This is a genomic window from Gammaproteobacteria bacterium (assembly GCA_029881255.1).
Classification (GTDB): Bacteria; Pseudomonadota; Gammaproteobacteria; order S012-40; family S012-40; genus JAOUMY01.
The window spans coordinates 1-50,266 of sequence record JAOUMY010000017.1 but is presented as its reverse complement, the minus strand read 5'-3'; the positions used below and the strand labels follow the sequence as shown (position 1 = coordinate 50,266).

Annotated in this window: 61 protein-coding genes; 46 read left to right on the top strand and 15 right to left on the bottom strand. The window is 48.2% G+C overall.

Annotated elements, in window-relative coordinates:
• Positions 1 to 138: 138 nt before the first annotated feature.
• The 13 genes from OEZ43_20520 to OEZ43_20460 all read left to right on the top strand — a co-directional run bounded on the left by OEZ43_20520 (position 139) and on the right by OEZ43_20460 (position 6,891).
• Entirely contained in the window at positions 139 to 531 is a 393-nt protein-coding gene (locus tag OEZ43_20520) for a DUF5958 family protein (GenBank protein MDH5547969.1), read from the top strand.
• A 92-nt stretch (positions 532 to 623) separates the two neighbouring features.
• Positions 624 to 1,256, top strand: a complete 633-nt coding sequence (locus OEZ43_20515; protein ID MDH5547968.1) for a hypothetical protein — start codon at positions 624 to 626, stop codon at positions 1,254 to 1,256.
• 78 nt (positions 1,257 to 1,334) lie between these two features.
• A complete protein-coding gene (locus OEZ43_20510) occupies positions 1,335 to 2,030 on the top strand; it encodes a hypothetical protein (protein ID MDH5547967.1) in 696 nt (231 codons plus the stop codon).
• A 99-nt stretch (positions 2,031 to 2,129) separates the two neighbouring features.
• On the top strand, positions 2,130 to 2,558 hold the full coding sequence (locus OEZ43_20505; protein MDH5547966.1) for a hypothetical protein: 429 nt from the start codon (positions 2,130 to 2,132) through the stop codon (positions 2,556 to 2,558).
• A gap of 86 nt (positions 2,559 to 2,644) precedes the next feature.
• Complete coding sequence (locus OEZ43_20500) at positions 2,645 to 2,977, top strand: hypothetical protein (GenBank protein ID MDH5547965.1); 333 nt, start codon at positions 2,645 to 2,647, stop codon at positions 2,975 to 2,977.
• Between the two features lie 116 nt (positions 2,978 to 3,093).
• A complete protein-coding gene (locus tag OEZ43_20495; protein MDH5547964.1) occupies positions 3,094 to 3,381 on the top strand; it encodes a type II toxin-antitoxin system mRNA interferase toxin, RelE/StbE family in 288 nt (95 codons plus the stop codon).
• On the top strand, positions 3,378 to 3,638 hold the full coding sequence (locus OEZ43_20490) for a helix-turn-helix transcriptional regulator (GenBank protein MDH5547963.1): 261 nt from the start codon (positions 3,378 to 3,380) through the stop codon (positions 3,636 to 3,638). The genes OEZ43_20495 and OEZ43_20490 overlap by 4 nt, the downstream gene beginning before the upstream one ends.
• 93 nt (positions 3,639 to 3,731) lie before the next feature.
• Positions 3,732 to 4,121, top strand: a complete 390-nt coding sequence (locus OEZ43_20485) for a DUF3224 domain-containing protein (protein MDH5547962.1) — start codon at positions 3,732 to 3,734, stop codon at positions 4,119 to 4,121.
• Between the two features lie 154 nt (positions 4,122 to 4,275).
• A complete protein-coding gene (locus OEZ43_20480) occupies positions 4,276 to 4,482 on the top strand; it encodes an addiction module protein (protein ID MDH5547961.1) in 207 nt (68 codons plus the stop codon).
• A gap of 412 nt (positions 4,483 to 4,894) precedes the next feature.
• On the top strand, positions 4,895 to 5,173 hold the full coding sequence (locus OEZ43_20475) for a type II toxin-antitoxin system RelE/ParE family toxin (protein ID MDH5547960.1): 279 nt from the start codon (positions 4,895 to 4,897) through the stop codon (positions 5,171 to 5,173).
• Positions 5,174 to 5,185: 12 nt separating this feature from the next.
• Entirely contained in the window at positions 5,186 to 5,470 is a 285-nt protein-coding gene (locus OEZ43_20470; protein MDH5547959.1) for a HigA family addiction module antitoxin, read from the top strand.
• 145 nt (positions 5,471 to 5,615) lie between these two features.
• Positions 5,616 to 5,897, top strand: a complete 282-nt coding sequence (locus OEZ43_20465) for a transposase (GenBank protein MDH5547958.1) — start codon at positions 5,616 to 5,618, stop codon at positions 5,895 to 5,897.
• A gap of 214 nt (positions 5,898 to 6,111) precedes the next feature.
• Entirely contained in the window at positions 6,112 to 6,891 is a 780-nt protein-coding gene (locus tag OEZ43_20460; protein ID MDH5547957.1) for a methyltransferase, read from the top strand.
• A gap of 32 nt (positions 6,892 to 6,923) precedes the next feature.
• Here the strand turns inward: OEZ43_20460 and OEZ43_20455 are convergent, their stop codons facing one another.
• Positions 6,924 to 8,867, bottom strand: coding sequence for a sensor histidine kinase (locus OEZ43_20455; GenBank protein MDH5547956.1), 1,944 nt, complete (start codon positions 8,865 to 8,867; stop codon positions 6,924 to 6,926).
• A gap of 118 nt (positions 8,868 to 8,985) precedes the next feature.
• The gene (locus OEZ43_20450; GenBank protein ID MDH5547955.1) at positions 8,986 to 9,738 is read right to left on the bottom strand and encodes a sulfite exporter TauE/SafE family protein; all 753 of its coding nucleotides are present in this window, start codon (positions 9,736 to 9,738) and stop codon (positions 8,986 to 8,988) included.
• A gap of 87 nt (positions 9,739 to 9,825) precedes the next feature.
• On the opposite strand from OEZ43_20450, the gene OEZ43_20445 reads away from it, so the two are divergent.
• Positions 9,826 to 10,425 (top strand): hypothetical protein, encoded by a 600-nt coding sequence (locus OEZ43_20445; protein MDH5547954.1) that lies wholly within the window; start codon positions 9,826 to 9,828, stop codon positions 10,423 to 10,425.
• On the opposite strand, the gene slmA is transcribed toward OEZ43_20445, so the two are convergent.
• The 5 genes from slmA to coaBC form a co-directional block, all read right to left on the bottom strand.
• Entirely contained in the window at positions 10,411 to 11,016 is a 606-nt protein-coding gene (slmA, locus tag OEZ43_20440) for a nucleoid occlusion factor SlmA (protein MDH5547953.1), read from the bottom strand. The two genes, OEZ43_20445 and slmA, sit on opposite strands and share 15 nt — an antisense overlap.
• 118 nt (positions 11,017 to 11,134) lie before the next feature.
• Positions 11,135 to 12,028 (bottom strand): acetylglutamate kinase, encoded by an 894-nt coding sequence (gene argB / locus OEZ43_20435; protein ID MDH5547952.1) that lies wholly within the window; start codon positions 12,026 to 12,028, stop codon positions 11,135 to 11,137.
• 20 nt (positions 12,029 to 12,048) lie between these two features.
• Positions 12,049 to 13,446 carry a phosphomannomutase/phosphoglucomutase gene (locus OEZ43_20430; GenBank protein MDH5547951.1) on the bottom strand — a complete coding sequence of 466 codons (1,398 nt, stop codon included), beginning with the start codon at positions 13,444 to 13,446 and terminating at the stop codon, positions 12,049 to 12,051.
• 306 nt (positions 13,447 to 13,752) lie between these two features.
• Positions 13,753 to 14,208: a dUTP diphosphatase gene (dut, locus tag OEZ43_20425; GenBank protein MDH5547950.1), complete on the bottom strand. Its 456-nt coding sequence runs from the start codon at positions 14,206 to 14,208 to the stop codon at positions 13,753 to 13,755.
• Positions 14,189 to 15,412 carry a bifunctional phosphopantothenoylcysteine decarboxylase/phosphopantothenate--cysteine ligase CoaBC gene (gene coaBC / locus OEZ43_20420; GenBank protein ID MDH5547949.1) on the bottom strand — a complete coding sequence of 408 codons (1,224 nt, stop codon included), beginning with the start codon at positions 15,410 to 15,412 and terminating at the stop codon, positions 14,189 to 14,191. The genes dut and coaBC overlap by 20 nt, the downstream gene beginning before the upstream one ends.
• Positions 15,413 to 15,486: 74 nt before the next feature.
• Between coaBC and radC the strand changes: the two genes are divergently transcribed.
• From radC to OEZ43_20325, 19 genes are all read left to right on the top strand, one after another.
• Positions 15,487 to 16,161 (top strand): DNA repair protein RadC, encoded by a 675-nt coding sequence (radC, locus tag OEZ43_20415; GenBank protein MDH5547948.1) that lies wholly within the window; start codon positions 15,487 to 15,489, stop codon positions 16,159 to 16,161.
• A complete protein-coding gene (locus tag OEZ43_20410; protein MDH5547947.1) occupies positions 16,127 to 16,960 on the top strand; it encodes a MipA/OmpV family protein in 834 nt (277 codons plus the stop codon). Before radC ends, OEZ43_20410 begins: the two co-directional genes overlap by 35 nt.
• 108 nt (positions 16,961 to 17,068) lie before the next feature.
• Positions 17,069 to 17,305, top strand: coding sequence for a 50S ribosomal protein L28 (rpmB, locus tag OEZ43_20405; GenBank protein ID MDH5547946.1), 237 nt, complete (start codon positions 17,069 to 17,071; stop codon positions 17,303 to 17,305).
• 17 nt (positions 17,306 to 17,322) lie between these two features.
• Positions 17,323 to 17,478, top strand: a complete 156-nt coding sequence (gene rpmG / locus OEZ43_20400; protein MDH5547945.1) for a 50S ribosomal protein L33 — start codon at positions 17,323 to 17,325, stop codon at positions 17,476 to 17,478.
• 131 nt (positions 17,479 to 17,609) lie between these two features.
• Positions 17,610 to 18,182, top strand: coding sequence for a hypothetical protein (locus tag OEZ43_20395; protein MDH5547944.1), 573 nt, complete (start codon positions 17,610 to 17,612; stop codon positions 18,180 to 18,182).
• Between the two features lie 265 nt (positions 18,183 to 18,447).
• A complete protein-coding gene (locus OEZ43_20390) occupies positions 18,448 to 21,369 on the top strand; it encodes a hypothetical protein (protein MDH5547943.1) in 2,922 nt (973 codons plus the stop codon).
• Complete coding sequence (locus tag OEZ43_20385) at positions 21,341 to 22,054, top strand: SH3 domain-containing protein (protein MDH5547942.1); 714 nt, start codon at positions 21,341 to 21,343, stop codon at positions 22,052 to 22,054. The genes OEZ43_20390 and OEZ43_20385 overlap by 29 nt, the downstream gene beginning before the upstream one ends.
• Positions 22,055 to 22,071: 17 nt before the next feature.
• Complete coding sequence (locus OEZ43_20380; protein MDH5547941.1) at positions 22,072 to 22,719, top strand: outer membrane beta-barrel domain-containing protein; 648 nt, start codon at positions 22,072 to 22,074, stop codon at positions 22,717 to 22,719.
• A gap of 23 nt (positions 22,720 to 22,742) precedes the next feature.
• Complete coding sequence (locus OEZ43_20375; protein MDH5547940.1) at positions 22,743 to 23,261, top strand: AraC family transcriptional regulator; 519 nt, start codon at positions 22,743 to 22,745, stop codon at positions 23,259 to 23,261.
• Positions 23,262 to 23,263: 2 nt separating this feature from the next.
• Complete coding sequence (locus OEZ43_20370; protein MDH5547939.1) at positions 23,264 to 24,715, top strand: hypothetical protein; 1,452 nt, start codon at positions 23,264 to 23,266, stop codon at positions 24,713 to 24,715.
• A complete protein-coding gene (locus OEZ43_20365) occupies positions 24,712 to 27,546 on the top strand; it encodes a tetratricopeptide repeat protein (protein MDH5547938.1) in 2,835 nt (944 codons plus the stop codon). Before OEZ43_20370 ends, OEZ43_20365 begins: the two co-directional genes overlap by 4 nt.
• A complete protein-coding gene (locus OEZ43_20360; protein ID MDH5547937.1) occupies positions 27,524 to 28,129 on the top strand; it encodes a tetratricopeptide repeat protein in 606 nt (201 codons plus the stop codon). The genes OEZ43_20365 and OEZ43_20360 overlap by 23 nt, the downstream gene beginning before the upstream one ends.
• Positions 28,130 to 28,137: 8 nt before the next feature.
• Positions 28,138 to 28,407 (top strand): hypothetical protein, encoded by a 270-nt coding sequence (locus tag OEZ43_20355; protein MDH5547936.1) that lies wholly within the window; start codon positions 28,138 to 28,140, stop codon positions 28,405 to 28,407.
• Positions 28,408 to 28,490: 83 nt separating this feature from the next.
• Positions 28,491 to 29,132, top strand: coding sequence for a MotA/TolQ/ExbB proton channel family protein (locus OEZ43_20350; protein MDH5547935.1), 642 nt, complete (start codon positions 28,491 to 28,493; stop codon positions 29,130 to 29,132).
• Entirely contained in the window at positions 29,132 to 29,632 is a 501-nt protein-coding gene (locus tag OEZ43_20345) for a biopolymer transporter ExbD (GenBank protein MDH5547934.1), read from the top strand. Before OEZ43_20350 ends, OEZ43_20345 begins: the two co-directional genes overlap by 1 nt.
• Positions 29,629 to 30,150, top strand: coding sequence for a biopolymer transporter ExbD (locus OEZ43_20340; protein ID MDH5547933.1), 522 nt, complete (start codon positions 29,629 to 29,631; stop codon positions 30,148 to 30,150). Before OEZ43_20345 ends, OEZ43_20340 begins: the two co-directional genes overlap by 4 nt.
• A gap of 1 nt (position 30,151) precedes the next feature.
• Positions 30,152 to 31,102: an AgmX/PglI C-terminal domain-containing protein gene (locus tag OEZ43_20335; protein MDH5547932.1), complete on the top strand. Its 951-nt coding sequence runs from the start codon at positions 30,152 to 30,154 to the stop codon at positions 31,100 to 31,102.
• A gap of 9 nt (positions 31,103 to 31,111) precedes the next feature.
• Entirely contained in the window at positions 31,112 to 31,735 is a 624-nt protein-coding gene (locus OEZ43_20330) for an alpha/beta hydrolase (GenBank protein MDH5547931.1), read from the top strand.
• Positions 31,736 to 31,928: 193 nt separating this feature from the next.
• Complete coding sequence (locus OEZ43_20325) at positions 31,929 to 32,072, top strand: hypothetical protein (GenBank protein MDH5547930.1); 144 nt, start codon at positions 31,929 to 31,931, stop codon at positions 32,070 to 32,072.
• On the opposite strand, the gene OEZ43_20320 is transcribed toward OEZ43_20325, so the two are convergent.
• The 4 genes from OEZ43_20320 to OEZ43_20305 all read right to left on the bottom strand — a co-directional run bounded on the left by OEZ43_20320 (position 32,052) and on the right by OEZ43_20305 (position 35,924).
• Positions 32,052 to 32,447 (bottom strand): hypothetical protein, encoded by a 396-nt coding sequence (locus OEZ43_20320; protein MDH5547929.1) that lies wholly within the window; start codon positions 32,445 to 32,447, stop codon positions 32,052 to 32,054. The genes OEZ43_20325 and OEZ43_20320 overlap by 21 nt on opposite strands.
• A gap of 1 nt (position 32,448) precedes the next feature.
• A complete protein-coding gene (locus tag OEZ43_20315) occupies positions 32,449 to 33,510 on the bottom strand; it encodes a hypothetical protein (GenBank protein MDH5547928.1) in 1,062 nt (353 codons plus the stop codon).
• Positions 33,511 to 33,603: 93 nt separating this feature from the next.
• Positions 33,604 to 34,140, bottom strand: a complete 537-nt coding sequence (locus OEZ43_20310; GenBank protein ID MDH5547927.1) for a lipocalin family protein — start codon at positions 34,138 to 34,140, stop codon at positions 33,604 to 33,606.
• Positions 34,141 to 34,259: 119 nt separating this feature from the next.
• Entirely contained in the window at positions 34,260 to 35,924 is a 1,665-nt protein-coding gene (locus OEZ43_20305) for an ankyrin repeat domain-containing protein (GenBank protein ID MDH5547926.1), read from the bottom strand.
• A 92-nt stretch (positions 35,925 to 36,016) separates the two neighbouring features.
• On the opposite strand from OEZ43_20305, the gene sucC reads away from it, so the two are divergent.
• Genes sucC through OEZ43_20285 form a run of 4 tightly spaced genes read left to right on the top strand, consistent with a single transcriptional unit; the run spans position 36,017 to position 40,048 of the window.
• Entirely contained in the window at positions 36,017 to 37,180 is a 1,164-nt protein-coding gene (gene sucC, locus OEZ43_20300; GenBank protein MDH5547925.1) for an ADP-forming succinate--CoA ligase subunit beta, read from the top strand.
• A gap of 2 nt (positions 37,181 to 37,182) precedes the next feature.
• Positions 37,183 to 38,055: a succinate--CoA ligase subunit alpha gene (gene sucD / locus OEZ43_20295; GenBank protein MDH5547924.1), complete on the top strand. Its 873-nt coding sequence runs from the start codon at positions 37,183 to 37,185 to the stop codon at positions 38,053 to 38,055.
• Between the two features lie 5 nt (positions 38,056 to 38,060).
• Positions 38,061 to 39,698 (top strand): NAD+ synthase, encoded by a 1,638-nt coding sequence (locus OEZ43_20290; GenBank protein MDH5547923.1) that lies wholly within the window; start codon positions 38,061 to 38,063, stop codon positions 39,696 to 39,698.
• An 11-nt stretch (positions 39,699 to 39,709) separates the two neighbouring features.
• Positions 39,710 to 40,048, top strand: coding sequence for a P-II family nitrogen regulator (locus OEZ43_20285; protein ID MDH5547922.1), 339 nt, complete (start codon positions 39,710 to 39,712; stop codon positions 40,046 to 40,048).
• A 29-nt stretch (positions 40,049 to 40,077) separates the two neighbouring features.
• Here OEZ43_20285 and OEZ43_20280 read toward each other — a convergent pair whose 3' ends face one another.
• Positions 40,078 to 40,596: a nitroreductase family protein gene (locus tag OEZ43_20280; GenBank protein MDH5547921.1), complete on the bottom strand. Its 519-nt coding sequence runs from the start codon at positions 40,594 to 40,596 to the stop codon at positions 40,078 to 40,080.
• A gap of 6 nt (positions 40,597 to 40,602) precedes the next feature.
• Positions 40,603 to 41,418 (bottom strand): outer membrane protein assembly factor BamD, encoded by an 816-nt coding sequence (locus tag OEZ43_20275; GenBank protein ID MDH5547920.1) that lies wholly within the window; start codon positions 41,416 to 41,418, stop codon positions 40,603 to 40,605.
• A 117-nt stretch (positions 41,419 to 41,535) separates the two neighbouring features.
• Between OEZ43_20275 and rluD the strand changes: the two genes are divergently transcribed.
• Genes rluD through OEZ43_20260 form a run of 3 tightly spaced genes read left to right on the top strand, consistent with a single transcriptional unit; the run spans position 41,536 to position 44,100 of the window.
• The gene (gene rluD / locus OEZ43_20270; GenBank protein MDH5547919.1) at positions 41,536 to 42,507 is read left to right on the top strand and encodes a 23S rRNA pseudouridine(1911/1915/1917) synthase RluD; all 972 of its coding nucleotides are present in this window, start codon (positions 41,536 to 41,538) and stop codon (positions 42,505 to 42,507) included.
• Positions 42,491 to 43,234 carry a peptidoglycan editing factor PgeF gene (gene pgeF, locus OEZ43_20265; GenBank protein MDH5547918.1) on the top strand — a complete coding sequence of 248 codons (744 nt, stop codon included), beginning with the start codon at positions 42,491 to 42,493 and terminating at the stop codon, positions 43,232 to 43,234. The genes rluD and pgeF overlap by 17 nt, the downstream gene beginning before the upstream one ends.
• Before the next feature lie 59 nt (positions 43,235 to 43,293).
• Positions 43,294 to 44,100: a ZIP family metal transporter gene (locus OEZ43_20260; protein MDH5547917.1), complete on the top strand. Its 807-nt coding sequence runs from the start codon at positions 43,294 to 43,296 to the stop codon at positions 44,098 to 44,100.
• A 52-nt stretch (positions 44,101 to 44,152) separates the two neighbouring features.
• Here the strand turns inward: OEZ43_20260 and OEZ43_20255 are convergent, their stop codons facing one another.
• A complete protein-coding gene (locus OEZ43_20255; GenBank protein ID MDH5547916.1) occupies positions 44,153 to 45,055 on the bottom strand; it encodes a DUF1566 domain-containing protein in 903 nt (300 codons plus the stop codon).
• Positions 45,056 to 45,691, bottom strand: a complete 636-nt coding sequence (locus tag OEZ43_20250; GenBank protein ID MDH5547915.1) for a DUF1566 domain-containing protein — start codon at positions 45,689 to 45,691, stop codon at positions 45,056 to 45,058.
• A gap of 333 nt (positions 45,692 to 46,024) precedes the next feature.
• Here OEZ43_20250 and OEZ43_20245 point away from each other — a divergent pair, with 333 nt between their 5' ends.
• From OEZ43_20245 to ispH, 6 genes are all read left to right on the top strand, one after another.
• Positions 46,025 to 46,156 carry a hypothetical protein gene (locus tag OEZ43_20245; GenBank protein ID MDH5547914.1) on the top strand — a complete coding sequence of 44 codons (132 nt, stop codon included), beginning with the start codon at positions 46,025 to 46,027 and terminating at the stop codon, positions 46,154 to 46,156.
• Between the two features lie 11 nt (positions 46,157 to 46,167).
• Positions 46,168 to 47,397 carry a DUF4147 domain-containing protein gene (locus OEZ43_20240; protein MDH5547913.1) on the top strand — a complete coding sequence of 410 codons (1,230 nt, stop codon included), beginning with the start codon at positions 46,168 to 46,170 and terminating at the stop codon, positions 47,395 to 47,397.
• 98 nt (positions 47,398 to 47,495) lie between these two features.
• Positions 47,496 to 47,852: a PilZ domain-containing protein gene (locus tag OEZ43_20235; protein MDH5547912.1), complete on the top strand. Its 357-nt coding sequence runs from the start codon at positions 47,496 to 47,498 to the stop codon at positions 47,850 to 47,852.
• 104 nt (positions 47,853 to 47,956) lie between these two features.
• Positions 47,957 to 49,177 carry a bifunctional glutamate N-acetyltransferase/amino-acid acetyltransferase ArgJ gene (gene argJ, locus OEZ43_20230; GenBank protein ID MDH5547911.1) on the top strand — a complete coding sequence of 407 codons (1,221 nt, stop codon included), beginning with the start codon at positions 47,957 to 47,959 and terminating at the stop codon, positions 49,175 to 49,177.
• Positions 49,177 to 49,617, top strand: coding sequence for an FKBP-type peptidyl-prolyl cis-trans isomerase (locus tag OEZ43_20225; GenBank protein ID MDH5547910.1), 441 nt, complete (start codon positions 49,177 to 49,179; stop codon positions 49,615 to 49,617). The genes argJ and OEZ43_20225 overlap by 1 nt, the downstream gene beginning before the upstream one ends.
• A gap of 13 nt (positions 49,618 to 49,630) precedes the next feature.
• Positions 49,631 to 50,266: 4-hydroxy-3-methylbut-2-enyl diphosphate reductase (ispH, locus tag OEZ43_20220; GenBank protein ID MDH5547909.1), on the top strand; the 636-nt coding region annotated here is incomplete at its 3' end.

Here is a 50,266-nt window from a genome sequence, read left to right as displayed (position 1 = left end):
TGAGGAGTATCTAAGTTATAAAACAAGAGTGCCGCGATATTTTGGGGTGCCAAATAAAACTTAACAAGCGCTTCTTGGCGGACAGGTTTTCCGCTGCGCTTCAAACCCGCCGCAAAAGCGAGCGTTATAAGCACAAGAATGAATGATCGAGAACTAACTATTAACAAGATTGCGCAGAATCTCATATCTGTTGATGATGGGCTGAAATGGTTTGAAGATTCTGACGAAAATCAAAAGATGGATATTATGCGTTCCCTAGATATGTGTATCTTTCAATCGCATCCAACGGTTGAAGATATCGATCTGGGTATGCAAAATTCAGGGCTGAAGGAAACATATTCTCCCTGCGTTCTCATTAGGTCGAAACCGTTTAATGAGGCTAGGCAAAAAGTACTGAGTATGACAGGTTTAGATCAATATCGAGCCTTTCAGCTTTTTGTAGCCATCTTCGCTGCGGCGGATAATCGAAGAAGAGAAATGGAATGTAAAGGTGGTTGTAGTCATGAGTGGCACAACAAACAAGGCTTATAACCAGTCGCCCAAGGTCGCTACGCTCCCTCGGACGCTTCGCTGCGCTCAGCGCCTCTTGGCTTGGCGTTATGTTCACTTGGTAATAACTTGCAATGAATGATCTAGTAAATTTTATGGATAAGTGGCAGACTCTGGCCGGATCTTTTCTTGGCGGTGTATTTGCGCTTTTAGTTGCCATGTACGTGGCATGGAATGCAAAGAACCGAGACGAAATAGTTTCTGCTATGGTGATTGTTCCAGATTTGCTGCATATATTTGCAGCTAGGTCACGCATAGCAGAAATTGCGGCAAGTAAGCGCGTCCCAAAAGCAAAATGGGATTTGTTGTATGCTACTTTGCTAGTAAAACAAAAACCAAAACTTTCGCCAATGTACACAATGTCTATGTCTAGAATTTTGCCTGTGAATATCTCGTTAGCTACTCACCTTAGCATGATCGATAAAATATACCCGATATTGTGTGAAAGAATAGATGAAATTAAAGAATATCTAAATGTATTGGACTCCACTGATAAGTTGCCTGTGAGCATCGATGTATTTAACGGAAAAATACGTAACATATCTAATGACATGAAATTGGTATCAAAGCATGCATTTTGCGCAAATGAGCTAATACATAAATTGATTCTCAGCAAAATTGCGATGTGGTATCGGTTTGTATATTTGGTTAGGGTGCCGTCGGCCAAAGATAAATGTTATACGTTAGTTAAAACAGGAAGAACATAACAAGTGTAGCCACAAGGACAAAGTTTTCGCTACGCTTCAACTTTGCCTGTGCTACAAGCGTTATGCGCCTATAGAACTATGAAATTACTTTGTCTCATTTTAGTCGCTCTTAGTATTGCATATGGAGAAGTGCTATTCGCGGAGGACTCTTGTAGCGAAGGTGAAGATAATTTGGTGGTAATGCTCAGAGCTATGATTAAGGGAGAAGATATATATAGATACGCCGATCGAGATTTTGCTTTAAAGGTCATAGACCCCATTGTTCGCCTTGTTGAGCCTGGCGATTGTAAATTAAAAGAAGAAACTCTTATTGGAATTCTAGAGTTTAGTAATGCATTTTCTTTAGATGAGGCAGCCGTAGTAGTTCTTAATCGTTTAAAAAAGCAAGACCAAGCAGAAGCATTGGCATATTTTTATGTCGTGCAAACGCTATCGAATTCCGGAAAATGGAAAAAGGCTGTTGGTTTAATTGAGGAGTCTCTTGACCTAGTGGAAAAATCTAAAGAGCCTGGTTATCTAATGAGCTACTGTACGACTCTTGAGTATGTTGAAGAGTATGAGTTGGGTGTAGATGTTTGCAGCAGGTATATTAGTAGATTTCAAGAAAACAAGGCTCAAGCGTATTATGTTCGAGCGCGAAACTACTACTGTAGCGGAAAAGTAACTGAAGGACGACAGGATTTCAAAACATCTATAGTTCTAGGCTATGACTGGGAAACTTGGTATGGCGAAAAGCACTATGGTAAAAAAGGAGTGAAATGCCATCCAAAGTAGCGCATAACAAGCAGAGCCAGCTTGCCCCTGCGGGGCCGGACCTCGCTCCGCTCGGCCGCTGCTCTGAGCGTTATTCGCACTACTTGAGTTGATGCATATATGAAAAATGTCAATATTGTAATAAAAGTATTCATCGTAAGTGTGCTATTCCAACATTCTTATAGTTTCGCCAGTAATGCTGCCGACCCGCATCATTTTGCGCTAAACATCGAAGAAAATCGAGATCTAGGGAACTCAATCAACTTAATTCCAATCGTTAAGAGAGATCGAATACCGCAGATATTGATTCAGTCGCAGGCGAAGTTAGTAGATCGGGGAACTGCGACTGGAATGGGGGCGAGTATTGGAGCGTTAGCAGCAGCAATCTTTACATTTTGCACCGATGCATTTAGTCCATTTAGTAGCAGAAACTGTAGCCTCTTTAATGTACCCGCTATTGTATTTGGTTCTCTAGTTGGTGGTGCCGTTGGCTATGGGATAGTTTATCAATATGAACATATGATGGTGGGGTATCGTGTCAGGTTCTAGCCTTGGACGAATAACAAAAAGGTTGAATTCGCCTATCGGCTCAGACCTCGCTTTGCTCGGCTGTTCACCTTGGCGTTAGGTGTAAATTGGAAATACGTGAATTAACAAAGGAAGAGTACGAAATAACATTCACTCCTCCCATGAAAAACATCACTGAAACAGCTGATGAGATTGTTGATCTATGGGGCTATGCCGATCCCATAATTGAGGCCGAATATCACAATTGCTCTGCTTGGGACTGGAAAGTAAATCATATTTATGAAAGTGCAGATGGCCAATATCAACATATTGGTATTGCTGTCCCAGAAGATGATAAATATTTAATTGTTTTAGTAGACAAGCCCAGAAAGAAAATTATCGGGCATAGAATTAACGATCTTGGTGCTATGTATTTTAGGAAAAGTAGTAATGACACCTAACATGGCGCTCAAGTATATGCTTCGCACGGGACCTCGCGGACACCGCTCGGCCCCTTAGCTATCACGTTATGCGTCCGCTAATAGACATACCATATATGATATATCTATAATTCGGTATGTGGTCAATATATGAACATAAGGCACTTACGAAGCAGCTTTCTGGCGTGCCAAAAGATGTCATAAAGCGTTACGAGAAGTGGAAGGACATTGTATCGATGTCTGGCCCTGAAGGACTTCTCAAAATCAAGGGGTTACGTGACGAAGCTTTAAAGGGAGAATGGAAGGGATACCGCTCATCTAGGCTCAATTTGCAGTACAGAGTTATCTATAAAGTGGAAAAAGAAGAAATACTAGTTAAGGTAGTAAAAGTAACTCCTCACGACTATCAGAGGAAAAAAATATGAAAGATTACATCAAGTCTAAAAAGCGGATTACAGTTACTGTTGGTGAATCGGTAAGAATAATGCGCGAGTTTCAGGAGATGAGCCAAAATGATCTCGCGGAGCTAACAGGAATTCCCCAGTCCACTATTTCGGCGATAGAAAACGATCGAGTACAGCTTGGTGTTGAGCGCGCAAAAGTACTCGCTAGAGCGTTGGCTTGCCATCCAGCGGTACTTGTATTTCCTGGTTGGGATATCGAACAAGAGTCAGCCGCATAACAATGCAAGCCAGTAAAGCCCCTTCGGGGCCGGACCACGCTCCGCTCGGATGCTGCTCACAGCGTTATGCATTCACCCATCAATTAGAGGAGGATAAAAATGGAAGGAACTTTTCAGATCACAGGATGGAACGAAACTCCATATAATGAGGGGGAAGGTGGAACCAAGAAAAGTCATGCAAAAATTACCCAAACATATACAGGAGCCATTGAAGGCTCTAGCGAAACTCAATACTTGATGTCATATCAGTCAGAAGCTCAAGCACTATTTGTTGGTTTTGAGGTTGTTGCTGGTACAGTCAATGGAAAATCAGGAAGCTTCACACTTCAACACAATGGAAAATTTGAGAATGGTGTAGCTAGCAGTAGCTTTGTAGTAGTTCCAGGCTCAGGAACTGGAGAGCTTACCAATATTGAAGGATCTGGCTCATTTAAATCTGGTGAGGCCGGAAGGGCAAATTACGAGATAAACATAAATGCATAACAAGTCGATCGTTTGGACGCAAACTACGCTGCGTTTCGTTTGCGCCGCACAGCTTTAATGTTATGTGCTTGATTTAGTGCCAAATTAGACCTAGTAGGCGCCTCCCGAGATTTCGGCTAGAATAAGGTCTATAAATACTCTTTGGAGCTGAATTATGTCTAAATTTCAGAATCTTAGCGCTGCTGAAAAGATGCTTCTAGCCGAAGAGCTTTGGGATAGTGCGCTTGAAGATGAATCGTCAATTCCGTTATCAGATGAACATAGAAAAATACTCGAAGAACGGCTAAAAGCCTACGAGTTAAACCCAAACAGCGGTTCTTCATGGGATGAAGTGAAGAAAAGAATAATGGATTCTAAATGAAACAACTCGAAATTCGAGAAGAAGCAGAATCAGAAATATCGGAATCTTATTCATGGTACGAGTAAAACGAGAAGGACTCGGTAGCCATTTTTTACTTTGCATAGAAGAGGGACTTGCAAGAATAGGGAGGAACCCAAGGCAATTTCCTGAAGTTCTTCGCCCTATCCGCCGTACGTTCATAAAGCGCTTTCCTTACGCAGTCTATTTCATAGAAAAAGAAACATCAATAAGTGTAATAGCCGTACTTCACAATCGACAAAGGCCATCAACATGGCAAAATCGCACATAACAATACAAGTCAGTGAAGCCCCTTTCAGGGCCGGACCTCCCTCCGCTCACTGCTCTGAACGTTATACGTCCCTCCACTCCGTAGATTGACACCTGTAACGTAACAGGTTACACTGCTCGGCGTATGATAAAGGAATTTATGCACAAGGGCCTGGAGAAGTTCTTTTTAAAAGGAACGAAAGCTGGTGTGCAGGCTAAACACGCGCCCCGACTAAGAATCATTCTAGGTAGACTTCACGCAGCGACCGGTGCAAAAGATATGGATTTGCCTGGACTTAGATTGCATGAACTAACAGGAAATAGGAAAGGTATTTGGTCAGTTCGTGTTGACGGAAACTGGCGAGTTACTTTTGAATTTCGAGGTGAGGATGCCTATGTTGTTGACTACGAAGATTATCATTAGGAAATAGACGCTATGCAAATGCATAATCCGCCACATCCTGGCGAAGTAATTAGAGAGCTGTGTATTGAGCCACTTGGCTTGTCTGTAACCGAGGCTGCAGAAGCTTTGGGGGTGAGCCGTAAAACGCTTTCCAATATTCTGAATGGAAGAGCGGGCATAAGCCCCGAAATGGCTGTTCGATTATCTATCGCGTTTGATACAACGGCAGAAAGTTGGCTCAATCAGCAAATTCAATATGATCTCTGGTTTGCGGAAAAAGAACGCAAGAACCTCAATGTGAAGAAGCTAGTTGCGTAAAACGTATAACAAAAAGATCAAGCTTGCCCCTATGGGGCCGGACCTCGCTACACTCGCCCGCTGCTCTTAACGTTGGGGCTGTAGAAAACCCCCATTCTCGTGTTTTTAACTGATAAACTGGCAGCGCGCATAGGGAAACATGCTGATGCCGAAATTCATAGGTAAAAATTGCGATCAAACGTCGATGGTGGTAGTTAATTTCAAGGATCAACTACAGCCAGGGACGTTTGAATTCACCATGCATCATCTTCTCGACGAGAAACTTGATCTGTCGATATTTTATCCCCGCTATCAAAACAATGACGGTAGACGTCCTGCTTACCATCCGGCGATTTTGTTAAGGATTATTTTGTTTGCCTACTCAAAGGGTATTACCGTAAGCTTCCCCATAAAGTGGGCAACTCGGCATGAGAAATCTCAGGAATAGGTTATAATGTGTGCCTCACTAGCAATATTAGTATTTGCGTTTTTCAGCCGATAATTATTTTTATCTGAAACTTTTGGTTCTGCTGACGAAATCTACATAGTTATTCTTTATCAGTTTTATCATCGTATTCAAGAAATGCGCCCGATCATTATCGGCCGGTTTAACTTCTGTTGAGCTGGCTGCGCTAATCCATTCAACTGGAATCAGGAGTCTTATGTTACGACGACACAGAATACAATTTCCAAAACCCGAATCATCTAATCTCAATCAAGATGAGGCATATTTTTATCTTCAGAAAGATGATCAACAGCGTAAGATCCGGTTTCATGATTATGACAAAATTTATCAAGTGCAGGGTTTGTACGAGCAAATTTTCTATGATCGCCTGAAATGCACATCGCCTGATAAAGTGGCTACGATACTCCAGGCATCGTTAGAGCAGTCCGAAGATAACTTGTCTGAGCTACGAGTTTTGGACTTTGGTGCTGGTAATGGAATGATGGGAGAGGCACTTAAGAAGCAAGGCGTGTCACGCCTCATTGGTGTAGATATCATTTCAGAGGCATATGAGGCCACTGTGCGTGATAGACCTGGATTATATGATGCGTATTATGTCGAGGACTTCATTCATCTTGATGAAGAAAAGAAAGCGGATATTAGCTCCTGGCAGTGTGATTGTATGGACACCGTTGCGGCCTTAGGTTTCGGAGATATACCGACAAAGGCGTTCATCGAGGCGTTCAATATTATTAAAGCACAAGGCTGGATAGCGTTTAATATTAAGGACACGTTCTTCGATGCCAACGTCAAATCGGGATTTTCGAGAATGATGCGAGAGTTGATATTTTCAAAATATCTCGATGTTTACCATATCGAACGATACAGGCATAGGTTGTCGATTGAAGGCGAGCCTCTGTATTATTTTGCGATTGCAGGCCGAAAAACGGCCGATGTGCCTGATGAGTTTCTAGCGTCACACGACATCGTGAGTTAGTAACGCATAAGTATTTAGGTGATGGAAAGCGTTTATCTGTGTCCAGCGGCAGTTTGTTGCGCAGGCATGGTTTTAGGTTTTTGCAGCGTAAACCAGAAGGTAGATCCTTCTCCCAGTTTACTTGTCGCGCCAATTTCGCCTCCAAGTTTATGAACGAATTCGGCACAAAGAATTAATCCAAGACCGGTTCCGGCTTCACCACCGGTACCTGTCTTGGATGAAACTTTTTCTTCCGGTCGAAATAGTTTTTCCTGTGTCTCTGAAGATATGCCGACACCACTATCAACGATATGAAACTTGTAGGTGTCGATTTCCTCGCTTAGATAGGCGTGTATGTGTCCGCCGGGCGGTGTGAATTTCAAAGCGTTGCCAACCAGGTTGCGTAAAATGGTATTTAACAGGCTTGCATCGACGTTAACCATGCAGCTATCTTCAATTTTCAAATCTAGCGTGATGGACTTGTTTTGTGCTTGCATAGAGAAAAGGTCTTGCATCTGTAGTAATATTTGTTTTACATCGACCCATTCAAACACGAGTGTCATTTCGCCTTTCTGGCTACGTGCCCACGATAGCAATTCTTCGAGAAGATTTTTTGTTCTCCGCGTGGCCATACGCGCTTCTTTCAATGTTTCATCATCGATATCCCCCGGTTTTTTGACCAGTTGATTGAATAGCGTATCAAGCCCCCCAATTGGTCCGCGAAGATCGTGTGCGACGATCGAATAGAACGTATCTTTATCGAGGTTGGCTTGACGCAGTTCGGAGGTTCGTTGAGTCACGGTTTCTTCAAGTTTTGCGGTATAGCGCTGATTAGTTGTAAGTAGTTCGGCTTTAGCGCGTTCAATTTCGTCTCGCGCGATTCGCAATCTATCGGCCAGTGCGATGGATAACAGTATAGCGTCTATCAACATACCGATATCCACGGCATGGTAGCTCAGGTAGGAATAAGGGATAAATCCGCTAACCGTAATCGCAGTTATAAACGAGCCCACAAACCCGGCGAGGGCGGCGGTAAGAAAGAATCGCGCGGCCCGGTTTCCGGCTTTGAGTGATATAACACCGAGTACCAAAACATATGGCGCATAAAATACCACCCAGAGTATCGATGTCCGTACATGCAGGCTGTAACCACCAAGCGCGGTCAATAAAAAAGACGCGCTGAGCGTGATGGCGAGCCCAACCGCCCATCGCCATGCGCGAGGTTGGCGTTGACGTAATTCAAGAAAATTGATTGCGAATACGACGCCAGAGATAACGAACAGATAAATAAATGTGGAATGTGCCCAATTTCCCCAAACTGGCGAATCTGGCCAGAGCAAGGGATACAGATGACCGTTGTAGGTCGCATGCATGATTAAAAAGAAAAATAGATAGCCGATATAGGCGGCGTACACCTTTTCTCTTACAGAAATATACAGCGTTAAATTGTATAGCAGCATAGCCAGGACAGCGCCGTACAACAGGCCAATGTATAGGATGTCTTCTGCTTCGTTTTCAAGAAAGGCGTCTAGTTTCCATAACGTCATGTCGACCAGATAGGGATCTGATGTTTTGGTATGGACGATGAGCTGGCTATCACCAGGTGGTAGCATTAATTCGAAATTGATGTTGCGGTGGTCGAGAGTGCGATTCGAAAACGGGTAATAGTCGCCTGCCTGGATATTACGCTGGTGCCCATCGGGCGTTATTAATGTGATATCCAGTGAGTCGAGCCAGGTTGGGGAAAAGACCAGTAACCTTTGTAGCGTGTTTGCCTCCGGGTTATTTAAAGTAACCAGAAACCAGTGAGTGGAATCCGTGAATCCAAAACTCGCGGTACGCGCGCCATGGGGTTTTTGTTCGGGTACTCTTTGCGCCACGTCGGCGAGGCTTAATGTATTTTCCGGGTCTTCGATGAGCAGTGATTGAGGGACTAAGGGGACTTCGCTGCCACTGACATCGACTTTTGCCTGACTTAAACTCGCAGAAAACAACAAACAGATGCCCACGAGTAACTTAAACACGCGCGGGGTTAGGGTGAACTTTCGAGCGAAGTACAGGGTTTCCATTCCTTATATAGTCGGCAAAAGTCGAACTGGACTGAATATTGTTTTTCTAGAAAATTAACGCCAATCCGGTAACGATAGTGATGACTTCGTATGTTTTTTTTATCAATCGGTTGCCTTTTACAATCGCAAGATGGGCACCGGTATAGCCGCCAATGATTGAGCCTAATATCAGCGCTGGCAGCCAATCCCAGGCGACCTCGCCAAGTAGTCCGAGTGTGGCAGCGCCTGTACCGTTCCAGAACAAGCCGACCAGGATTAAGGTATAGGCGACTGCGCGTTTGTACTCTAGCCCAAACCAACGTACCAGCCACAAGGTGACAAACAAGCCCGTACCTGAGGTAAGTGAGCCATTGAGAACGCCAATTAGAAATAGCACGCCAGCGCCAATACTAAAACCGCGCAGATTTCGGTGAATAGGCTGCTGTTTTTGTCCAAGTTCGGGTCTGAATCTGGAATACAGGCCTAAACTAAGGGTTAAAACACCTAAGGCGGCTTCGGCATAATTATCCTTTATATTCAATATGATATTGGCGCCTATGAAAACGCCGGGTAGCCCACTGGCGAGAATGAGAAAAACAAATTGTTTTTCCACGACATCTTCCTTCAAATTCCGCACAGTTGCGCCGATACCTAGAAAGACGCTGGCTAACTTGTGGGTCGCCAGTGCGGTGCTGAAGGCCAAACCCAGAAAAATCAGGGCAGGCAATTGCAGCAGACCTGCGCCACCACCGGCGAATGCCGAGAGGATATTGGCGATCAGGGAGATGAAGAACAATAGACCTTGTTGCCACCAATCCATGATTGTCTGCAATAGTTGGGGGGAGGACGCGGGGACTATATCTGTGTCACCTAAAGAGTTGCAAGATGTATTTCTCAGGGTATGAACGTGATTAAGGAAAACGGAATATTCGTATTTATATTAGTAGTGCTGCTAGGCGCAAGCAGTCCGAGCGTTTTCGCATCAAATGACATTTACTACGTGTTCAAAGATTCACGAGGTAAAACGCTTATCCAGGACCAGATTCCGCCTGAAATGAAGCATAAGGGTTATAAGATCGTTAATGCTAACGGCGTTACCCTGGAAGTAGTGCCACCGCAGCCTAAAAGCCAACCAGATTTCGCGGAAAACGAGTTGCAGCCTGACGATGTCAGGTTATTACAGTCGTACGCGAGCGTGCATGACATCGAGTCGGCGCGTGACAATAATCTCATGCAACTAAGTGAGATCATCAACAGCACCGAGAACAATATCCGCGCGTTTGAACACAATCTGGAATTTATGCAGCAACGCAAACGTCGACTTCTGGCGGCTGGGTTACCGGTCGATGAAAAGCTGATCAAAGATATCGTCCTGGTAAAAGAACTGATTGTGAAAAACCGCGAATACATGGAGCGCAAGCGCTCGGAGCATACGCAGTTATCTACCAGTTACCAAAAAGATATCGCGCGTTTCAAGGTTATCCAGAAGCAATCACGCCAGCGATAGTTCAAACAGCGCGTCAGAGATTGTCTGCCACTGTTGGTCCCACATCTCCGTAGGTCTACGGGTAAATCCGCTACGCACAAATTGGTTCATTCGACCTTCTGCAGAAGCCAGCAACAGGTTGGCGACGGCGTTGATCGGCGTATCTTCTGCCAATTCTTCATGCATCACGCCTTCACGTACGAATTGCTTGATTTGAGTCTCCAGTCTTTCGTAGAACTGAGCCACACGTGTACGTAAACGCTCGTGCTCACCGACGAGTGCATCACCCATCAATATGCGTGTAATGCCGGGATTTTTGTCGGCAAAGCCGAGTAATACCCGCAAGAGTTTATCGCAACGGCTGGCTGCACCTTTTTCATCATTGGCAATGCGGGTGCACAGACCAAATATCGTGTCTTCGCTGAATTCGATCAAGGCTTCGAACATCTTTGCCTTGCTCGGGAAGTGACGATAAAGCGCAGCCTCCGAAATTCCCACGGCCTTGGCAAGGCCAGCTGTGGTAATCGGTGTTCCAGGGTGGAGTTCCAGTTCTCTCGCCAACGCTTCGAGGATTTGTTGGCGACGTGAGGTTTTCGCTACTGCAGTTGTCAAGATGAGCGCTCCTAAAAGCTGAAGTTAGCGCATCCAATCAGCCAGTTACGTCCGATTTCTGACACCCGGCCGGATGCTCTAATAAAACTAGTCCATAAATAGTGAAATTGCAAAGACACTAACCCTGGATAAGTGTGCCGACGCCTCTGTCAGTAAATATCTCCAACAAAACCGCATGTTCTACGCGGCCATCGATAATATGGGCGGTCTTTGCTCCCTGTTTAACCGCATCAAGTGCGGCTCTCGTTTTCGGCAGCATCCCCCCGTAGATCGTGCCGTCTGCGATTAAGTCGTCCACCATTTCAGTGGAGAGGCCCGTAAGAAGTTTGTCGTTTTTGTCGAGCAGGCCTGAAGTGTTGGTGAGGAGTATAAGCTTTTCTGCGCGTAAAGTGGAGGCTAACTTACCTGCTACGAGGTCTGCATTAATATTATAGGACGCGCCATCCTCTCCGACGCCAATGGGCGCGATCACCGGAATGAAATCCCCTTTAACTAACATGTTTACTAAAGAGGGATCGATGGACTCGGCTTCACCTACATGACCGATGTCGATAATTTCGGGTGCTTGCAATTCTGGGTTGTTGCGCGTGATCTTGAGCTTCTTCGCGCGAATCGTGTGTCCGTCTTTGCCGGTAAGGCCTACCGCTTCGCCACCGTGTTGGTTAATCAGGTTCACGATCTCTTTATTGACCAATCCGCCGAGTACCATTTCCACGATGTCCATGGTTTCGGTGTCTGTCACGCGCATGCCTTCAACAAACTGACTTTCCTTGCCCACACGTTTTAATAAATCGCCAATCTGCGGGCCGCCACCATGAACTACAACCGGATTAATACCGACATGCTTCATAAGGACAATGTCGCGCGCAAAACTGGATTTAAGATTTTCATCCACCATGGCATTGCCGCCGTATTTAACAACAACGGTCTTACCGTGAAAACGCTGGATATAAGGCAGGGCCTCAACCAGAACTTCGGCGATATCGTGGGGTGTGCGTGTCACTTTGCTCATACTTCTGTATAGCTCTCCAATTAAAAAGGTAATTTCACGGTGTTGTCGACAGATAAAAACAGTTCGCGGAATGCGTTCTTGATCCGTTCGATAGCGGTTTCGTTATCGCCCTCGAAGCGGATAACAATGCAGGGCGTGGTATTCGATGGACGCGCCAATCCCCAGCCGTCTTCGAAATCGACGCGCAGGCCATCGATAGTGGTCACTTTGGCGTTGTCAAAGCTGGCCACGGCTTGTACTTTTTTCATGAAATCGAAATGCTCGCCTTCGTTCATGTCGAGACGCAGCTCAGGCGTATTGATGGAATTTGGCAGGTTGTCAAAGATCTCGCCGGTGCTTTGCGTTGCCTTGGATAGAATTTCCAATAGTCTTGCACCGGTGTAAAGCGCGTCATCGAAGCCATACCAGCGTTCTTTGAAGAAGATGTGTCCGCTCATTTCACCGGCGAGTGGCGCACCTGTTTCTTTGAGCTTGGCTTTGACGAATGAATGTCCCGTCATCCACATCAGCGGTTTGCCGCCAGCTTCGCTAATCGCCTGGTCGAGGTTACGCGAGCATTTGATGTCGTAAATAATTTCCGCACCCGGCAGACGCTCGAGAATATCGCGGGCATAGAGGATCATTTGTCGGTCGGGCCAGATGATTTCTCCCGATGGGGAGATAACGCCTAGTCTGTCACCATCGCCGTCGAAGGCGAATCCGACGTCGTAGCCTTCTGTGGTGACGGCGTGAATAATGTCTTCGAGTGTTTCTGGTTGGCTCGGGTCTGGGTGGTGATTCGGGAAAGTACCATCAATTTCACAAAACATTTCGGTGACGTCACAGCCTAGCGCTTTGAAGAGCTTGGGTGCGAGTTCGCCCGCAACGCCATTTCCGCAGTCAACGACGATGTTGAGTGGGCGTTTGAGTTTGATGTCGTTGGTGATGCGATTTAAATAATCTTCGGTTACATCGATTTCCTTGAGTTCGCCTTGGCCGGTGGCAAAATCTTTTTTCAAGATGCGCTGTTTGAGTTCTTGTATGGTGCCGCCGGACAGTGTGGTGCCGTTCAATACCATTTTGAGGCCGTTATACTTTGGCGGATTGTGGCTGCCGGTGAGCATGACACCGGAGCCGGTTTCGAGGTGGAAACTGGAGAAGTACAACACCGGTGTGGGTACGCGGCCGACGTTGATGACGTTGCAGCCGGTTGAGAGTATGCCATCAATGAGTGCTTGTAGCAGACTCGGTCCGGAGAGGCGGCCGTCTCTTGCGACGTTTATGGTGTTGCCACCACCGGCGAGGTTTTCCGTTCCCAGGGCTTTACCGACCATATACACAATGTCGGTAGTCAGGGTTTCATCGACTATGCCTCGAATGTCATAGGCTTTGAAGATGGTATCCGGTATGGCGGTGTCTGTATTGTAATTTTGCGTCATGGGTTCGTGTCCTTAACTAGTCCGCTGCATTGGGAGGGGATGGCCTTTTGAAAACTCGCTGTGAATACTTCCCTGTACGCTCGAAGGCGCCGTCCATGGCGCCTACGGTTTTCAAAAGGCCATCCCCTCCCAATGCAGCTCGTGCTTGAATTCAAATTCGTGCTATCCAAAACAGCAGCAGCATAAAGGTCGGGAGTTTGCTTTTTGAAACCGTAGGCGCCATGGACGGCGCCTTCGAGCCCACACGGACGTGTTCACGGCGAGTTTCAAAAAGCAAACTCCCGACCTTTATGCTGCTACTTCAAACTACTTCGTCCCAGAATGACCAAAGCCACCTTCACCACGCTGGCTTGCATCAAACTCATCAACAATCTCAAACGATGCTTGTACAACCGGTACGAATACCAACTGTGCCAGGCGTTCGCCAACTTCAACGGTGAAAGGCTTGGAGTTACGATTCCAGCAGGAAACCATCAACTGTCCCTGATAATCCGAGTCGATCAATCCGACCAGATTGCCCAACACGATGCCGTGCTTATGGCCTAGACCAGAGCGTGGCAGAATCACCGCCGCTAGCTTCGGGTCTTCAATATGGATGGCAATGCCCGTGGGGATTAAATGCGTTTCGCCCGGCTGAATTTCCAATGGAACATCGAGACAGGCGCGTAAGTCCATGCCTGCTGAACCGGGAGTCGCGTATGCCGGTAAAGGGAATTCAGTGCCGATGCGTGGATCGACGATCTTAAGCTGTATCTGTTTCATGGTACCTTTCTGCGATGAGTTCGAGTAATTGTCTGGCTAGTCGTTGCTTGCTCGATTTGCGCAACAACGTGTCGTTTTCCCGGGTGTAGACGTGTAATGCATTTTCGTCTGAATCAAATCCCGTATTGTTCTGCGCCGCTTTATCGCCCACCCAATTGGCGGCGATCATATCCAGATCTTTGCGCACCAGTTTTTCCTGGGCATTGGTGTCCAGGTTTTCTGTTTCAGCGGCAAAGCCTACGCAAAACGGCCGCGGCTTCATCGCGGCAATATGGGCAAGGATATCGGGATTACGCACGAGTTCGATTTCCAGGCTGGCGTCGTGTTTCTTGATTTTGTCGTCAGCAACCGTCTTGGGCCGATAGTCTGCGACTGCCGCTGCGCCGATGAAGATGTTAACACGTGAAATATGACTGCGGACTGTATCAAACATCTCCTGTGCACTGGTTACGCGATAGGTCTGGATTTCTTTGGGTAACACTATAGGCGAAACCGGTCCACTGACTAATACGACGTTGGCACCCATGTCATGGGCGGCGCGGGCCAGGGCGTAGCCCATTTTGCCGGAGCTGTGATTGCTCAAGTAACGCACCGGGTCGATGGCCTCGCGGGTTGGACCGGCGGTGATCATGACGGTTTTGCCCTGGAGTATTTTCGGACTGAATAAGGCAGCGGTGGCATTGGCCAGGTCTTCTGCTTCTAACATGCGCCCTTCGCCGGTCTCGCCACAGGCCTGGTCGCCGCTTCCCGGGCCGAAGATATGTACGCCTTGCGCACGTAGCAGGGTGATGTTGTTCTGGTTGGCCGGGTGTGCCCACATCGCGTTATTCATCGCCGGTGCAACAGCGACGGGTATACCGCGAGTGGCCATATATAGGGTAGACAAAAGATCGTTGGCCAGGCCATGCGCCATCTTGGCGATGAAGTCAGTGCTCGCTGGCGCAATCAATAACACGTCTGCCCAGCGCGCCAGGCTGATATGTTCCATGCCATCGTCGGGGCTTTGATAGTGATCGTGGTAGACCGGATAGCCAGATAGCGCCTGGAATGTCGTCGCGGTGACGAATTGCTGCGCGCCTTGTGTCATCACGACTTTGACTTGCGCACCTGCCTTCACCAATAGACGCACCAGCTCTGCAGTTTTATATGCTGCAATGCCGCCGGTGATGCCGAGTAAGACCTTTTTTTGCGTTAATTCATTCATAAGCGTTGAAGTTTACCGTACTCGCCGTTTTCAACAAAGATTCCGCATTACAAGAATGAGAAAGGAGCGGTGATATGCCTATTATGGACTGGCCTGCCGATGAGCGGCCACGGGAAAAGCTTGTCAAAAAGGGGCCGCATGCCCTGTCTGACGCCGAACTTCTGGCGATTTTTCTTCGAACCGGTATTGCAGGTAAGACGGCGGTCGATCTTGCCAGAGAGTTATTGCAGCATTTTGGCGGTCTGAGAAACCTGATGGCGGCGGGAGAGCAGGATTTTTGTGCTGCGAGAGGTTTGGGCCTAGCCAAATACGCGCAGTTGCAGGCGGTGCTGGAGATGGGGAGGCGACATCTTCTGGAAGCGCTCGATCGAGGGGATGCGTTTAGTAACCCGGAAAGTGTCAAACGCTATCTGCTGGCTCAACTACGGGATATTCCCCATGAAGTATTTGTGTGTCTATTTCTGGATAATCGACACCGGGTGATCCGTTTCGAGGAGATGTTCCGCGGGACCATAGATGGCGCCAGTGTCCATCCGCGGGAGGTGGTCAAGCGTGCATTGCACTATAATGCCGCAGCGATTATTTTTGCGCACAATCATCCATCGGGGATTGCCGAGCCGAGTCGTTCGGATCTGTCGCTGACCCAGCGCCTGAAGGATGGTCTCGCCCTGGTCGATATCCGGGTATTGGATCACTTTATTGTGGGAGACGGGATTGTTCATTCCTTTGCGGAGCACGGTCAGATTTAGCCTGATAGGAATACTACTGCTGGCCAGCGCCTCTACTGCGGCGCAAACCTTGCCCCGTTGGGAGATTGGCGGCGGATTGTTTGGCGTGCATCTCCCGTATTACCGCGGTGCGGCCAAATCGCGTAATCTGTTTTTGCCCTATCCGATATTGCGGGTCCGAGGCGATAAATATTCGGTGGACTCTCGCGATAGTGCCAGACGCTGGTTTCATCTCAGTGATCGTATGACCCTGTCGATGAGTCTGGGTTGGGGGCTGCCTGTGCCTAAGGAATCGACAGGGGCGCGTAAGGACTTGGACGGATTGCCGCCTTCTCTGGAGTTTGGGCCGAAGCTGTCTATTCGGTTAACGCGCAAAGGAAAACATAATCTGGATTTGAAGCTTCCCCTTCGTTTTGGGGTAGCCGCGGATTTTAGCGGGGTTTACTACCAGGGCTGGTTGGCCTCGCCTTATCTCTACTATTTATACCAACATTGGGATGGTGGGCGTTTCCGGGTTGGCGCGGCCAGTGGGTTCCGCTATAGCAACCAGTCGTTTCAGAATTTTTACTACGGCGTGCCTGATGTTTACCAGGCTTCTGGCGGGTATGGCGGCTGGTGGAACTCCCTGGCGATGTACAAACAAGTCGGAAATTTCGAGTTAACGCTTTATGTCCGTTACGATTTTATGGAAGGCGCTACCTTTGCCGATAGCCCCCTGGTGGAAACCCGTCGCTATCTCGCGGGAGGGGCTATTCTGACCTGGTGGTTCCTGCGTTCCAAGGTCATGGTACACGTCGATCAGCGGGATACTGATGGATAGCTCAAGTATTTGCGGTATGGGGTTTGAATCGTTCGAGGATTTCTGGTATAAAATGCGCCCCTTCGCCCGGAAGAACGAGGCGTTGCAGGGTTTTAGGAGAATAGAGCGATGTCTAAAGTTTGTCAGGTTACAGGAAAGCGCCCGATGACGGGTAACAACGTATCTCACGCGAATAACAAGACCAAGCGTCGTTTTCTGCCCAATCTGCAGGACCGTCGTTTTTGGGTACAGAGTGAAAGCCGCTGGGTAAGACTGCGTGTCAGCACCAAGGGTATGCGCGTTATCGATAAGGTTGGAATCGAGCAGGTTCTGACTGATATGCGCAAGCGTGGCGAAACGGTATAAAGGTTTAGGAGTTCAACATGCGTGAGAAAATCCGTTTGGTTTCTTCAGCTGGGACTGGTCATTTCTACACAACGACCAAGAACAAGCGCACGATGCCTGAAAAAATGGAGATCAAGAAGTTTGATCCCGTTGTTCGTAAGCACGTGACATATAAAGAAGCTAAAATTAAATAAGGTGTGTTTTTCGCCTTTTGAGAAACCCGCTGACAGGCGGGTTTTTTTATGCCTGCAGAAAGTTGTTGTCTAAGTAATTTTTCTATTTTTGCCAATATGTTAAATTAGGCAAAATTTTACGGAGTCGATGAATGAAAAAGTCAGTACTTCTTTTGTTGTTGGCGATATCTGGGTGGGGCGGAACTGCTCACGCAGCGAATGCGCTTATCAGTTTGAGTGACCATAGTGCCTTGATGAAATTCAACTTGTGGGTTGGTGGTCAGAGTTTTGGTCGTAGTGAAGCGGGTATGGGGTTGCTTTTTAACGACAGCCGTTCTTATCTCATTGAAGGATCGTTTCACGTCATTGACGAACTCGGAACCCGGGCGCCAGGTCTGGTGCTAGGGCTGGGAAGTAAGATTTACCTGGGATTTAAACCTGGCGTAAGCGCCGCTGCTCTTGGACTGGGTTTTAATCTCAATTACACCCTGCCAGCGGCAAATCGTGTTTTCGTCGGTATGGACGCCTACGGTGCACCCCCTGTTGTAACGGGGCTTGATGCTGATTGGTTATGGGAAGTGGCTGGATTAATCGGCTACAAGATCTTGCAAGATCAAGCGGATGTCTACGTTAGCTATCGCCAATACGGCGTAGAGCTGAAAAATGGCGCTGGCAAAGAGTATTTCGACAGTGCATTCCGGCTCGGCGTTAAGTTCATGTTTTAACTACGACTCAAAAAATTAATCCCAAGCTAAGCTACTCAATATAGGCTGTACTCTTTTATGGCCGTCTTGTTTAGGAATTCTCTGATTACGTCATTTGACGAGTGATAGCGGCAATTCTCACTTGTTACGACGTAATCGGCGGGGACTTAGGTTTTTCCTCGGAACTTGGGTAATCATTACAAGACAAAATCAATAGAACCAAAATACCTGAATGTGGGATTCCAGGCACAGGAAGACTGTCTGGATGTGATGGGAAGGAGGTCGGATGCGTGCCGCGTTCGTGGTTGCATTTTGCATACTGCTCTCGATACCAGCGACAGGTTGTCGTTATTTCGGCGGCGAAGAACCTGTTCTGGTCGACGAAAGCCGTCCTATTGCCTATATAAAGCGTCCCTACCAACAAAACGCAGGCAGTGTCGCCAGTCTCAACAATCCGGTTCAATATCATCCCGGAAGTGATCTATTTCTACGTGACCTGGCGATCATTGGCGGTAAAGAAAAAAATATCACCGGCCTGCTAACAAAAGGCGTTGGTGATGTTTCCGGTCCAGAGCCTTCTTATGATGGAAGAACGATAGTTTTTTCCATGCGCTGTTCTTCGCAAGCGGCGCAAGAGTGCGCCAACGACGATACCTGGAATATCTGGACTTATGATCTGAATACAGAACAGCTCAATCCGGTAATCAGTGATTTTACCGTGCGAAATATGGGTGATGACCTCGATCCCGTGTTTTTGCCGGATGGTCGTATCGCTTTTATCTCCAATCGCCAGCAAGCGAGTCAGGACAAACTTGGTTATCGCTATGTAGAGGACAATGGCAGTTTGCCTGCTGTCGTATTACATGTGATGAATCGTGATGGTACTCGAATCGAGCAGCTGTCTTTCAGCCAAAGTCATGAACGAAATCCGGTGGTGATGGATGACGGTCGCATTATGTTTAGCCGTTGGGACGAGTCCACAAACAATAGTCGCTACAGTTTGTTTACCATTCATCCAGACGGCGGTGGTCTTGCGTCTCTTTATGGTGCACATGGAACGTCTGAAGCCATATTGCATGCGAGACAACTTGCCGACGGTCGTGTCATTGCTACCGTTCTGCCGACTAAGAGCGCCTGGGAAGGCGGTGCGATTATGCTGCTCGATGTTAAAAATTTTTCTGAAGAAGATAGCCCCGCACCTGGTTTGAATGAACAGTTACGAAGTCAGTCCGGACAGACGAGCGCTACCATACATCGTGTACCAATAGATGATCGTGTCTCCCGATATGGGCGCTACAGTACGCCGTTTCCTATTCGAGACGGAAAGAATAACGTTTTGGTCAGTTACAGTTTTTACTCGGAAAGTGTCGACATCAATTTGAACGAGAACGATCAGTTTGAAATCAAAAAGCAGGAAGTGGCACCAAAATATGGCTTGTATATGCTCAATATTCAGGACAAAAGTTTGTTGCCGTTGGTGCAGGCGAGTTCGGAGTCAATAATCCTGGAACCAATCGCTTTGAGTGTGCGTAGTAAACCGCAAACCAGTATTGCGGGCGGGCAAACAAATCCTGGTTTGTTTTCCCCAGAAAAAGACGAAGGATTGATCAATATTCGCAGTGTCTACGACACAGACCGTCTGGGCTACATGGGCACTGAAGCATTGAGTCATGAAGAGCGCGCATTAAGCCCGATACCATTGACTTCGCCATTCAACCCGCTGGAAGACAATCGAGAAAAAATACCTGATCTGGCAAAACTTAAAGATCCTGCAGTGACTACAGCCGCGCAAAGACCCGCGTGGTTCTTGCGCGTGATTGAATCACAGTTTACACCCCCTGGAATTTCAAGAACCGCGATAGGCGAAACTGGTTATGGTATGCGCCGTATTAGCGGTTATGCGCCTATCGAACCCGATGGATCGGTGCAAGTGAAGGTTCCTGCCAACCGGTCCTTTACGTTGCAGGTGGTCGACAGGTATGGCCGAGCATTTCAAGCGCAGAGCAGTTGGTTGCATGTTCTGCCCGGAGAAACGCTGCAATGTAAAGGTTGTCACTCTCCGCGAGATAACACGTCGATTAACCAGTCTCCTGTTGCTGGTAGTCATAGAAACACGAGTTTGCGCGACGTAAATGGTTCGCAGATTATTGGTGCTGCTATTCAAGGGGAATCAATGGCGGAAACACGCGCACGTCTTGATCCTGCCAGTGTCGAACTTCGCCAGGAAATGATTTTTTCCGACGTTTGGACAGATGATGGCGTACGACCTCGTGATCAGATAGTTGATCTTAGTTATGCTCAGCTATTAACCCCGGCGCCTACAAATGGCGTGATTAACTTCAAAGAACATATAGCCCCGCTGTTCACCCGTGAAAGAACGGGAAGCGATGGGCAAAACGCGACGTGTAGTTTTTGTCACAATGGTGACTTTAGCGAAAATAATCCCAGTGGTCTTACTCTCGGTAACGGTGATTCGACGTCCGGTCGTAGTTTTTCCTATGAAAAGCTGTTAATGGGCGAAGTCATGTACGATACCGATGGATATCCGATGTTTAAAGACGTTGAGGGCGTGCGAATTCCTCATAGACAACTGCCTCTTGTTACGCCTGGATATGCCCGCGGAAGTTATTTGATCGAAAAAATATTTAATCAGGAACTGTTTGCTGATCGTGGCTTGCCGGACCACGGACTCGACCACAGTGGAATGATGACAGCGGTTGAAAAACGTCTCCTAAGCGAATGGGTGGACATGGGTGCGCAATTTGTAAATTCGCCATTTGATGAAAACGGGAATATCCGTAGCGCGCTTCCCACGCTAGATTTTGTGATGTTTGGGCAAACTGTAAAGCAAGCGTTTGAGGCTCGTTGTATACGTTGCCATTCGCCATATCTTGCTTCTGGAGAACCCAATGGATCACATGCGTCAGCACCGGAATCGCGTTTTGATTTGATCGGGGAGGTCAACGCCGATTTCAATATGGTTGCATCATATGTAAATGACGTAACGAATCCACCGAATAATCCGATAATTGCTGTACCCATGTTGTCAGAACTCCATCCGTTAAATCCTTCCGGCTTTCCTTACGTGAACGAAGGGGATAGTTTTTACAATATTCTGGTTGATTGGATTGCCACAGGCCAACAGGCAAATGGTACGACCTTGCAGTTGAGTGTGCCCTATGCATTATCGCCCAGCAATAATCCTTAGCCTGTTTTTCGCCATTGCAATGTGGGGCACGGCCAGCGACGCCCAGGAGAGTATTACGATCGGCGCTGAGTTCGTTGAAATGCGTAAAGGCCCTGGTGAAGCGTATCCAATATTCTACGTTGTTGAAAAAGGTGAAACAGTTACTCTGATCCGGCAACAAAATGAGTGGATGTTGGTGAGACTAAATGACGATGTCCAAGGCTGGTTGCAAGTAGAAGACGTGCTCAGTGCCGTTTATCGCCGCCCTGTCAATTTGCTAAATGCGCCGCTGGGACAAAAGAAAATCATTGCAGGATTTGGTTGGCTGGATGGCAGCGGGGTTTATGGTATCGGGGCGGGTTATCGGTTTTCGTCACGTGTTGGCTTCGGAGTGCACGTTGCGAGAATTATCAGCGGGATGTCAGTCAGTAATGTATTGCAGCCTCGCATAGATATTCAGATGTTTGAATACGCTCGTTTCAATCCGCTGATCGTTGCCGGTTTCGGCGTCATGGACAATGTTCCTGAAAGAAGTGTGGTCGGTGCCAGAGCGGCTCGTGCTCAGATCGCGAGCTACGCTGTAGGCGTAAGATACTATTCTTCGTCCGCGTTATTTTTCAATGTGCTTGTTGGTGGCAGTACAATCCAGAGTAAGACACCTAGCCAGCACTTCGGTGTTCGCATTGAGTGGGAAAACGCCTTTTAGATGTAGTGGTGGTTATATTGTCCAGACTGATAATTGTGGTTCTGATGTTACTAATCGTTCCGGTCGCTGCGGCGCAAGAGGAACGAGAAGCACTATTCGAGTTGTCAGGTAGTTTGCCTGACATAGAGCCGGATGTGCAGAGACGTGACGTAAAAGTGCCCAGCATTGATACAGAATTCGTCGAATTAGGGCTAAACGCAGGTACGCTGAGTGTAGAGGATTTTGGTTCGCATTTTTCCTATGGAGCGAAAGTTTCGATACACGCAACACGATCGATATTTCTCGAGCTAAATGGCGGGCTGTCTCAAGTTAACGATAATGTTTTTCGCCGCCTGGGTCTGCCTTTGTTTGGAAACAAGAGTACGCGGGAACTTCAATACTACAATGTGTTGCTGGGCTGGAATGTCCTGCCGGGTGAGCTGTATCTTGGAAAGGCATGGACTTTGAGTACATCGGTTTACATGCTCGCTGGAGCAGGTGACCTGCGGTTTGGTAATAAAAACTTTTTTACAATCTCCCTGGGTATGGGTGTTCGAGTGATGCCAGTGGACTGGCTCTCTCTGCGCGCTGAAGTACTCGGAAGTGAATATGAATCGGATGTGTTTGGTTTTAATAAAACCAGCCATAACTTTGAATCCACATTAGGCGTGAATGTGTTTTTCTAGGTCTTAAGCGAATGTATTTTGTAATGAAAAGAATTGTATTAATTGTCTTGCATATGCTTGTTTCGGGCTTTGCGTACGCAGAGAGCGCTGATATTGAATTGCAGTTTCTTGATGACAGGGCGATCGAAATCAAACGTGAGTTTATTGATATCGGAAAAGACATGCATATATTTGAACGCCAGAATACGTTTCCTGACGAACAACGGGTGTCTGTATTTCTAACCGTTGACGTTGGCGAATTTTTCCGCCTACATTCGCTCAAGATAGTGATCGACAATGAAACTGTAGCGCAGAGAGACTATCACGATCACGAAACTGACGGATTGGAGAAGGGAGCAGCTAACCGTGTTTATATCGGAAATTTTGCTCAGGGAGAACACCGGATGACAGCCTTTATAGAAGGTGTCGGTCCACGCAATCAACCTTACAAGAAAGCTTTGCGGTATAAATTTATGAAAGGTGCGCCCCCCGTATTCTTGGAGCTACGTTTGCGAGATAAAGAATCGAGATTGCAGCCGGAAATGTTGGTAAAGCAATGGTAATAGTGAAGCGTAAAGTTCTGCTGTCTGTATTTGCTTTGGTCCTGAGTGTTTCAGAACAGGCGATAGCTGCCACTACAGCTCAGGAATACGAGCTTCGTTATCGTGATGTGTATTTTCACTATTACTCGAGGGACTATTTTACCGCGATAACCAGAGGGCTAGCTGAGCAGGAGATGCAGCGCCTTGCGACGGATAAACGTGACTTTGACTTGTTGCTGGGTCTGCTTTACTCGGGCTACGGTCTGAAAAATGATGCCGAAGCTATGCTGACTCAGGTAACCAAAAGCGCGAAAAATAGAGTCAGACTTAATTCGGCTCGATTCTATCTTGCTCGCCAGTACTATGAAGATGGACAAGCGGAACGTGCTTTGTCGTTGTTATCGAAAACGGATGGAGAACTGCCGGAGTTTCTTGTATCACAGTCGCTATATCTGAATTTCTTTTTGATGGCGCAATTAGGCAGATCAACACAAAGTGAAGATGCGTTAAAGAAACTAAAGAACTACCCGTACTGGTATCAATACGCGGCCTATAATCATGGTGCCTCTCTAATCAAAGCTGGCGACTTGCAACACGGTATCAGTTTCCTGAATGAAGTTGGCGAAGATGAGAGTAAGAGCCTGGAGATGCGAGCGCTCGCGGATAAGGCAAATACCGCGTTGGGATTTCACTTTTTAAAAGTGAATCAACCTGAGCAGGCAGTGAACTATTTTCAACGTGTAAAACTCGATGGACCATACTCACATAAAGCCATGCTGGGATTGGGTTGGGCATACTCACAGCAAAAAGACTACGAACATGCACTCACGCCTTGGCTGCAACTTGCCCGTGGCGCCGTACACGAGACTACAGTGCAAGAGGGTGTTTTAGCCTCTGCGTTTGCGTTACAGAAAATCGGCGCTCAACAGGATGCGCTAAATAACTATGAGAACGCCATCGCCATTTACCAGATGCTCAAAGATAACATTCAGATTACCACGCACAAAATTCGCAATGGTGAAATTACCTCTGCGCTGATTCAAGGTGAAGATTTTAGTGATGCCGCCATTTCCGACCGACTCGCCACAGTGCTAAAACGCGACCAAGGCCACTTATTAGGTAAACTGTTGCAAGAGACACACTTTCAGAAAGCCTTTCGACAATATCGTGATCTGCGAGATCTTTCCGTAAGACTCCAAAACTGGAAGCAACAGGTTCGTCCTTATGTCGGTTTAAGAAACAGCAGGAACCAAACGGCGCAATCGAATGGTCCTGCTGTTAACCCGGATATATTGTGGCAACGCCTCGAGGAAAGAGGAAAGCGGCTCGAATCATTATTGAAAGACTATGAGCTTTCAATTCAGAGATTAATGGTTGAGGCTCTGGACAAGCAGCATCTATTTGTTAGTAACTACTTGAGTCAGGCACGCTATGCTGTAGCGCAATTGCTGGACGAGCAGGTGCCGCGAAGATGAAATTGAGGTCTCTAATTGTCTTAGGCGCTATTGGTACGTTGATCATCAGTGGATGTACAGCAAGAGGCCAGGGTACGCTAAAAGGCCTGAGTCATAAGCCATTAGATGTTGAGAAGACCAAAGTCGAAAAAGTCGAAACCGGGCGTGTTATGAAAAGATATCGCCAGTTTCTCGACGATGCGCCGGTAAATCATCCTCTCTACTCTGACGCATTAAATCGTCTCGCAGATTTAGAAATGATTGAGGGTGACCGCAAACAGTTTATCGATCAGGAACAGCAATACGCTGAGGCTGTTGAGGCCATGACGGATCCGCTGGATATCGATGGTACAAAGAACTACGAAAATGCGATTGCGCTTTACGAAAACCTTCTCAAGGCTAAACCAAAAGACCGGCGTGCTGACTGGATTATGTATCAATTGTCACGCGCATACGAGCAAAGCGGAAACCTGGAGGGGGCCGCGCTAACGTTGCAAAGGCTGTTAGCAAAATATCCCCGTAGTCAGTATATGCCTGAATCGCGCTTCAGACTCGCAGAGTTGCTATACGTTCTTCGGGATTATGAAGCGGCAGGAAATGCATATTCGCGGGTTTTAGAATTGGGGAGTAATACGCCTTTTTATGACAAGGCAGTCTACAAACTTGGATGGGCCCTGTTTAAGCAAGAAAAATACGAGAATGCGCTGCAATATTTCTTTATAGAACTAAAGCTATTGCCAGTGGTTTATGGCGAGGACGATCGTATTCAGAGCAATGGGCTATCTCAGTTACAACGTGATTTATTGAACGACGTTTTCCGTGCGGTTAACTTGTGTTTCTCGTATTTAGGAGGCGAGAGAGGTGTGGTCGCCTTTTTTCAGCGTAATCCTGATCCGCGCCTCGAATTCGAAGTGTTCTCCCGCCTCGGGGAATTCTATATGGCGGCAGAACGTATTGAAGATGCGGCGGAAACTTACGGGCTTTATGTAAGTCGACACCCAGGAGAGGTTCGCGCTGCGGAAATGCAACTGCTTCGACTACACGCCTATATGCAAGGAAAGTTTTCTCAACGCTCAATACAGGCGAGGGAAGAATTCGTCAAATTGTTTGCCTCACAACAACGATTCTGGGACTCATTGTCCTTAAAGCAACGTCGCACATTTGGGCTTAAGTCCCGAGACCTTTTATTGGAATTGACCAAGCACTATCATGCCCGCGCACAAAAGACGAAAAAGAATGAAGATTACGTTTTAGCCACAAACTGGTATGAAATGTTGGTCCGACTGTTCCCCGGTGAGGATACGATTGAGCAGCAGATACTGCTTGCTGAGCTGTATTATCAACAGGGAGATTACCTTAAAGCCCTAAAGCGTTTTGAAGTCGTTGCCTACGATCTTCCTAAGCGGGATCGATCATCTGACGCCGCTTATTCTGCTCTTTTGAGCTATGACCACCTAATTAAACGCGCATCCAGGACGAACGAGAATGAGATGAAGTCGGGCTATACTGAGAGTGCATTACGCTTCATTACCTGGTTTCCCGATGATCAACGTATCATGACTATACGCTCCAGTCTTGCTGAGCGACTCTTTGCTCTGTCTCGGTTTGATGAGGCCTTGTTGCAAGCAAAGGAAATAGTTCGCATGGATAAGCGGGCTTCCAAGAGTGTCTTGTCGTCAGCCTACTTAGTTATAGGTCATATTGCGTTTGACAAGCAGCGTTTTCAGGAAGCAATTAGTAGCTACGAAAAGGTTTTAAGTCTCGGGGCTGGAAAAACAAACCAACAGACAATACGCGAACGAATTTCCCTTGCCAATTTCAAAATGGCTGAAATGCAACAGCAGAGTGGTGACTTTAGTCTGGCAGCGAATACATTTCTTCGTTCCGCTGAGACAGCGACAAGTTCTGATGTGAAAGCCAAGGCAGTATTTGATGCTGCAACGGCATTTATCAATCAAAAATCATGGAAAGACGCAATTCCTCTGCTAGATCGATTTCTCAGCGAATTTCCTAAACATGATCTGATTAGCCAGATTCATGAAAAGCGTGTGCTGGTCTATCAGGAATTGCAGCAGCCCAAAGAGGCTGTTGAGTCAATGTATTGGCTGGCAATGCGTGAGCGTAATATAGAACAGCAGCGCACTTTGTTGTGGGCAGTAGCAGAAACATACAAGCAGGCGGAAAATTTACAAAAAGCTGTTGAAGTCTATGAGAGATATTTGGCTACCTTCAAACAGGCAGATGAGCGCGGTTTAGAAGCACTAAATGAAATGGTCGCACTTCAGCGTAGGCTGAAAAACAGAAGAGCAGTGTCGGATCTTTATTCTGATATTGTCAAATATGTTGATTCTTCCAGTTTGAAGAATACCTCAAGAGGTCAGTATCTTGCCGCGCAGGCGATGTTTGTGCGAGCTGAGAAATCACTGGCCGCCTACAAAAAGATACTTTTGACCCTTCCTCTAAAGAAGAGTTTGGCACGTAAGCAGAAGTCGATGAAGCGAGTTTTGAACGACTTTGAAAAAGTAACGTCTTATTCAGTAGCGGAATACAGTACTGCATCGACGCACCGGGTGGCAGAGGTGTATGCAGACTTCGCAAAATCAGTAATGAATTCTGTTCGTCCTAAAGGTCTGAAGGGTGACGAATTGGAAGCCTATAATCTGGAGCTTGAAGAACAGGCCTATCCGTTTGAAGAGAAGGCAATAGAATTGTATCAGGTAAACGCCATACGCATTAAAGATGGCTTGTACGACGACTGGATAAAGCAAAGCCTTGCTTCTCTAAGTCGACTTCAACCGACACGATATGGCAAGGAGGAGCGCATTGAAAGTGCATTCGACGGTATTTACTAGTGCGTCTTTGGTTTTCATATTCTTGTTGACGCTATCTTGTGCCGGTAAGCAGGCAAATATTCCCAGGCCGTCACAGAATATGGGTATGTTTCAACAGTCAGTTTCTCCTGAAACAAAAAAATCTCTGGCGGAAGGGGCAAAGCTATTAAGGGCGCGCCAATACGGCAAGGCGGAGAGTATCTTTCTGAATTTGGCTAAGGCCAATCCCCAGTTGCTCGTACCGAATATGAATCTCGCCTTGATTTATTTGCAACAGGAGCGACTGCTCGAAGCAGAGTCAATGGTAAGAGAAGTATTGAAAAAGAATTCGCGACGTCCTGAGGCATACAATCTTCTCGGTGTGGTGTTAAGACAGCAGGGTCGGTTTGCAGAGGCAGAGACCGCCTATAAGTATGCATTACAGATAGATAGTCGCTACGCTGGCGCGCACATGAATATTGCGATTTTGTACGATATTTATCTGCTCGATTACGAAAAAGCGAAACGCCATTATCGTGCGCTGGCCGAGTTGGAACCGGATCAGGAAAAACAGGTGAATGCCTGGTTGGCCGATATGTTACAGCGCGCACAGGCGAGTAATTAGGAGGCGTTATGATAAAACGTGTATTTGTGTTGCTGGCCTTGACAGTTTCATCAGTCGTAGCTGAAGAAAAGATTCAGCTGGATACAGATAATGTTATCGGAAATGAAGAGGCTCCTAAGGCCTTATATGTTGTGCCTTGGCGTCCGCTTCAGCCTGTTACAGCGGCAGGTCTTGAAATAGAGAGCATGCTCGATGAGGAACTTGAACTGGTTGATCCGAATGATTTTAAGAGAAAAGTTGAGTTATACAAAATAAAGCAAGCGGCGAGCGTTAAGTAGACTCCATGGGAGTTGCCTATGCCATCGCTTGGCCGAAAAAGAGTCAATGGTATTAGTAGTAATTGTTTTTAGGCGGAGGGTATATGGAAACATATTCAGTAATTGTGAAATTTTTTCAGAGCGGTGGAGTGTTTATGTATCCGCTCATGCTGGTGTTTGCGATTGGTGTTGCCATCACGATTGAGCGTTTTCTGTTTTTATCAAAAGTAAGACGCGAAAATGTCTCCTTGTGGAAAGAAGTTGAGCCCCTGGTCAGCAGTAAGCGTTTTCGTGAGGCATTTTCACTGACGTCGCAAAATGTCTATGGAATTGGACAGATGCTGTCATATGGTTTAGCTCGGGCGCATAATAATCGCAGGGTTCAGGAGATTGAAGCCGCAATGGAAGAGGGCTTGATGGAGTCTTTGCCCAAGCTTGAAAAGCGGACGCACTATCTCTCGACATTTGCCAACGTCGCAACCCTGATGGGCCTGCTTGGTACGATTATTGGTCTGATACAGGCCTTTACCGCAGTGTCCAATGCCGATCCAGCCGAGAAAGCAGACCTATTGTCTTCAAGTATCTCTGTAGCCATGAATACAACTGCATTTGGCCTGATGGTGGCTATACCACTGCTACTGATATACACCTACCTACAAACCAAAACTAATGAGATTGTAGATGGGCAGGAAATGGTCGGCGTGAAATTTCTCAATATTATTTCTTCACAGAATGGGCATGAGTAATGTTGGCTAGAATCAGACGCCGTAGACGTAAGGCCAGTTCCACAGAGCTGGATATTACGGCATTTATGAATCTAATGGTCATACTAGTACCGTTTCTATTGATCACAGCGGTGTTTTCGCGTGTGACAGTGCTCGACTTATATCTTCCGCCGGAGTCGAGCGGTGAATCATTAACGCAAAACCGTTTTCAGTTGGAAATCGTGATTCATAAAGACGACGTTGTCATACACGAACGTGGTAGTCGCTTTACTAGAAAAATAGAAAGCAACAAGAATGGGTACGACTTCAAAGCATTGGCCGATACTATGGCGACCCTAAAGCAACGTTTTCCAGCGCGTCGTGATGCCACGATTCTGGCTGAACCGGATACTGAATATGACACCCTGGTACAGGTCATGGATGCGGTGCGTATGCGAGCAAATCCCAGAGGAAGTGAGTCAGCGTTTGAAGAAATGTTTCCCGACATTTCTATCGGTGACGCGCCAGGAGGGGCTTCATGAGTCTTGGTGGCGAAAGTTTAGGCGCGCGTGGATTGAGGAAACGTGATCGGGATAAACGCAACCGTTGGGGAAGTGCGTCACTAAATCTTGTATCACTCATGGATATTTTTACTATCCTGGTGTTTTTTCTTTTGGTTAATTCATCGGATGTAGAAACGATATCGAGCAAGTCTTCAGTCAAGCTGCCTGAGTCCATCTCGAGCAAACGTCCGGATGAAACGCTGGTTTTGCTGGTTAACAGCAGTGATCTGTTAGTACAGGGGAGAAAAATTGCCTCTATCGCAGATGTTGAAAAACTCAATCAATCGTTGATCGTTCCATTGCAAACAGAATTGCAGATTCAGTATAAGCGTCTTTATGGCGCATTGGGTGACAAAGTAGAGACTGGCGCGATTACGATCATGGGGGATAGAGAAATCCCGTATCGTCTCTTAAAGAAAATAATGATGACTTGCGCAGATGCCAATTTTGGCAATATCTCGCTCGCAGTACAAAAAAAGGCAGTAAGTGAGTCGTAGTATGATGGCTGCAATACGCTGGCGTGGTTTTGCAAATACACAACCGGATGAACTGGATAGTCGATTCCAGCGCATTGTGTTACGTGTGGTCGCAGTATTTGCTATCGTCAGTATTGTTGTACCATTCTTGCCGGTACGCGAAATACCGCGCGAGCAACAAATCAAAGTACCTGAGCGCGTGGCCAAGGTCATGATGGAACGCAAACAAAAGATTGAAAAGCCACCAGAACCCAAGCCTCTTCCCTTACCTCCTGCGCCTCAACCGGAGAAGCCGAAGGAACCACCACCGAAGAAGCAAGTCGCGAAGGCGGAAAAGCCAAAGCCAGTTCCTCCTACGCCAAAGCGGCAACCCAGTGCCAAGGAGCGTGTGGCCAAAGTGGGTTTGCTAGCCATGCGCGACGAGTTGGCGGCACTGAGAGACACGCCTGAGCTGAAGCGTATGACTAATCCCAGACGCAAGCTGAGTAACGAAGGTAGCGTAGCGGCAGTAAAAGAAAGCAAGCCGGTAACAAGAGTGGTTAACAAAGGTAGTGGCGGCGTAAGTACTGATCACTTGACTCGCGACACTGTTCAGACAGCCTTAAATGAGCGGGAGCTTACCAAAGTCAAATCAACCATAGTCACTGAATCTGAAAAAGATGGTAAAGGTAGCTCGCGTGTTGCCCGACGTAGTATGGAAGAAATTGAGCTCGTACTGGAGCGAGTGAAAGGCAGTTTCCAAATTCTATACAATAGGGAACGACGCAATAATCTGTCATTACGCGGTACGGTATTGTTTGAACTGGTCATCGCGCCTTCTGGCAAAGTAACAAGTTGCAAAGTCATGCAGAGCGAGCTAAATTCACCCCAGTTGGAACGTAAGCTCGTCGTCAAACTTAAATCGGTCGATTTTGGGGAACGAGATGTTGAAGAAACCATGGTTACCTATCCGATCAATTTTGTTCCCTCATAGAAATCTGATATGAAAAAAGCTGAAAAGCCGATCGTTGTGCTGATTCACGGAATCTGGACACGCGCCGGAGTCATGCGTTTTTTGGCCCGTTTTTTCCGTCGAGCTGGTTACGATGTTATCAACTTCTCTTATCGAACTGTAAGACGTTCACCTGAGGCAAATGTACTTGCTCTGCACCAAGCGATTACCAGTTTAAATGGAAAGTCTTTTTCAATCGTGGCTCATAGCCTTGGTGGTCTTATTGCCACGCAATATATTCGTCAATATCACCCGGAAAATCTGCGCAGAGTGCTAATGCTGGGCTCGCCGCTACAGGGTAGCAAAGCCGCGCAAACGCTAAATCGTTCTTCCATTGGCAGAACAATGCTTGGTAGAAGTGCGGATATACTCGTCAACGGCGTAACGCCGTTGGAGGGCTATGATATCGGCTTGATTTCAGGTGAAAGTCCTCTTGGATTGGGGCGTCTGGTGACAAACCTGGAAAAACCATGTGATGGGGCGGTATCTGTGTCGGAAACTTGTGCCCCATGGTTGACACAACATGTTGTGATGCGTAGCAGTCATACCGGAATGTTGTTTTCCCCACATGTGGCCAGCAGGGCTGTACAGTTTCTTAAAACGGGTCAACTCTAAGCGAATGGCAGTTTTATTTCCCCTTCCAGTCCAAGTGTTTTGCCCTGGAATGATTGTAAGCGCATACTACTTTCGGGTAAGGAATTAAAAGAAATACAGTAAAGTTGGCATTTTCTTGCACTCGAAATGTTAAATCCATCAAGGAACGGACGTTATAGAGGATGCATAACGGACGGTCTTATAGGGGTGCATCATGTTAGAGGTCAACAATAAACGGTCATTCGGTCATCAGGGCTACCAGTCACGCCTGGTAACGGTATTTGGCATCATAGGCGCGATTAATCTGTTCAACCTTGCAGTATGCGTGGTGTTGTTTTCAGGACAGATTGGCGGCTGAGCGGCGTATGCTGCGATAACTCCAATACAGCAATAGAAACCCGGTTAGAACAGTTATTAGTGAGAACCAGGCGGGAATTGAGTAGCCAAACGCCGAATGATTCTGTTCAAAAATGCTTGTTGCCAGTGCGATATTGCATAGAATATAGCTAAGAAAAGTGGCGATGATTTTGCGTGTTTCAGAGAATTCCCAAAGCAGAAATGCACAGAGTAGTGTGATGATAAACCAGCATAGCTGCAGCCACGAAAAGGCGATATTGAAATTGCTTTGTTGATGTACGAGAAAACTCATCCCATCTGCAATCTGTAATCCTCCCATTATCAAACTAGCGCTCAAAAAATGCGCGTTGATGCGTCGTTTTTGTTGTATTTCCATTTTAGAAATGTAAAGTAATTGATGCGTCCGCGGACGGGCTTAAACGTTTGTAGTGATAGCTCATCACAGGGTGAGGGTAAAGCGCAAGGTCAACGATAAATGACCTGATACGCCATGTCAGGCCGGCGCTGGGTACTAGTGGCGCAGGGAGGTCCTGTCTTAGATTTTGGCTCAATCCGGTGCGAAGTATGATCGGTATCAAAACTCCTCCACGCCATGTAAATGGATTTGAATCATAGTTTACACCCATGCGCAGTAATTGCAGGTTAATGGCATATTGTCCGTAGAGACCGGAAAGTGACTGATAATCTGCGGATAGTTTCCAGGTCTTGTGCGCCTGCCACGAAAAACCTGCAACAATGTCACGTGGAAAATTTGTGTCGAAGACCTGTGTGTCGATCTGATCACCTTGAGTCACCGTCGTGTCTACGTGCAGACGCGTATTGATGTCTCTAACGTTGAGCGCAAATTTCAAATCTGATGTGAGTTGAACCTGCGTGCCTAGATTCACCGCGATGGCGATTGCCTCTGTTTGTGCCGTGTAGTTCAACTCCGGGGCGCTGAGCGTCGAGCCACACAAGTGAGAAACGCAACGTACCACGCCAATGCTGGCACCTACTGACCATCGGCTAGCCGCGCCTGGCGCGACAGCCAGGCCGAAACGAAAGTCTCTGGTTTTAGAACGGCTGTCTCCATTGAAATCATCCGGTACCGCAGGTAAGGCAAACCGTAAAAACAGGTTTTCAAAACTGTCGTTGGAGAATGCGCCAGACGTGGCAACATGCAAACGTGGCAGCCACGCAAACGCATAGGCGACTCTCATATCGGAGAGTAGGGTAAACTTCGCGCTATGACTAATGCCGATAAAGTTGAACGTCTCGAGCGATGCATCTAACTGTCTCGAAATGGCAATTTGCCCCGTTGTGGACCGAGCGAGACCCGCGGGGTTCCAGAAAAGTGCATAGATGCCGTCCACGTCAGCGCTGACTGCGCCCGCTTGCGCAATATGCGCGGGGCCTACGCCCATAAGCAGGTCACTACCCTCGGTTTTAAAAGTCGCCACTGTGGTCTGAGAAAAAAGTGCAATAAATAGGCAGATTGATAAACGTAAAAACGTAAGCATATCGTTGTGAAGCGTGAGTTTGTTTTCAGAGCTCTATAATGCAGGCGGTGCCGCCGAATGATCAACCATTATAAGCTTGTCTGTGGCAAAACCCTGTTCTGCCAAACGACCACGAATCTCTGAAAACAATTGGTCGTCGATGGTTGTGGTTCGCGACATTATCCACAGGCTGTCTCTGGTGTTACCGCAGATGACAGCGTATTGATAGTGCGTTTTGTCCAATGCAATGATGTTAAATGCGCCATAGATAGGTCCGAAAAATGTGACCTTCAGACGTCCGATATTTGTCGACTCAATCGGATATCCACGACCTTCCGCGTCTTCCCAGCGTTTTCTCTTTACATTGTATCCGCGATTGACAACTCTTACTCCGCCGTCATCCCTTTTTGAATAGGTGGCGGTAATATTCTCCAGTCCTCTTTCGAATGTGTTATCGAGTCGGGCTATTTCATGCCATTTGCCGAGAAAACGTTCGAGTTCAAAACCGTCAACTGCTTTGAGCCCTTCGGGTATGGGTGTACACGCGCTGACAATCAGGCAGAACGAGAGCAAAGCAAGATATTTACGCATAAGTTTTGGGGGCTCGGTTAGTAATGCCGCATTCTATGTGTTTTAAAGGATATTGTTAAGCAACACATGTTCCAGCGGTAGTTCTTTCGCTAACACAGGAGAGTGCGTAACAAAAAATTTTACACTTGTCCCTTGGGGAGTTCGAATGTTAATGCCGGGACGCCAAATTTCAATAGTAATTGCACGACTTTTTCCTGGTTGTTGCGACTGGCAATAAATAAAACGTCTTCACCGTCCCGGTTTTTTTTGTAAGTTGCAGCGCCGCTCTCAAGCAACAATTCTACAATTCGCAAATCTCCCGCCTGGGCGGCAATCATGAGTGGCGTCCAGCCGGCGTGGCTGGTTTGATCTTTGTTGGCGCTTTGTTGCAGAAAATAAGAAACAATATTGTGGTGGCTTCGGTCGGTGGCAAACATCAGTGCGCTCCAGCCGAGCCGTGTGGTTTTACTAACGTCGGCACCGTTGGTTAGCAGCGCTACGCAAATATTTCGATGTCCATTGGTAGCAGCCACCATAAGCGGGGTCATTCCACGGCTGTCACCTTCATTAGGATTAGCCTTGTGACGCAACAACTGCGCAATAATACGTGAGTATCCGTGTTTGGCGGCAATCATCAGTGGCGTGCTGTTGTTACCATCTTTTTCATCGGGGTTGGCACCCGATGTCAGCAACAGTGACACGGTTGAAGGACGGTTTTGTTTTATTGCCAGAGTCAGGGGAGTATCATCAGTACGTGTCAAACGGGTATTGTTTTTCGCACCATTGCTGAGCAATGTTTTGGCAATCGCGCTTCTACCCTCTTTGGCGGCAATGTGTAGTGCGGTATAGCCATTGATGTCACGTATCTCAGTTTTGGCGCCTGCGCGTACCAGTAGTTCTACTTCTGGCGTGCGCCCCTTGATCGCAGCCAGAACCAATGGAGTTCGTCCATTGGCTTCACGCTCGTCAACATCTGCTCGTGAATTAATCAAAAAGTCGACAATCTCCGTATAGCCGTTGTTGACGGCAATATGTAGCGGAGTATCGCCATTTAGATTGCGTTGATTAATATTAGCTCCCTGCTTGAGCAGCATCTTTACCAAATTGATGTTGCCCAACTGTGTTGCCAGATGTAGCGCGGTATCATTGCCATTATTACTCAGGTTGACTCGACTACCCGAGCTCAGGAGCGCGCTAACCGTGTGAGTATGCTGCTGAAGAACCGCTTCCATTAATGGCGTATAGCCGTTCTCGTCAGCAAGATTGACGTTAACATTCAATTTGAGGAGTTCATGTATTGCGATATTGTTACCGTTGTGAGCGGCTATGCGCAGGGCCTGTTCTGGGGAAAGCAATTGGTTCGCATCTTTGATGGCCTTGGTCAATCCCATGGTTTCTGTGGGAACGCTTTCGAGTTTTTCCCTGGCGACACGGTCTTCATTTTTTGCCGCGGTTTTATACCACTGGGTTGCGGCATCGAACTGGCGTGGGGCGCCACGACCGTGGTGTAAAAAGTATGCGGTTAAATATTGTGCGCGAGCATGCCCGCCCTTTGCCGCTTTTTCAAACCACTCAAAAGCCTGTTTTTCAGATTGCTCTACGCCTTTGCCATTGCGGTAAAGTCGGCCTAATAGATATTGCGCTTCGGCGTCACCCTTTTCGGCCAGGGGTTTCCAAAGCGCCAGGGCTTGGGCATAATCGCCGATTCGAGCAGCGTCCTTACCTTGCTCAAGTACGGTAGCGGCTTCCAGTGTAGCCGCGAATATTAGTGAGGAAGCGAATAAGTATATGTTTTTAAACTTCATTCTGCTCAGCGCCATGGATGTCTCAGGATTACCTACCATAGGTATCGGAACACGAACTCCAGGTTTGAATAGCCTTTCGACGTGAATCTTTAATGAAACTGCACGAATACCAGTCAAAACAGCTTTTTCAGGACTATCAGATTCCAACGCCGCAAGGCAGTTTGGTGGAATCGACAGAGGCTGCTGTGGAAGCGGCGCAACGGCTCGGTGGTGATAGCTGGGTGGTAAAGGCGCAGGTGCATAGTCGCGGTCGAGGACCGGCGGGTGGCGTGTGCATTGTGCGCAGTATTGATGAGCTGCGACGGATTTGTGAGGATTTACTAAATCGCAGCCTGATCACGAAGCAGACAGGACCAGCGGGCCAGCCTATTAGACGCCTGCTAATCGAACAGGTTGTTGATATCCGACAGGAGCTATACCTCGCTATGCTGATTGATCGGAGTCTCGATCGCATTGTCGTAGTTGCCTCGGTTTATGGTGGCGTCGATATCGAAGAGCTTTCTATAGAAAAGCCGGAGAGCGTCCACACTGTTGCTGCCGATCTGGTGCTAGGATTGCTACCCAATCACGCGCGTCGGCTGGCGCTCAAACTGGGCTTGGATAAACGCCAGGAAACCGAACTGGCGCAAATTATTTATAAGCTCTATCGTCTGTTTCGAGACAAGGATCTGGTGTTGCTGGAAATCAATCCCATCGCAGTCAATCACAAGGGCGAGCTGGTTGCACTCGATGCAAAGCTAGTCGTGGATGACAATGCGCTGCATAGACATGAATATCTAAGTGAAATACGCGACGTGGAGCAAGAGGACGAACGCGAGAATTTTGCTGAGCAACACGGTCTGCACTACGTTTCCTTGAAAGGGAATATTGGCTGCATCGTCAATGGCGCAGGTTTGGCTATGGCGACAACCGATTTGCTGAAATTGCACGGTGGAGAACCCGCCAATTTTCTTGATCTCGGCGGGCGACTCGATGAAGATACCGTGATTGAAGCTGTGCGTCTGATACTTTCTGCGTCAAATATCACTGGCATCCTGGTAAACATCTTTGGCGGAATCGTTCAGTGCGACGTTGTTGCCCGCGGATTGGTGCGTGCAGTGGCAGAGCTCCATGTCGAACTTCCCGTCGTAGTGAGATTTTCAGGAACATTTTCAGAAGAAGCCTGCACGTTGCTGCGGGGCTCCCCATTCAAATTCGATATAAAAGACGATTTTGTCGAATCGGTGAGAGCTATCGTCCAATACACACAGGTGTAAACGTGGCAATTTTACTCGATAAAAATTCCAAAGTTTTGATACAAGGATTCACCGGAAACAGAGGCAGTTTCCATGCACAGCGTATGCTGGAATATGGCACGCACATCGTTGGTGGCGTGACGCCGGGAAAAGGTGGTAGCACGCATTTAGGCCTGCCGGTATTTAATACCGTTGACGATGCAGTAGCGGCAACCCGGGCGAATGTCAGCCTGGTTTTTGTTCCTGCAAACATGGCAACAGACGCGATAGTTGAAGCCGCCGAAGCAGGGATTGGTTTGATTATTTGCGTAAGTGAGGGTGTGCCTGTACACGATGTGCTTAAACTGAAAGGCTCTCTCGCCAATCACGGCACAATACTGATAGGGCCCAATAGCCCCGGCATCGTAACACCGGAACAATGTCTCGCCGGGGTAATGCCGGGTGAAATCTTTAAACCGGGTATCATCGGAATTGTTTCTCGTTCCGGCACCCTGACCTACGAAGCGGTAAAGCAGACGACGGCCGTTGGCCTTGGCCAATCGACCGTGGTCGGTATCGGCGGCGATGCCTTACAAGGCTTGAGTTTTGTTGACTGCATACGCATGTTCGAAGAGGATCGCAAGACCAAGGGCATGATAGTCGTTGGTGAAATTGGTGGAAATGCTGAGCAAGAGCTTGCCGCCTATATTCGAAAGCATGTGAAAAAGCCCGTTGTGGCTTATGTGGCAGGCGTTACTGCACCTACGGATAAACGTATGGGACACGCAGGCGCAATTATTTCGGGTGGTCAGGGTACGGCAAGAGAAAAGTTTGCGGCTTTTGAAACAGCGGGAGTCACAGTCGTACGTTCACCCGCTGAAATGGGTACGCGTATGCTGGACTTTTTCGAAGGATAAGCGACATGCGCACGTTAACGATTGCCCTTGGGCAGCTTGATTTTATTGTTGGCGACGTACCTGGAAACACGCGAAAAATTCGCGACTCATCCAGAATAGCCCACGAGCAAGGTGCGGATGTCATCGTCTATCCTGAGCTGACTTTAGTCGGCTATCCACCCGAAGATCTGTTATGGCGTCCGGGCTTGAAACGTAAAGTCAATGTTGCACTCGACAAGTTGTGTCACTCCCTGCCGGCAGATATTGCTGTTGTCATAGGTCATCCACATTGGACCGAGGACGGAAAGCTGATGAATGCGGCTAGCGTTTTCCGAAGTGGCAAATTGTTGGTCCGTTATTTCAAAATGGAATTGCCTAATTACGCCGTATTTGATGAGCGACGTTATTTTACGCCGGGAGATAAGCCTGCGGTTTTTGACGTTGAGGGAGTCTTGCTCGGGGTTACGATTTGCGAGGATACCTGGTTGCCAGAGGCTTCGCGCAAATCTCGCGAAGCAGGCGCGCAGATTATATTGAACCTGAACGCTTCTCCATTTCACGTAGGCAAAACCGCGCAACGGGAACAAATCGTCGCCAGGCGTTCTCAAGAAACTAATGTGCCGGTAGTCTATGTCAATCTTGTTGGTGCGCAAGATGAATTGGTTTATGACGGCACTTCATTCGTGACAAACAGTAATGGCGTTGTTGTTTATCGCAGCGAGTCATTTCGTGAGTCAATGTCGTTGCTGAAATTTGAATGTTCGGAAAACGGCGTTGTGCCTGAGGCATCAACTCCATTGCGTCCATTGCCAGGCAAAGTCGAAAGCGTATATCAGGCACTGGTTTGTGGTGTGCGCGACTATGTGTTGAAGAACGGTTTCAAAGGCGTGGTAATTGGTTTGTCTGGTGGAATCGATTCGGCACTGACCTTGTGCGTGGCCTGCGATGCCCTCGGTGAGGAAAATGTCGAAGCGGTGATGCTGCCTTCACGTTATACCAGCGACATGAGTCTCGAAGATGCGAAAAAAATGGCGTCGAATCTCGGCGTTGAATATCACGTCATCAGTATTGAACAAAGCTTCAATGCCTTTCTTGATACGCTGAAAGAAACTTTTGCTGATAGCAAACCCGATGTTACGGAAGAAAATATTCAGGCGCGTTGTCGCGGCGTGATCTTGATGGCGATATCCAATAAACGCGGCAAGATGGTGCTCACCACCGGGAATAAGAGTGAGATGGCGATGGGATATTCCACGCTCTATGGCGACATGGCGGGCGGATACAACGCGCTTAAAGATGTACCTAAAACCTTGGTATATGAGTTGTCGCGTTATTGTAATCGTGATCAGGAAGTGATCCCGCAGCGTATCATTGACAGGCCACCGTCTGCTGAGCTACGCCCGGATCAGAAAGACCAGGACAGTTTGCCGCCTTATGAGATACTCGATGGCATACTCGAAAAGTATGTCGAACGGGATGAATCTATCGAGCAGATTATTGCCGATGGCTATGACGAGACGATAGTTAGGCGTGTTGTGTGGCTTTTGGATCGCAATGAATACAAGAGACGCCAGGCCGCGCCTGGTGTTAAGATAACGGCCCGAGCATTTGGCAAAGACCGGCGCTATCCGATTACTAGTGGATATTCCGAACTGGATAACTGAGGGAGGTTGTTGTGAAGAAGATCGAAGCCATAATCAAACCATTCAAACTCGACGACGTGCGTGAAGCCTTGTCAGAGATCGGAATTACAGGAATGACGGCGACAGAAGTACGTGGATTCGGTCGTCAAAAAGGCCATACCGAACTTTATCGCGGTGCTGAATACGTGGTGGACTTTCTACCGAAGATAAAAATCGAAGTCGTCGTTGGTGAAGAGCAGGCGCAGAATTGCGTCGAGGCGATTGTGAATGCGGCGCGCACGGGCAAGATAGGCGATGGTAAAATCTTTGTTGTCCCCGTAGAAAAAGTTGTGCGTATTCGTACCGGCGAGGAAGACGCGGACGCGATCTAGGTGTTCCCGGATTCGCTAAAGGTTTTCGATTAACGTTGTATAAGGACTTCGTCGATAGGTAGACGCGAAGTTGGCTCGGGGATTTCCGCGGGATAACCAAGACTTAAAATAGCTACTGGCGTCAGGTCATCCTCGAGTCGTAAGGCCTTTCTAATCGATACGGCGTCAAATTCACCGATCCAGGTAGAGCCCAGTCCCGCCGCAACAACGGCCAGTTGCGCATAGGCGCAGGCAATCGTGGCATCCTGGAGCGCGAAAAGACTGCCTTTTTCACCATAACGTTCTTCGGACTTTTTATCCTTGCTGCAAAACACCAGGCATACCGGCGCTTGTGAGATGAAGTTCTGTGTTTTCATGGCTGCGCACAGCGCATCACGACTTTCATTGCTGGAAACCACAACGATCTGGTAAGACTGCAAATCCCCTGCGGATGGCGCTGAACAGGCGGTTTCGATAATAGCGTGCAGTTTTTCCTTTTCTACCGGCATATCGCTCTGGTATTTACGTATTGAATGGCGGTTTCGTACTGTCGCGAAAAAGTCCCACATGAGGTTTTACTCTCCGGTATCGTTCAAACCAAACAACTTGCTGTCGTTCAGAGCTAATGTTTGGGGGTGTTTGGGAAAATTGGTTTTGAGTACTCGTTCTGCGTCAGCCGCCAGATCGTCCAGGCGCAGTTTACGGTAGGCTTTGACCATAATGTTTAATGCCTCGGGCAATGATGGCGTCTGATAAAGGTTTTCGACGATATACTTGGCGCGATTGGCGGCAGCAATATAGGCATTCATTTTTATGTAATAACGCGCCGAATACAGTTCGCTACGTGCAATGCTATTGCGCAAATAGGCCATGCGTTGCGCGGCATCCTGGGCATAGGGGCTTTCAGGGAAGCGTTCGAGTAATTCCGAGAAATACTGAAACGCCTGTCGTGCTGTTCCCGAGTCACGCGTGGCCGGGTCCATTTTGGCAATCTCGTCAAACGCGCTGATACCTTGATTAAAACGAATAACGCCTTTTAGATAGTAGGCGTAGTCGACGCGCGGGTGACGAGGATAGAGTTTGATAAAGCTGTCGGCCTGCGCAACGGCGGTTTCCGGCTCTTCAAATTTGTAATAGGAATAGGCCTTGTCCAGTTGTGCCTGTTGTGCGAATTTTCCAAATGGGAATCGCGCTTCCAGAGACTCCAGCTTTTGTATAGCGGTTTCGTAGTCGCCTCGGTCAAGGGCATTGCGGGCATCCTGGTAAAGCGTGGCGGCACTCTTGTCAGCGTCGTCCATGCCGATAATGCTTTGTGAGCGCTGGGGATTGTTCGAACATGCGCTCAGCATGGCGATGACAACCAGGAGTACAATTCGTTGGATAAAGCTCATGTGGTCTCGGATGCAGTCTGAAAGAGGCCTAGTATATAACAGCTTCTCGTCTGCTATAAGCCAATTCCCTGATTTGGTTATAATGGCGCGCTTGGCCACAACCCACCTGGACGGAAAATGTCTGAAAAAATACTGCATCTGAAGATTTCACATCTCGATTACGGCCTTCGGCTGGATCAGTTTCTTGCACGGGAGTTGCCAGATTACTCGCGCAGCCGCATACAAAAGTGGATCAAGGACGGACTCGTTACCCTCAATGGCGAGGTCGTACCTGGACGCGAGAAACTCAAGGTGGGTGGCGAGGTCCAGGTGAATGTTGAGGCGGCTTTGGAAGCCGTGGAGACAGAAAACTGGGATGCGCAGCCGATACCGCTTGATGTCGTCTACGAAGACGAACACATCATGGTGATAGACAAGCCTTCGGGACTGGTAGTGCATCCTGGTGCGGGCAACCCGGATAACACGATGGTGAATGCACTGGTCCACCATGATGCTGCGTTGGCTAAAGTGCCGCGCGCGGGGGTGGTACACCGACTGGATAAAGAAACCACCGGCTTGTTAGTAGTGGCGCGAACCATCGCCGCGCACACCCGTCTGGTCGAGGCTCTGCAAGACCGGGATTTTGATCGCGAGTATCTGGCATTGGTGTGGGGTGAGATGACAGCCGGCGGTATGATTGATGAGCCCATTGGTCGCCATCCCTCGGTGCGAACCCGCCAGGCTGTTTCACATAGCGGCAAGCCTGCGCTGACGCATTACCGACTGGAGGAACGCTTTCGCGCCCATACCTTGTTGCGGGTAAAGTTGGACACCGGGCGTACTCACCAGATTCGCGTGCACATGGCCTATATCAAACACCCAATCGTCGGCGATCCTGTGTATGGCGGTCGCCTGAAAATTCCGCCGGCTGCGAGTGCGCATTTTGCCGAGTGTTTGCGTGGCTTTAAGCGCCAGGCTTTGCACGCGCAACGACTGGGACTGGAGCATCCGATCACCGGTGAGTATATGTCGTGGGAATCACCGATACCTGAGGATCTGAAAGCGCTGATATCGGCGATGAGGGAGGATTATCGTGAGCACAAGGAGTGACTGGATAGTCCCGGAGTGGCCAGCACCTGCTAATGTATTGGCTTTGTCGACATTGCGAACTGGCGGTGTCAGCGAGCCTCCCTTTGATAGTTTCAATTTTGGAGATCATGTCGAGGATCGTCCGCAACATGTGGCTGCCAATCGGCAACGTTTGATAGAACAGGTGCATCTACCGTCTGAACCCAGATGGTTGCAGCAGATTCACGGAATCGCCGTTGTTGATGCAGCGCGCGCTCCGATGGGAACCGCCGCCGACGCCAGCTACAGCACAACTCCTGGCGTGGTGTGCGCAGTGATGACCGCGGATTGCCTGCCGGTATTGTTCTGTTCCCGCGATGGCAGCTGTGTGGCTGCCGCCCATGCGGGATGGCGCGGTCTGCTGTCTGGCGTGCTCGAGGCGACAATATCCGCTTTGCCGGCCGTTGGAAAAGATATTGTTGCCTGGCTTGGGCCTGCTATTGGTCCCGAGGCCTTTGAGGTTGGTGAGGACGTTTATGCCGGATTTGTGGAGCACGATGCCTGTAGCGCCGGGGCATTTAAGCCCGGCGGACCTGGAAAATACTTCGCGGATATTTACGCCCTCGCGCGTTTGCGTCTGACAAATGCGGGTGTTACTGCGATCCATGGTGGCGGGTATTGTACTTATACCGATAGATCTCGGTTCTTCTCTTTTCGCCGTGACGGCAGGACGGGACGCATGGTTAGTCTGATCTGGATGGCTGACTAATTGGATATGGGCCGTGAATCCAGTATGATTCGCCAACTTTCCCCAAACAAGGTCTTTGCGTGAGCACGCTAACCTGGATCATCATCTTCAGCCTGGTGGGTGGCGTCCTTAGCGTTATGGCAGCCGCTGTTTTTCTGTTGCTTCCGGCATTGTGGCGCACACGTCTAATACCCCATCTGGTGAGCTTCGCCATTGGTGCTTTATTGAGCGCGGCCTTATTGGCGCTACTACCCCATGCCATCGGCGCCGGGGTAACTGACGTGCACAATATTTCTTTGACCGTATTGATGGGACTGCTTGGGTTCTTTGTGCTGGAGAAACTGGTGTTGTGGAGGCATTGTCATCACAGTGACTGTGAAGTGCACGCGCCTGAAGATATCCACGAACATCACCACCACCATCATCACCAACCGGCGAGCGTACCGGCGGCAAACCTGGTATTGATCGGCGATGCGGTCCACAACTTTGTTGATGGCGTTCTGATCGCGGCTGCCTTCATGATGGATATTGAACTTGGGATAGTTACCGCCTTAGCAGTTGCGGCCCACGAGATCCCGCAAGAGGTTGGTGATTTTGCGATCTTGTTGCAAAGTGGTTTTTCTCGTGCCAAAGCGCTGGCTTTCAATATCCTATCCAGCCTGACAACCGTCGTTGGTGGTGTTCTGGCTTATTACAGCTTGGGCCCAGTGCAGGACTTTGTGCCGTATATTCTGGCAGTAGCGGCGTCGAGTTTTATCTATGTGGCGGTTGCCGATTTAATTCCCGGACTACATCAAAAAGTCGATTTAAAGACCAGCGTGCAACAGATCAGTTTGATACTGGCCGGCGTGCTGGTGATTTATTTTGCGCACTCAACGTTGCACTAAGCAGATTTTTTGAAAAGAATAAAACAGCGGCGAGTTGCCGCCGCTGTTGTGATTAGTTGGGACTTCTGACCAGCATAATGCCGTTAGTAAAGCCTTGGCCATTGGAGCTGCAGGCTTTGGAATGCACTTCACTTTTGCCGTCATTGGGATGTATAGACCATGCCTGCGCCGGGTTATAATAGCTGGTCTCTGCGGTCCAACGATGTCGACGCATGTGAAGATTGGGGAAATATTTTTCATCAATATAAACCGCGTTTTCGTAACGCAGCACACCGCCGCCGTCTATGTACCAATTCAATTCTACGCCGTAGTCAATTAGTGATCGAAATTCCTCACGTTTAGGTAGGCGCCAATCGCTAAAACCACATAGTTTCTCAAAGTTGTTCACTTTGGAAATGAATTCGTTGGTATTACCTTTGAGGAATTTGATTCCCGCGCAGTCTCCCTCTACGGCGGCCATGCCTGGATCGCCACCATTTTTAGTGGCGTCGGGTTCATACCATGTGTACATATGTCCGGCGTCGTGTTCACCTGAAACCGTTTTGGTTTCCCATATCAAGTTGGTGACATTGTCGCGAACACACCCCCATACCTGTGCATCGTCAGGCAGCTCAGCGCCTGTCGCGCCATCCAGTTTGGTAAAACTGAATCCGCCTTTGCCATCAGCAGGATTGGCGTCTGAAACGTCACGCCCACTGTCAGCATCCTGGCCAGGAGCTGCGGCAGAACCTTTGATAGGCGAGGCCGGAATAATCTCATATGGAGAATCGGCGACCATGTGTTGCTGGTAAAAATCGACGCCAGTGTCATTGAGGACCAGGCGAGTTGTCGAGCCTTTTATACCCCCTCGTCGATCACCGTCAGTTCCTCTATCACCAACATATGGTTCACATGCACTCAAAACCAGTACACATGTTACAGCTCCCACTAACGTATAGCGCGACATGTATTTCATCTATCTCCCCCCGGTGGCGGAATCACCACTTATCAACATGACATGATGTTTTTCGTGGGTCGGGGTTTCCGCGGCTTTGCCAGCGGCCTGATTATCGACGAGTGAAAATGTCCAGGCCTGGGTGTGATATTGATAGATCGGTGTCGCATTTTTGTCTTTGTTAATATTGATCTGTGCAATCTTGCGAGAGGGCGTCGAGCTCCAGAATTTTGTTGCGCCAGTTTTTGATGCAGCATCAGGGAAGATCGAGGTGTCGATCGGTGGATAGCAGTGCAGCATGATAAGCGACGCCAGCTCCTTGATATTGGGCACGCGCCAGGTAGTGATACCGGCATAGCCACCATTTTGATTGAGATTTTGCGTCTCAACCAAGACGCGGTTCCAGGTATCTTGTATATCGAGACGCGTGGTGCCTTCATAAGGCGTATCACAGATACGTTTTTCCTGGTCCCAGTTACGTCCCAACGGGCATCGCATCCAGGTCAGGCCAGTCAGTGAGTCGTTGACGGTACCATCGCCATTATCAACGTAACGATCCATGATATGGTATGGCAGATCAGTTTTACAGGCAGCGTCAGCAATGATCGGAAAACTCAATGTGATCAGCCACGCGCCGAGAGTGATGAGTTTATACATATATTCCCTGCCCACGTAGAGTGTGAATGTCCGTGCTGTTAAGTCATTTTTTGAATACCGGACATAGCGCACAAACTAACATGTATTTGCTTAAAATATAATGACAAAGCTGAGTAAAACGCAGGGTAAAAAAAAGAGGGATGCCCTTTTGGGGCATCCCTTCCTATAGGGAGGATGAGAGAAAAATGAAAATAGCGTCCGTCTCGTACTGCTCAATCGAGACATAGTAGTAATTGCATTGCTTGTGCCAGTTTTTATCTTTTCTTTTGTGGACGTGTTAACTGACTGTATTGTTATAGGTTTCAATATGCATGAAAGGTGATTGGTGGACATATGCCAGTTTGCATTCCGGTATATGGCGAAATCGCGCCGAGAAAGCGGCAAAACAACGTCGCAAAAGCGATGGCCTTACGAAATTTTGACGAAGTCTTAATTCCTGTCGATAATTCCTTGACGCTTTCTTAGGAGACTTGTTCGTGAATGACCCGCGCGCCATGATCATGGGGTTGTACGAGCACATACTCCGCCAGGTGAATGGCCAGGTCTGTGTGGCAGATGCGCTATCGAGCAGTGGTTATCGACCAAATGCGGTCATCGCCATAGGCAAGGCAGCGGCGAGCATGATGCAAGGGGCGCTTTCCGGTCTTCCAGAAAAAGCCTTGCTCATTACGGCGCCTGATTATCTCGGTGAGAAATCCTTCCCTGATTTTGTAGAGATTTTATACAGCGGACACCCGATACCCAACCAGGGCAGTTTGCAGGCAGGCGAGCGCTTGATTGGTTTTCTGCGTGAATTGCCTGAGGATGCGAAGCTTCTGTTTCTGCTTTCTGGGGGGAGTTCTGCTATGGTCGAGAGCTTGGCTTCTGGTGTCACGCTGTTGGATTTGCAGACGACCAATCAGTGGCTACTGGCCAATGGTTATAGCATAACCGAGATTAACGAAGTACGACGGCGCTTGTCGCGGATCAAAGGGGGTGGTTTGTGCCATTTTTTCCGCGTTGCGGAATGTCGAGCGTGGTATATCTCTGATGTCCCTGGGGACGACCCTTCGGTGATAGGCTCGGGCTTGTTGTTTCCCTCTGGTGTCGCTAGCGAAGTGGAGGGTTTACCAGCGTCGATAGCGCGTTTATTTAGCACTTTACCCACAAATACTGAGCCATGCTGTAGAGATGCGCGCATATTAGCGAGCGCATCTACGGCGCGTAGCGCGGCTAGCAGTTTCGTAAATCCAGACTTTGAAGTGACATTGCATAGCTCCTATCTTGATGGTGATGTGGCCGAAGTTGCAGCAGAGATAGTGGAAACGCTGCGGGCGTCTGGCGATGGCATGCACATCTGGAGCGGCGAACCTACAGTGAGCCTGCCCACGACGCCGGGGCGCGGCGGTCGCATGACAGCGCTGGCCTTGCATCTTATTAAATTGCTGGCGGTAGAGTCGCAAAATGTGTCTAAATTCGCCTGGACGGCGCTTTGTGCAAGTACCGATGGCGTCGATGGAAATGCGGATGCAGCAGGGGCGATAGTCGATTGCCATAGTGCGCATGCGCTGCGTGCGCAGGGGATTGATATTAAAGAGTATATTTGCCAGGCGCGCAGTGGGGAATGTCTAGGAGTAATCGATTCCTTGCTACCCAAACGAATCACTGGAACCAATGTCACAGATCTGATTATTGTGTTTAAACAGCCGATTTATCAGCCGATATGATTTAGGTATCTTCGGACAATACGCTGTTTTCTGTGATAAATTTTTATACGCGGAATGAATTTAGGGATAGATTGGGGGAAACGGGACAGTGAGGTGTAATGATGACGCTTGAACGACGTGGTCATGACCGGGAAAGTCTGGCGAAGGCTGATATTCCGGGGCAATTTCTGATTGAATGCGAAGGCAACAGTCAGGGATTTTCGCTGGTTTCCGATGTGTCTATTTCTGGTATGGGCCTGACTGTATCCCAAGCTATTGACGTCGGCAAAGAGGTTCAGATCAAGTATGTATCCGACGAATTCAATGTTTGCATCAATGCGGTTGTCGTCTGGTGTTTGATCGATGAAAAGGAAACCCGTATCGGGGTTAGCTTTTCCGCCGAGGATCTGGATGCCAATGTTATGCTGTTTATGACGCTACGCGAATTCATTGATGATTTTGGCGAAGCGTTTTAGCTTCATTCAGTCCGGTATTGCTTTCATCACTTTTCCACTTGTTTTCTTTGGCTATCCCGCTAGGATAGTGCCCTTGTGTAACTTATTCGAGGTGGTGTGGCGCTATGGCGGTTGGTCTGCAAGCGGTATCTTCTTTGGAGGCCGTGAACGGTATTCGTATTGGTGTCTGTGAAGCGGGAATCCGCTATAAAAACCGACGCGATCTGGTGGTGTTTGAGATTTCAGAAAATGCAGCGGTGGCGGCGACATTTACACGCAATGCATTTTGCGCCGCACCGGTTCAAGTCGCGCGAGAACACTTAGCCTCTAATACTCCACGATATTTGTTGATCAATACGGGCAACGCCAATGCGGGCACGGGAGAACGGGGTTATGCCGATGCCCAGCGCAGTTGCGAGATACTTGCACAGCAAACAGGGATCGCAAGCGAGCAGGTTTTACCTTTTTCCACCGGTGTAATCGGTGAGTTTTTACCGATGGAAAAGTTGGAATCCGGTATCGGCAAAGCCTTGTCGGCACTAAACGCGGATGCGTGGGTAGAAGCCGCCAAGGGTATTATGACGACGGACACCTTGCCCAAAGGGATTAGCGATCAAATCGAAATCGGTGGCGCGCAGATTCAGATAACAGGGATTTGCAAAGGGGCGGGCATGATACGCCCTAATATGGCGACGATGCTGGCTTTTGTTGCGACTGATGCGCGGATTGATCCAGAACTATTACAGCAGTGTCTGTCCGAGGCTGTAGATCTTTCTTTCAATCGCATCACTATCGATTCAGATACTTCGACTAATGACAGTTGTGTTTTGATAGCGACTCAGAAGGCAGAAATGCCTATCATTGACGATGCGACTTCCGCAGAATATGCAATGTTTCGCATGGCGGTTATCAGTCATTGTCAGCGCCTGGCGCAAATGCTGGTGCGCGATGGAGAAGGCGCTACTAAGTTTATGACGATAGAGGTCAACAGCGGAGCGAATCTGCTGGAATGTGAAGACGTGGCGTTTACCGTTGCTCATTCGCCTTTGGTGAAGACGGCGTTTTATGCCAGTGATCCCAATTGGGGGAGAATTCTGGCGGCCATCGGTCGCTCCAATGTTCCCGGTCTGAATGTCGACAAAATCGACGTCTATCTAAATGAAGTTTGTATCGTTGAGCACGGCTGTCGTGCGTCAGGCTATACGGAAGAACAAGGTCAAAACGTCATGAATCAGAGTGAAATCACGGTGCGTATCGAATTGAGACGTGGCGATGAATCGGCTACGGTGTGGACCACGGATTTTTCCCATGACTATGTCACCATCAACGCGGAGTATCGAAGCTAGTGGTCTCTACTGGGAAAGTCGCGCAGACTGGCAGCACAGTGATTGTTCACTGTCGTTTGGCTTCCGCGGAAGGAATTATCCTGGAGGACACCTTCGACGAGGAGCCTTTAACGCTGACGCTTGGACAAGGCGAGCTGATCGCAGGTTTGGAACAAGTGTTACTCGGGATGGCGGCTGGCGAGGAGAAAACGGTAGAGCTTGGACCCGAACAGGCGTTTGGCATGCCCGACCTGGAACGCATTATGGACATGGATCGTGAGGAATTCCCCGCAGAAATGGCTATTGAAAAGGGTCAGATTATCGGGTTTACTTCCCCCTCCGGCGAAGACGTGGCCGGTATGATACGCGAAATCGGCGAATCGTCGGTTACCGTTGATTTTAATCACCCCCTGGCGGGTAAGGACATAATCTTCGATGTCAAACTGATATCGATTGAATGAGAAGAAGGTTGTTATGCAGGTAGAATTGGCCAATCCCCGCGGTTTTTGTGCAGGCGTCGATCGTGCAATCGAGATTGTCGAACGAGCGCTTGAGATGTTTGGTCCACCTATCTATGTTCGTCATGAGGTTGTCCACAATAAATTCGTGGTCGGCAATCTGAAAGAAAAAGGCGCCATATTCGTCGAAGAACTGGACGAGGTGCCTGACGATCAGACTGTTATTTTCAGTGCGCACGGCGTTGCCCGTAGTGTGCGCGATGAAGCCGATCGCCGTGGTTTGAAGGTTTTCGATGCGACCTGTCCATTGGTAACCAAGGTTCATATGGAAGTCGTGCGCCACCAGAAATCCGGGCGCGATGTGATCCTAATCGGCCACCAGGGGCACCCGGAAGTGGAAGGCACCTTGGGGCAATACGACCAATCCCTGGGTAAAGGGCGTATTTATCTGGTTGAGGATGAAAGCGATGTTGCCCAGCTTGCGGTAGGTGATCCTGAAAATCTCGCCTTTGTGACACAGACGACGTTGTCAATGGATGATACCGCCGGTGTCATCTCTGCCTTGCGCGAGCGTTTCCCCAATATCGTGGGGCCGAAGAAAGACGATATTTGTTACGCCACGCAAAATCGCCAGGAAGCGGGCAAGAGGCTG

Bases quoted from the DNA above. Each gene is read 5' to 3' on its own strand.
- OEZ43_20325 (MDH5547930.1), top strand. From the start codon at position 31,929: ATGTTAGAGGTCAACAATAAACGGTCATTCGGTCATCAGGGCTACCAG.
- dut (MDH5547950.1), bottom strand. From the start codon at position 14,208: ATGAAACAGATACAGCTTAAGATCGTCGATCCACGCATCGGCACTGAA.
- OEZ43_20510 (MDH5547967.1), top strand. From the start codon at position 1,335: ATGAAATTACTTTGTCTCATTTTAGTCGCTCTTAGTATTGCATATGGA.
- radC (MDH5547948.1), top strand. From the start codon at position 15,487: ATGCCTATTATGGACTGGCCTGCCGATGAGCGGCCACGGGAAAAGCTT.
- OEZ43_20495 (MDH5547964.1), top strand. From the start codon at position 3,094: ATGTGGTCAATATATGAACATAAGGCACTTACGAAGCAGCTTTCTGGC.
- argB (MDH5547952.1), bottom strand. From the start codon at position 12,028: ATGAGCAAAGTGACACGCACACCCCACGATATCGCCGAAGTTCTGGTT.
- OEZ43_20320 (MDH5547929.1), bottom strand. From the start codon at position 32,447: ATGGAAATACAACAAAAACGACGCATCAACGCGCATTTTTTGAGCGCT.
- rpmG (MDH5547945.1), top strand. From the start codon at position 17,323: ATGCGTGAGAAAATCCGTTTGGTTTCTTCAGCTGGGACTGGTCATTTC.
- OEZ43_20385 (MDH5547942.1), top strand. From the start codon at position 21,341: ATGCATTATCGCCCAGCAATAATCCTTAGCCTGTTTTTCGCCATTGCA.
- OEZ43_20355 (MDH5547936.1), top strand. From the start codon at position 28,138: ATGATAAAACGTGTATTTGTGTTGCTGGCCTTGACAGTTTCATCAGTC.
- OEZ43_20330 (MDH5547931.1), top strand. From the start codon at position 31,112: ATGAAAAAAGCTGAAAAGCCGATCGTTGTGCTGATTCACGGAATCTGG.
- OEZ43_20275 (MDH5547920.1), bottom strand. From the start codon at position 41,418: ATGAGCTTTATCCAACGAATTGTACTCCTGGTTGTCATCGCCATGCTG.
- OEZ43_20290 (MDH5547923.1), top strand. From the start codon at position 38,061: ATGCGCACGTTAACGATTGCCCTTGGGCAGCTTGATTTTATTGTTGGC.
- OEZ43_20235 (MDH5547912.1), top strand. From the start codon at position 47,496: ATGATGACGCTTGAACGACGTGGTCATGACCGGGAAAGTCTGGCGAAG.
- OEZ43_20480 (MDH5547961.1), top strand. From the start codon at position 4,276: ATGTCTAAATTTCAGAATCTTAGCGCTGCTGAAAAGATGCTTCTAGCC.
- OEZ43_20335 (MDH5547932.1), top strand. From the start codon at position 30,152: ATGATGGCTGCAATACGCTGGCGTGGTTTTGCAAATACACAACCGGAT.
- OEZ43_20505 (MDH5547966.1), top strand. From the start codon at position 2,130: ATGAAAAATGTCAATATTGTAATAAAAGTATTCATCGTAAGTGTGCTA.
- rluD (MDH5547919.1), top strand. From the start codon at position 41,536: ATGTCTGAAAAAATACTGCATCTGAAGATTTCACATCTCGATTACGGC.
- sucC (MDH5547925.1), top strand. From the start codon at position 36,017: ATGAAACTGCACGAATACCAGTCAAAACAGCTTTTTCAGGACTATCAG.
- OEZ43_20375 (MDH5547940.1), top strand. From the start codon at position 22,743: ATGAAAAGAATTGTATTAATTGTCTTGCATATGCTTGTTTCGGGCTTT.
- argJ (MDH5547911.1), top strand. From the start codon at position 47,957: ATGGCGGTTGGTCTGCAAGCGGTATCTTCTTTGGAGGCCGTGAACGGT.
- OEZ43_20520 (MDH5547969.1), top strand. From the start codon at position 139: ATGAATGATCGAGAACTAACTATTAACAAGATTGCGCAGAATCTCATA.
- rpmB (MDH5547946.1), top strand. From the start codon at position 17,069: ATGTCTAAAGTTTGTCAGGTTACAGGAAAGCGCCCGATGACGGGTAAC.
- OEZ43_20460 (MDH5547957.1), top strand. From the start codon at position 6,112: ATGTTACGACGACACAGAATACAATTTCCAAAACCCGAATCATCTAAT.
- OEZ43_20490 (MDH5547963.1), top strand. From the start codon at position 3,378: ATGAAAGATTACATCAAGTCTAAAAAGCGGATTACAGTTACTGTTGGT.
- OEZ43_20465 (MDH5547958.1), top strand. From the start codon at position 5,616: ATGCCGAAATTCATAGGTAAAAATTGCGATCAAACGTCGATGGTGGTA.
- OEZ43_20310 (MDH5547927.1), bottom strand. From the start codon at position 34,140: ATGCGTAAATATCTTGCTTTGCTCTCGTTCTGCCTGATTGTCAGCGCG.
- OEZ43_20305 (MDH5547926.1), bottom strand. From the start codon at position 35,924: ATGAAGTTTAAAAACATATACTTATTCGCTTCCTCACTAATATTCGCG.
- OEZ43_20395 (MDH5547944.1), top strand. From the start codon at position 17,610: ATGAAAAAGTCAGTACTTCTTTTGTTGTTGGCGATATCTGGGTGGGGC.
- OEZ43_20340 (MDH5547933.1), top strand. From the start codon at position 29,629: ATGAGTCTTGGTGGCGAAAGTTTAGGCGCGCGTGGATTGAGGAAACGT.
- OEZ43_20255 (MDH5547916.1), bottom strand. From the start codon at position 45,055: ATGAAATACATGTCGCGCTATACGTTAGTGGGAGCTGTAACATGTGTA.
- OEZ43_20430 (MDH5547951.1), bottom strand. From the start codon at position 13,446: ATGACGCAAAATTACAATACAGACACCGCCATACCGGATACCATCTTC.
- OEZ43_20365 (MDH5547938.1), top strand. From the start codon at position 24,712: ATGAAATTGAGGTCTCTAATTGTCTTAGGCGCTATTGGTACGTTGATC.
- coaBC (MDH5547949.1), bottom strand. From the start codon at position 15,412: ATGAATGAATTAACGCAAAAAAAGGTCTTACTCGGCATCACCGGCGGC.
- OEZ43_20350 (MDH5547935.1), top strand. From the start codon at position 28,491: ATGGAAACATATTCAGTAATTGTGAAATTTTTTCAGAGCGGTGGAGTG.
- OEZ43_20475 (MDH5547960.1), top strand. From the start codon at position 4,895: ATGATAAAGGAATTTATGCACAAGGGCCTGGAGAAGTTCTTTTTAAAA.
- OEZ43_20390 (MDH5547943.1), top strand. From the start codon at position 18,448: ATGCGTGCCGCGTTCGTGGTTGCATTTTGCATACTGCTCTCGATACCA.
- OEZ43_20450 (MDH5547955.1), bottom strand. From the start codon at position 9,738: ATGGATTGGTGGCAACAAGGTCTATTGTTCTTCATCTCCCTGATCGCC.
- OEZ43_20470 (MDH5547959.1), top strand. From the start codon at position 5,186: ATGCAAATGCATAATCCGCCACATCCTGGCGAAGTAATTAGAGAGCTG.
- OEZ43_20280 (MDH5547921.1), bottom strand. From the start codon at position 40,596: ATGTGGGACTTTTTCGCGACAGTACGAAACCGCCATTCAATACGTAAA.
- OEZ43_20345 (MDH5547934.1), top strand. From the start codon at position 29,132: ATGTTGGCTAGAATCAGACGCCGTAGACGTAAGGCCAGTTCCACAGAG.
- OEZ43_20515 (MDH5547968.1), top strand. From the start codon at position 624: ATGAATGATCTAGTAAATTTTATGGATAAGTGGCAGACTCTGGCCGGA.
- OEZ43_20245 (MDH5547914.1), top strand. From the start codon at position 46,025: ATGCCAGTTTGCATTCCGGTATATGGCGAAATCGCGCCGAGAAAGCGG.
- OEZ43_20250 (MDH5547915.1), bottom strand. From the start codon at position 45,691: ATGTATAAACTCATCACTCTCGGCGCGTGGCTGATCACATTGAGTTTT.